Source organism: Streptomyces sp. NPDC001056 (genome assembly GCF_053598955.1).
Genome location: NZ_JBSFLI010000010.1, coordinates 113,138 through 170,507 on the forward strand (window position 1 = coordinate 113,138; position 57,370 = coordinate 170,507).

Consider the following 57,370-nt stretch of genomic DNA (forward strand, 5'->3'; position numbering starts at 1 on the left):
CCGGAGCGGGAGGCGGCTCCGGGCCAGGACCCGGCGGCGGGGGAACCGGGCACGTCCGACGGGGCGGCGGCGGAGGCTGCCGAGGAGGCCGGGCACGAGTCGGCCGGCGGTCCCGCCGAGGAGACGACGCACGAGCAGGCAGGGCCCGGGCCGGAGGAGACGCACGCCCGTCCGAAGGCCCCGGTGGAGACCTTCGCCGAGACCACGATGGAACTGCTGCTCCCGCTCACGGACGAGCCGGTGGGCGCGCCGACGGACGAGTCGGCGGCTTCGGCGTCCGAGGCGTCCGAGGCTTCTGTGACTTCCACGGCCCCCGCGGCTCCGGCGGGACCCGCGGCGCGGCCGAGCGCCGAGCCCGCCGCCACGGAGCCGCCGGCCCCGGCCGCCGCCGAGCACACCGGCCACACGCGGCCGGAAGCCGAGGACGACGACGGCGAGGCCGAGGAGCGGCTCACCAGCAAGGGACTCCCCAAGCGCACGCCCAAGATCACCGCACCCGCCCCCCCGCCCCGCCAGCGCAGCACGAGCGTCGACGCCGAGGCCCTGCGCCGCAGGCTCGGTGGCTTCCGCCGAGGAGCACAGGCCGGCTACCGCGACGTAGAGGCAGAGATCGCAGACCATTCCGAAGAAGCCACGGGGGGCCCTGTCGAGGAGGCAAGCAGTTGACCGCTCCCAGTACCTTCGGGCTGAGCACGGAGGCCCGCAATCTGCACTGGCTGCTGACCAACCTGGTCGAGGAGGTCCCCGGCATCCAGTCCGTCGCCGTGGTCTCCTCGGACGGTCTGCTGCTGCTGTCGTCCGACCCGGGCCACAGCGGGCAGGCCCACCAGGCGCGGCCGGGCAAGGGCCCCCGCGGCTCCGCCGCCGACCTCGCCACCATCGTCTCCGGCATCGGCAGCCTCACCGTCGGCGCCGCCAAGCTGATGACGTACGGCGGGGTCAAGCACACCATGGTCGCCATGGAGGAGGGCAGCCTCTTCGTGATGTCCATCAGCGACGGCTCACTGCTCGGTGTGCACGGCTCCGCCGAGTGCGACATGAGCGTGGTCGCCTACCACATGGCGCTGTTCGTCGGCCGCGCCGGCCACGTCCTCACCCCGGAACTCCGCAGCGAGTTGCGCAAGTCCATGGAGTCGGCGGGGAGCGCGCGATGAGCGGCACGCCGAAGAAGCTCCCCGTGCGCGGGGGCGAGCGCAAACCCTCCCGCGTGCGCCCCTACTCGCTCACCGGCGGCCGTACCCGCTTCGGCCATGTCCTCCTCGTGGAGACGTTCGTGGCCAGCACCGCGGCCATCGAGGCGCCCGAGGAACGCAAAGAGCTGACGAAGGGCTCCCTCGCCGGTGTCATGCCGGAGATGCGGGCCATCGTCGAACTGTGCCGCCGCATGCGCACGGTGGCCGAGATCGCCGCGCTGCTGAAGATGCCGCTCGGCGTGGTCCGGGTGCTCCTCAGCGACCTCGCGGACCAGGGAAAGATCCGTGTGTACGGCACCGGAACCGGTCACGGCACCGGCCGCCCGGACCGCGCTCTGCTGGAAAGGGTGCTGAGTGGACTTCGCCGTCTCTGACGCCACCGCCTCCCATGGAGGTGCCGTCCCCCTCGTCGCCGGGTTCGTCGAGCCCGACGAGGACCTCAAGGCCTGGCAGACGGACCGGACGCGTGCCCCCATCGCGACGAAGATCGTGGTGGCGGGCGGCTTCGGCGTCGGCAAGACCACGCTGGTCACGGCCGTCTCGGAGATCACGCCGTTGCAGACCGAGGCGCTGATGACCCAGGCGAGCGAGGGCACCGACGACCTGTCCGACACCCCGGACAAGGTCACCACCACCGTGGCCATGGACTTCGGCCGCATCACGCTCGACGACGACCTGGTGCTCTATGTGTTCGGCACGCCGGGCCAGCAGCGGTTCTGGTTCATGTGGGACGACCTGGTGCGCGGCGCGATCGGCGCGGTCGTCCTGGCCGACACCCGCCGCCTCAAGGACTGCTTCCCCGCCCTGGACTACTTCGAGAGCTGCGGGCTGCCGTACGTCGTCGCGGTCAACCACTTCGACGGCAGTGAGCGGTTCGACATCGAGGACGTACGGGAGGCATTGACGATACCCGTGCACGTCCCTGTCATGATCATGGATGCGCGCCGCCGGATTTCGGCCATCGAGACCCTCCTGGCCCTGGTCGGCCACGCGCTGGACGAAACCCCCGAGTAGTCCTGTTAGGAGCCCCCACCCGCATGCGCAAGATACTCGTCGTCGGAGCCGGCCAGTCCGGACTCCAGATAGCCCTCGGCCTGCAGTCGCACGGCTACGAGGTCACCTTGATGTCGAACCGGACCGCGGACGAGATCCGCTCCGGCCGCGTCATGTCGACGCAGTGCATGTTCCACACCGCGCTCCAGCACGAGCGCGACCTCCAGCTGAACTTCTGGGAGTCCCAGGCCCCGAAGATCCAGGGACTCGGCGTCTCGGTCGCGGCCCCCGGCTCGCACGACCCGGGTCCCACCCAGCGCGCCATCGACTGGGTCGGCAAGCTGGACGGCTACGCCCAGTCCGTCGACCAGCGCGTGAAGATGGCCGGCTGGATGGAGACCTTCGCCCAGCGCGGCGGCCAACTGGTCATCCACGGCGCGGCGGTGGGCGACCTCGACTACTTCTCGCGCACCTACGACCTCGTGCTGGTCGCCGCCGGCAAGGGCGAGCTGGTGTCCATGTTCGCCCGCGACCCGGAGCGCTCCCCGTACAGCGAGCCGCAGCGCGCGCTCGCGGTGGCGTACGTGCACGGCCTCGGCCCGCGCCCGGAGCACCCGGAGTTCGACGCGGTCCGCTGCAACCTGGTGCCGGGCGTCGGCGAGCTGTTCGTCATGCCGACGTACACCCTCTCCGGGCGCGCCGACATCCTGTTCTGGGAGGGCGTACCGGGCGGCCCGCTCGACGTCTTCAACGGCGTCAAGGACCCGGCCGAGCACCTCTCCCTGACCCTGGAACTCATGGAGAAGTTCACGCCCTGGGAGTACGCGCGGGCGACGAAGGCCGAACTCACGGACGCCGGTGGCACGTTGGCGGGCCGGTACGCGCCGACCGTACGCAACCCCATCGGCCGGCTGCCCTCGGGCGGGCTGGTGCTCGGCGTCGCCGACGTGGTCGTCGCCAACGACCCGATCACCGGGCAGGGCGCGAACTCCGCGTCCAAGTGCGCGGCGTCGTACCTCGCGTCGATCCTGGAGCGCGGCGACCAGCCGTTCGACGAGGCGTGGATGCGGGAGACGTTCGAGCGCTACTGGCAGACCGCGCGGCACGTCACCAAGTGGACGAACGCGATGCTGGCGCCGCCGCCGGAGCACGTCCTGAACCTCATCGGCGCGGCCGGTCAGCTCCAGCCCGTGGCGGATCGATTCGCCAACGGCTTCGACAACCCGGCCGACTTCGAGAACTTCTTCTTCGAGCCGGAGAAGGCGAGCGAGTACCTCGGGTCGGTGGCGGGGGCGTAGGCCCCTGGGGGCGCTATCCCGGGCGTACGGCTCCGAGGACCGGGTTCGACGCCACGGGTGAGATCTTGACCCGTGCGCCCGGCCTCGGGGCCTGCACCACTTTTCCGGCGCCCACGTAGATGGCCACGTGAGTCGCTTCCGGGAAGTAGATGACCAGGTCTCCCGGGCGGAGCCGGCGCAGGGGCACCCTCTTCAGCCGATGCCACTGCTCCTGGCTGGTCCGGGGGATCGGGGTGCCCGCGTGTTGCCACGCCTGGGAGGTCAGGCCGGAGCAGTCGTAGGCCGAGGGGCCCTGGGCGCCCCAGACGTAGGGCTTGCCGAGCTGGTCCAGGGCGAAACGGACGGCGCGTTCGCCCTGGCTGGAGGGCGGGCGGTCGTCGGAGAGGGAACCGGCGAGGGCCTGCTGGGCCGCGGTGACGCCCTGCTGTTCGAGGCGGTCGACGGCGGCCAGTTGGTCGGGGCTGAGGGTGGCCAGAAGGCGTTCCACGTCGGCGAGTCTGGCCTGGACGGCGTCGCGCTGTTTCCGCTGCTGCCCGGCCAGGGCCAGTTGGGTGCCGAGGGCCTTGCGCGCGGTGCGGGCGACGGCGTCCGAGTGCCGCTCGGCGCCGGTCAACCTGGCCACGGTACGCGCGCGTTGGCGGGCCAGTTCGCCGAGGACGTGGCCCTCGTCCAGGGCGCGTTGCGGGTCCGGGGCGAGCAGCAGGCTGACGTAGGGGCCGAGGCCGCCGGAGGCGCTCTGGTACTGCTGGCGCGCCAGCCGGCCGGCGTCGGCGCGGCTGTCCCGGAGGGCGAGCCGGGCGCGGCTCAGCTCCTTGTCGAGGCGGGCCACCTCGGCCTTCTGCCGCTTCAGCCGGTCGGCGGTGGCGTCGTAGGCCTCGGTGGCCTGCTCGGTCTGCCGGTACAGCGTCTGCAGGTCCGTCAGCAGCTGGGCGACGGTCCGCCGCTGCGGCTCGGGTGCGGCGGTGGCGGGCACGGGCGCGAGGACGGCCTGGGCCGCCACCGTGGCCGTACAGGCCAGGCGCACAAGCTTTCCTGACACATCATCACCTCGGGTGCGGAAGGGGTGGGCGCATTGCCGTCCCCTATCGCACCGCGATAATCAGACGTATTTCGGTGGGGCGCGCGCCGCGTGTGCGCGGTTCGGCGCAACCCTGTCACCCGTGCGTGTCCTCCGAGTTGCCGGACGGCCTCGGGTGCGGCTTGCCGTGCGGCGACGTGTGGGGCTTGGACCAGGGCCAGCGCGGGCGGCCGCCGGAGGTGTCCTCGGGGTCGTACGCGTACTTCCACCCCTGGATCAGCCCCAGCCGCTTGCTGTGGCCGCGCGGCACCCGCCGGTAGACGTACACCGTGGGCGGGCCGTCGTCCGGGTCGGGCACGGGGATGCGGTACGTCTTCGGGGGGTGTCCGGTCGGCCCGAGCAGGACGGGCAGCACGCGTCCGTCCATGGGGCCGCCCTCGAACGGGGTGTCCTGGCTCTTCACGGTCTCAGTCTCGGGCATCCCGGCCGAGGGTGGCCATGAGGGCGGCCGTCTGCTGGTCGCGGGCCGCGGTGACCGAGAGGACGGCCACGAACTGGTCCACCAGCCAGTCGCGCAGCTCGTCGGCGGGCGGCTGCTTGTCCTCGTCCAGCCAGATCAGCGAGGCCGCCTCGACGGCCGTGATCCACATGCGGATCGTCATGCGCAGCCGGGGGCCGGGGTCGGTGGCGCCGAGGTGGCTGAGGATGTGCTCGGCGGCGGCCCGGCGCACCCCGTCCACGATGGCCGTGGTGCGCGAGGTCTCCACCACGCTGCCGCCCCGCAGCAGCGCGGCGAAGCCGGTGTCGTGCTCGTTCACGAAGGCCAGATAGCGCTCCAGGGCGCGGGCCAGCCGGGCCAGCGGGGAGCCCGTGCGGGGCTCGTCGAAGCACTGCCGCAGTTCGTCCGCGGCCGACCCCAGCGCGGCCTCGTACAGCTGCTGCTTGCCGCCCGGGAAGTACCGGTACACCAGCGGCCGGGACACCCCGGCCGCCTCCGCCACGTCGTCCAGCGACACGTCCTCGGGCGCCCGGTGCGCGAACAGCGACAGCGCGGCGTCGAGCAGCTGGCGCCGACGCTCCTCGACGCTGAGCCGGCGGTAGGCGGGGGTGGCCGTCTGGGGGGTCATGCCACGCAGCGTAACTTGCGCGCCCGGGAGCGCGCCGCGTACCGGTCGGCCTACCTGCCCGGCGGTCCGCCCCGCTGCGAGCCGCCCCCGCTCCTCCCGGTGGCGTTCGACACCGGGGCGGCTCCCCGGATACACACGGGGGACATCGGATCAGAGGGAGTGCGGATGGCGGTGCGCGTGCTGAGGGCCGACGGACGTCCGGCGGCGCCGTGGAAGAACGGGGGCGGGCTGACCCGCGAGATCGCCGCGGCCCCGAGCGGGGCCGGGACGGCGGACTTCGCGTGGCGCGTCAGCCTCGCGGACGTGGCCCAGGGGGGTCCGTTCTCCCGCTTCGAGGGGGTCGACCGGGTCATCACCCTGGTCGACGGCCCCGGCATGGTGCTGACCGTCGACGGGAGCGCGCACACCGTGGCCGAGCGGTACACCCCCTTCGCCTTCCCCGGGGACGCCGACACCGACTGCCGCCTGCTCGGGGGTCCGCTCGTCGACTTCAACGTGATGACCCGGCGCGGACGGGCCCGCGCGGGGGTGGAGATCGTACGGGGGCGGGCCGCGCTCCCGGCGTCCGCCGGGGCCGCGCTGCTCGTCGTCGTACTGGAGGGCTCCGCCCTCCTCGAAGCGGCGGGCACCACCCTCGGCCGCTTCGACGCGGCCCTGGTCACCGGCGCCCACGGCGAGGCTCTCGACGTCACCGGCGTCGCCGCGCTCGTCACCCTCACCGGCGCGGCCGCGACGGTCCAGGGGGTTCGCGCTGTTACCAAGTGAGGACAGAACCGGGTGAACTGCACTCGCGTGGAGAACATCTGACGGGGCGTAGGGAAGAGCAGACACCCAAGGGGGACCTCGATCATGACCACGCGCAGCGCTCGCCGTACCGTCCGCGCCGCCCGTTCCGCCGGCCTGGTGGCCCTCGCCGCCGCCGCGGCGTTCTCGCTGACCGCCTGCGGCGGGAGCAAGGACGCCGCGGCCGGCCCCAAGGTCACCGTCGCCGCCGCACACGCCACCGGTGGCGTCGGTGTTCCCGGCGGCACCGGGGCCGGCGGGGGCGAGTCCCCGACCGGCACGCGGAACGAGACCCCCGTGTCGTCCCGTACCGGCGCGTCGGCCGGCACGGCCAAGGGGTCGTCCCCGGTGCGCACCCAGACCCTGCCCGACGGCAGCAAGGCGGAGATCTACCGGCTGGGCGCCCAGCACTACCGCGCCAAGATCGTCAACCGGGGTTCGGTCCTGGCCACGCTGGAGGCGAACGGCCGGGACGCCGGGCTCGACGGCAACGACATGTTCATCGTGCTCACGCTGGACGGCCGGGTCCACGCCTGGCTGGGCGGCGGTCACCAGGGGCCCGGCACCTTCAGGCTCGCGGGCGGCTGGACGGCCGAGGTCACGAAGCTCGGTGAACTCCGGTACCGGGCGCGGATCATCGGCCACGACGGCGTGGCCGCCACGATGCAGGCGAACCAGCACGACACCGGGCTCGACGCCAACGGCATCTTCATCGTGCTCAGCGACGGCGGTGTGATCAGCGCCCACGCGTGAGACCGGTGGCGGTGCCGCCGGGTACCCCGAGGCTCCCGCCGGACCGGACGTGTTCCGCCGGCGGGGGCTTGGTGTCCGTGCTACGCCAGCAGCCCCGAGGACCGCCACAGTCGCCGCCCGACGCCCCGCAGCACCCCGATCTCGTCCAGGAAGTCGGTCAGCCGCTTCGCTCCGGTCTGCATGATCTCGCGGCGGTGGGCGCTGGCCCTGACCTGGGCCATGGCCTCGCGCTTGTCGAGGCCGACATGGGTGTAGACCTCGGGGTTGATGAAGGCGACGGAGAAGACGCGCGCGAACTCGCCGGAGGTCACCCGTGTGAACTCCTGGGACCAGCGCGGGGCGGTCACCATCTGGCGGCGCAACTCCTCACGGGCGTAGCGCACATGGCGGGCCTCCTCGACCACGTGGATGCGCGTCACGCCCCGGATCAGCGGCTGCACCCGCTCGTCCGGGAAGGTCAGCCGCTGCATCCAGTCCAGGACCTCCTCGCCCAGCAGGGTCGCCGTGAAGGAACCCGGGGTGGTGGAGATGGTCTTGAAGAGGCGGCCCAGGTTCTGGTGCACCTTGCTGACCGGGTACCAGGGGGTGCCGTTCCGCGCGATCAGGCGCGCGAACATCTTCGAGTGGCGGCACTCGTCCTCGATCTCGGTGAGGGCGTAGCGCACATGCGCGCTCGTGGCGGACTTGTCGTAGATGTGCCGCACCAGCAGCTGCATCAGGATGAGTTCGAACCAGATGCCGAGCGAGGCCAGGGCCGCCGCCTCGTGGCGGGACAGCTCGATGCGCTGCTCCTCGCTCATCCGCTGCCACAGCGGCGTCCCGTACAGCGAGACCAGCTCCGGCGGCCAGAACCACTTGCCCTCCTCGAAGGGCGCGTCCCAGTCCAGCTCCTTGTCGGGGTCGAAGGAGTGCTTGGCGGAGGAGACCAGCAGCCGTTCGGCCACCTGCTCCCGGTCCTTGAGCAGGCCGAGCGCGTCGCGCAGGCCGTCCAGCGCGTCCGCTTCCGTCAGGATCGTCATGGCTCCCTCACCTCGTTACCCGGGGGTATGTCGTTCGACAACTTATGAGACTGCCTGTCAGCAAGACCGTCAATCCCCTGCACACGACTTGTTGACCGCGTGTCTACATGTGAGCCTGCGTGATATGTCCACCCATGAGCTGTACGCCAACGAACCCGGAGAGTCCGCCTGGCAGGTGCCCGCGTCCGGCGCGGCCAGGTTCAGCTGGGAGTACGACGACGGCCGCGAGCGGCTGCTGGCCCTGTACCAGAAGGGCAAGGACAAACAGTGGGACGGGACCAAGCGCATCGACTGGGACCTGGAGGTCGATCCCTACGACGTGCTCGGCACCCCCGACGAGGCCACGGCCCTGTACGGGACGCCGTACTGGGACAGGATGAGCGAGCGCGAGAAGGGCGAGCTGCGCCGGCACTTCGCCTCCTGGCAGTTCAGCCAGTTCCTGCACGGCGAGCAGGGCGCCATGATCTGCGCGGCCCGGATCGTGGAGTCGGTGCCCGACCTGGACGCCAAGTTCTACTCCGCGACCCAGACCATGGACGAGGCCCGGCACGCCGAGATCTACGGCCGGTTCCTGCACGAGAAGGTCGGGCTCGTCTACCCGATCGACGACAACCTCCAGTCGCTCCTCGGCGACACCCTGCGCGACAGCCGCTGGGACATGCCCTACCTCGGCATGCAGGTGCTCATCGAGGGACTGGCGCTGGCCGCCTTCGGCATGATCCGGGACACCACCGACAAGCCGCTGCCCCGGCAGATCCTCACGTACGTCATGCAGGACGAGGCCCGGCACGTGGCCTTCGGCCGGATGGCGCTGCGCGACTACTACAAGCAGCTCACCGACGCCGAACTGCGCGAGCGCGAGGAGTTCGTGATCGAGGGCTGCTATCTGATGCGCGACCGGCTGCGCGGGGTGGAGGTGCTGGAGAACTTCGGCATCGCCCGCACCGAGGGCGAGCGGCTCCTGGAGCGCACCGAGTTCCTCCGGCTCTTCCGCAAGCTGCTGTTCAGCCGCATCGTGCCCTGCGTCAAGGACATCGGCCTGTGGGGCGAACGCCTTCGGCGGGCCTACGTCGACCTGGGCGTGCTGGAACTGGGCGACTCCGATCTGGAGCGGCTGATGGCCGAGGACGAGGAACAGGCCGACCACCTGGACGCGCAGCGCTTCGCGCGGGAGGAGCGGGCGCGGGTGGCGGAGGTGAGGGAGGCGATCGAGTCGGGGGAGCGGGAGCCGGGTCCCGGCGAGGGCTGAGAAGAGCGCCGAGGCGGGCCGTGGTGGCCGCCGGGAGGTGACGGAGCGGGGCGGGCGGGACCGGGCGGACTCGGTGCCCGTCCGTTCACCCATGTGCAGTAGCGTGCTGGCGTGTCCATGCCTCCGTCGCCGCAGCAGCCGCCGTACCCGAACCAGCCCGGTTCCCCGTACGGCCAGCAGCCTCCCTACGGCCAGCAGTCCCCTTATGGCCAGCAGCCCCCCTACGGGCAGCCGCAGCCGCAGACCCCCGGTCCCTACGGCGGCTCGCCGTACCCCCAGCAGCCCCAGCCGGGGGCCGCCGCGCAGCAGCCGCCGTACCAGGGCTGGGGCGGGATGCCGCCGGTCGTGCCGCCGCCCCCGAAGAAGAGCCGGGTCGGCCTGATCCTCGGGATCGTCGGCGGTGCCGTCGTGCTGATCGTGGGCGGCGTGGTCGCCCTCGGCGCGATCGGCTACAAGGCGGCGACCACCTTCCCCGACGCCAAGAACAAGCTCACGCTGCCGCAGACGCTGCTCGACGGGAAGTACGAGCTGGCCAAGGACCTCTCCGACACCGAGGGCAAGAAGATCGGGGACGAGGCGGACGGCGCCTGGGACGCCAAGGACACCCACGGTGTCGTCGGCAGCTACAGCCTGGGCGGCGACGACACCAAGGGCACCCTGGTGGTGTCCGGCATGTACGGCCGGTTCAAGAACACCGACGAGGCCCGCCGCAACATGATGAAGGGCGCCGCCGAGGGCAACGGCGCCAAGGTCGCCGTGCCGGCGAAGGACTTCGACCTCGGCGGCATCACGATCACCTGTGAGGTGCTCACCCAGGACTCGCTCGGCTCGAAGATGACCCTGCCCATGTGCGCCTGGGCCGACGACAACACCGGCGCCACCATCGCCGTCGTCGACACCCCGCACCTGTCCCAGGACCCCTCGCAGGTCGACCTGGCCGGGCTCGCCAAGCAGACCCTGCAGGTCCGTTCCGAGGCGGTCAAGCCGATCGGCTGACCGCCGACTCGTCCCCGGGCGCGAACGGCGTCCGCAGCGTGAAGGCGTACGGCGTCGGGCCGTGCGCCCTCAGGTGCAGCAGCCGGTCCTCCGCCTCGGCGACCGCCGGGCGGTGGCCGGCCGGCACCCACCACAGCGCGGTCACCGCCTCGTCGAGACGTTCGAAGAACTCCCTGCGCCGGGCCAGCAACTCCCGGTGCTGCCCCCGGTACATGAACGCGGTGAGCGCGTCCTGGTCCCGCCACACCGACATGTTGACGATCATCCACGCGTCCCCGAGGACCGGCACGTCGGTCGCGTTGCCGGAGTCGCCCTCAAGCCGCCACACGAAGCCGTCCGAGGCGTCGGCGACCGCGTTCACCGGGGCGAGCCCGTCGACGAAGTCCTTCAATTCCGCCGAATCCAAGGGGTGTTTGAGGCGGGCGATGTTGACCTGGGCCAGTTCGTACGCGGGTGCGGTATCCGTCATGGTCGAACCATAAGGACCCCCCGGCTCCCGAGGGAGCCCCGTCTCACCGGCCGAGCACCGCCCGCATCACGTCCCGGGCGATCGGCGCCGCGTCACCCCCGCCGCTGATCTCGCCCCGGTCCGCCGAGGCGTCCTCCACCACCACCGCGACCGCGACCGCCGGCTCCACCGCGTCCTGGGCCTGCGCCCAGGAGACGAACCAGGCGTACGGCAGGCCGGTGTTGCCCACCCCGTGCTGGGCGGTGCCGGTCTTGCCGCCGACGACGGCGCCGGGGATGGCCGCCCGGGTGCCGGTGCCCTCCCGGACCACCCCGGTCATCAGCTCCTTCAACTGCTCGGCCGTGTAGGGGTGCATCACCTGGCGCACCGGATGCGTTCCGCTCCCGGAGACCGTCTCGCCGCCGTGCCGGGTCGTCCGCTCCACCAGGTACGGCGTGTGCAGCCGCCCGTCGTCGGCGACGGCCGCCGCGACCATCGCCATCTGCAACGGGGTCGCGCGGGTGTTGTACTGGCCGATCGAGGACAGCGCCAACTGGGCCCTGTCCACGTGGGAGTCGAAGGTGCTGGGCGCGACCGGGAACGGGACGCGCACCCCGCTGTCGTTGAACCCGAACGCCTCCGCCGTCGCCTTCATGTTCGACACCCCGACATCCACGCCCAGCTTGGCGAAGACGGTGTTGCAGGACCACTCGAAGGCGTCCCGCAGCGAGGTGTCCGCACAGCCGTCCGTCTCGTTGGTCAGGTGGGTGCGGGTGCCGGGCAGCCGATAGGGGTCGGGGGAGTCGGTGCGCGCGTCCAGGTCGGTGATCACGCCCGCGTCCAGCGCCGCCGCCGCGGTGACCACCTTGAACGTCGATCCCGGCGGATAGGTCTGCCGCACCGCCCGGTTGAGCATCGGCTTGTCCGGGTCGCCGTTGAGCCGGGCCCACGCGGAGGCCGCCGCCGCGCCGTTGCCGGACAGTCGCGCCGGGTCGTACGACGGGCTGGTCACCAGCGCCAGGACGCGCCCGGTCGCCGGTTCGATCGCGGCCACCGCGCCCTTGCGGCCGCCGAGCCCCCGGTACGCCGCCTCCTGGGCCGCCCGGTTCAGGGTCGTCACGACGTCGCCGCCCGGATTCAGGCTCCGGGTCACGTCGTTCCACAGCGGCAGCGGCGCGAGCATCGGGTCGCTGCCGGAGAGCACCCCGTCCTCGGTGTGCTCCAGGAACGTGGTGCCGTACGACTGCGACGCGAAGCCGGTCACCGGGGCGTACAACGGGCCCTCCTTGTAGGCGCGTTCGTAGCGCAGCTGCTCATGGGTGTCCACGGAGCCGGTGACCGGCCTGCCGCCCACCAGGATGTCGCCGCGCGGCTGCTGGTAACGGGCGATGGCCGCGCGGCGGTTGGCGGGGTTGCCGGTGTAGTCGCCGGCCTGGACGAGCTGCACCCGGGCCGCGTTGACCAGCAGGGCCGCCAGCAGCAGGGCGCAGAACGCGCAGGCGTGCCGGATGTACCGGGCCATCGGCCGCCCGCCCTCGCCGCCGCCCATCCCCGCGTACTCGCTCATGGCGCCTCCCTGCCGTCGTACTGGCTGCGTGCCGAGTCGCTCACCCGGATCAGCAGGGCCACGATCGCCCAGTTGGTGACCACCGAGGAGCCGCCCTGGGCCAGGAACGGCATGGCCATGCCGGTCAGCGGGATCAGCCCGGTGACCCCGCCCGCGATCACGAACACCTGGAGCGCCAGGATCGAGGCGAGCCCCACCGCGAGCAGCCGCCCGAACGGCTCGCGCAGCGCGAGGCCCGCCCGGTAGCCGCGCTCCACCAGCAGCGCGTACAGCAGGATGATCGCCGCGAGGCCCGCGAGGCCCAGCTCCTCGCCCGCGGTGGCCAGGATGAAGTCCGACTTGGTGGCGAAGCCGATGAGCACCGAGTGCCCGAGCCCGAGGCCGGTGCCGAGCAGCCCGCCCGCGGCGAAGGCGAACAGCGACTGGGACAGCTGGTTGGGGCCACGGCCGGCCTCGATGGTGGCGAACGGGTGCAGCCAGTCCGCGATCCGCGCGCCCACGTGCGGCTCCACCCGGCCGACGGCCACCGCGCCGAGCACCGCGAGCACCAGCCCCACCGCGATCCAGCCGGTGCGCCCGGTGGCGACGTACAGCAGCATGACGAACAGCCCGAAGAACAGCAGCGAGGTGCCGAGGTCGCGCTCCAGGACCAGCACGCCGACGCTGAGCAGCCAGATCGTCACGAGCGGGCCGAGCACCCGCCCGGTCGGGAACTGCATCCGCCAGATCCGGCGGCCGGTGTACGCGAGCGCGTTGCGGTTGGCGGCGAGGTACGCGGCGAAGAACACCGCCAGCAGCACCTTCGCGAACTCGCCCGGCTGGATGGAGAAACCGGCGACACGGATCCAGATCCGGGCGCCGTTGACCGCCGGGAAGAGGCTCGGCGCCAGCAACAGGGCGAGCGCGGCGACCACGCAGACGTAGGAGTACCGCTGGAGCACCCGGTGGTCGCGCAGCAGCAGGACGACGACGATGAACAGGGCCACCCCGAGCGTGGACCACACCAGTTGCGCGGGGGCCGCGTGGTCGCCCGGCGTCTCCAGGTCCAGCCGGTAGATCAGCACCAGGCCGAGCCCGTTGAGCAGCACCCCGATCGGCAGCGGCAGCGGATCGGCGTACGGCGCCCGCAGCCGTACGGCGAGGTGGGCGACGAGCGCGAGGACCCCGAGCCCGGCCCCGTACGCCAGCGCCCCCGGCGGCACCCGCCCGGCCCGGCCCATGCCCACCGCGCAGTACCCGTACACGGACAGCGTCACGGCCAGCACGATCAGGGCCAGCTCGATGCCACGGCGCCGGGGCAGCCGTGCGTCGGCCACGGCCGTCGGGGCCGCCGCCGCGGCGGTTCCGGCGTTGGTCATGCCCGGAACCTACCCAAAACACACTATTTGTTCTTGCGCTGCGGGCCGTCAGCGCGGCGAAGCCACCGGCAGGACCAACGTCGCCACCGCGCCCCCGTCCACCGCGTTCCGGAACGACAGCCGTGCCCCCAGGACCTCCGCCTGTCCCACCGCGATCGTCAGCCCGAGCCCGTGCCCCTTCGCGCCGCCCTCGGTCCGGAACCTCTGCGGCCCGTGCGCGACCAGGTACTCGGGATACCCGCCCCCGTGGTCCCGCACCGTCACCACGGGCCCGTTCACCGTCAGCAGCACCGGCGACGCCCCGTGCTTGTGCGCGTTGGCCACCAGGTTCCCCAGCACCCGTTCGAGCCGCCGCCGGTCCGTCTCCACGAGCGCGTCCCGTACGACCCGTACCTCGGTGTCCGTCCCCGACGCCCGCACCACCCGCTTCGCGAGCGCCCCCAGCTCCTCGGCGTCGACGTCCAGCCGCTCCCGCCCGGTGTCCAGGCGGGAGATCTCCAGCAGGTCCTCGGTGAGCGTGCGCAGCGCCGCCACCCGGTCCCGCACCAGCTCCGTCGGCCGCCCCGGCGGCAGCAGTTCCGCCGCCGCGTGCAGCCCGGTGAGCGGCGTCCGCAGTTCGTGCGCCACGTCCGCGGTGAACCGCTGCTCGCTGAGCAGCTTGCCCTGGAGCGAGGACGCCATCGAGTCCAGCGCCGCGGCCACCGCGGCCACCTCGTCCGGGGGCCGGGACGGGTCCTTCGTACGGGGGTCCTCCACGCGCGCGTCCAGGTCGCCCGCGCTGATCCGGCGGGCCACCCGCGCCGTGCCGTGCAGCCGCCGCGTCACCCGGGACACGGCGAACACGCCGACCAGCACGGTCGCGCCGATCGCGAGGACGGACGACCACAGGATCGAGGTGTCGAGCCCGGCGATGGTGCGCGACTGCTGCGAGTAGTCGATCTCCACGGCGAGCGCCCGGCGCCCCTGGACCGGGCCCGCCGCCCACATCGTCGGCCGCCCCCGGTGCCTGGACACCATGGTGCCGCGCTGCCCGGAGGCCGCGAGCCGCCGCAGCGAGCCGGGCAGCCCCGCGGGGTCCACCCCGGCGTTCGGCATCAGCGCGTCCCCGGCCTCGTAGGCGCGGGTGGCGTCCGCGAGCCGGGACAGGGCGAGGCCGCGGGCCTGTCCGACGGTCTGGTTGGTCACCGAGACGTGCACGAGCACGCCGAGCAGCGCGGCCAGCGCGCAGCACATCACGGTGATGAACACGGCCGCCTTCACGGCGAGGGGCCCGGCCCAGCGGGCCGGCGGGAGCCTCATGACGCGCTCGGGGAGGCGGACGGCGACGCGGTGGGCTTGCGGGGACCGCGGCCCGCGCCGGTGTGCAGGTACTCGTCCCGGGAGAACACCATCGCGCGCTGGCCGGGGTCCCACTCCCAGGTGGTGCGGTACTCGTAGCCGGAGATGTCGGCCGGGTTGCGCTCGATCAGCGCGCGCCCCGCCAGCTCCACGCCGAGGATCGCGTCGTTGTCGGCCAGCACCTGCACCAGGTGGCTGCCCTCGACGGTGTAGACCCGGACGGCCGTCTGGTTGGTCGGGTACAGCCGGAAGCCGAGCGTCAGATCGGGCCGGCCGTCCCCGGTCAGATCCTGGTAGTAGGGCTTGAGCAGCGGGCACAGCGCCCGGTCGCCGCCCGGACGGCACTCCTTCACCCGGTCCACGGTCGCGTGGTACGCCCCCTTGGACCCGTAGTCGTCCGGGTGCGCCTTCAGCTCCGCCTCGACGACGTCCACCGGATCGACCGCGCGGATGTCGCCGCCGTGGACGGTCAGCCCCTTGACGGTCTCACGGGTCGCCACGTCGTACGGGTAGGCCGGGCTGGACGCCGGGCGCAGGTCGGGCCAGAGCTTGGCGGGGCTGTCCGCGGCCTGGGTCGGCCCGGCGCTCTGGAGCTGGCCGGCGTCCCCACAGGCCGCCGCCGTCGCCGACAGCAGGGCGACGGCGGCCGCGGCAAGGACGGCGCGCACAGGGCGACGGAAGGGCACGGTGCTCCTGGGACGATGGTTTTGCAGGTCAGTAGGCCAGTATGCACATAGATTCCAAGGAGGCCCCTTTTCGTCCGTTCTGCACCTACGGGCTCCGGGCTCCGGGTGCCTGGACAGAGGCTACTCGGCCAGCTCCTCAAGCAGCCGTACAGTATGCAACCCGGCCCGCAGATACGCCACGAACAGCTCGTTGTGCAGCGCCCACGCCGAGCGGCGGGCCCGGATCAGCCGGATGGCCTCGTCCGCCGACCCGCCCTGCTGGACCAGCGCGTGCGCGACCACCAGACCCGAGCGGTTGTACCCGTGGTAGCAGCGCACCAGCACCCGGTGGCCCGCCTCCAGCGCCTCGTTCGCCGCCCGCGCCAGCCGGATCACCCCGGCGAGCTGCGTGCCGTCCAGCGGCCCGTCCGGTATCGGCCACACATGGTGCTCGACGCCCGCGTCCGGGCCGTGCCCCGGCAGTCGCAGCAGCGACTGCACCACGTCGAACTCGTCCCGTACGACGGCGAGCTCCAGTCGCCCCGTACGCCCCCGGTACTCGTGTCCGCCCATCCACAGACCGGGCACGATCTCGCTCCACGGGTTCCGTGGAGCAGGCACGTCGGGCTGCATCCCGCGGGTCCGCAACGGCGCCTCCCCAACTCCCCTGCGCTGGGCCGCTCTCCACGGTAACCGGTCTTGCCCCGGAAGCACCCGGCCTGTTCCCATGGTCGAGGGGTGATGCGCATGAGCGGACTGCGCGTGGTGCCGGCCCACCGGCACGGCCGTGACCGGCTGTACGTCTGCCGCCCGGACGGCGGCAGCATCGCCTGGTACGACCGGGACGCCGGCCGGGTCAACCTGCTCGCCGAGGACGAGCGGGAACGGGTGCTCGAAGCCCTGAAGCCCTTTCTCACCGGCCCGGTGACCGTGGGCCCGCCCCCGGTCCCCACGCCCGCCGAACTCGCCCGGCTGTCCCTGCACCCGGACGACGACCTCGCGCCCAACCGCCCCGGCGAGGCGCTGCTGATCGCCCTCGACCGCGACCCCGGCGCCGGGCACCGGCTGCGCGCCGACCCGCGCCGGCGCGCCCTGCTGGCCGAGCAGACCGTCGGCGACACGCTCGACGGCCTGGAGGGCGCCGGCTGGCACACCCTGCACTCGCTGCCGCTGCCCGGCGGCGACCGCGTCCACCATCTGCTGATCGGCCCCGGCGGGCTGTTCGCCGTCCACGCCCTCTACGCCCGCAAGGCGCGGGTGCGGGTCGCCGACCCGATGGTCACCGTGGGCCGGCGCGCGCCCGAGCCCCTGCTGCGCCTGCTGCGCGCCCGCGCCGACCGGGCCGCCTACGCCCTGACCGCCGAGGTGCGCCCGGTCCTCGCCCTGACCGACCCGGCAGGGGTGACCCTGACCGCCGCGGCGCGGGGCGTACGGATTCTGTCCGCCGCGGAGCTGACGGGTCTGGCCCGGCTGGGCGGGGTGCTGAAACCGGGGGACGTGGAGGCGCTGCACGCGATGGCGCGGGATCGGCGGACGTGGGAGCAGGTCTAGGGGCACGCCCTGCCCCGGGTCCTCAGGGCAGGGGCGCGGCTCGTTCCCCGTCCAGCAGGGGTGCCAGCAGATCGCCGTGCTCCCGCAGCCGTGGCGCGATGTCCTCGGCCTGGAACTCCAGATGCCCAGGTGAGCGGCACCCGGCGACCTCGTCCCAGGTCACGGGCGCGGAGACCAGCGGGGTGCGGCGGGCGCGCAGGGTGTAGGGGGCGGCGGTGGTCTTGCGGGCCGCGTTCTGGCTCCAGTCCACGAACACCTTGCCGGGCCGCAGGCTCTTGGTCATCCGGTGCACCACCAGGCGGGGCAGCGCCCGCTCCGCCTCCACCGCGAGTGTCCTGGCGTACTCGCTGGTCCGCTCCGGCGAGGCGCCGGACACCGCCGCCAGCAGATGCAGCCCCTTGGACCCCGCCGTCTTCGGGTACGCCTCGATCCCGTCCGCCGCGAGCCGCTCGCGCAGCCACAGGGCGACCTCGCAGCACTGCACGATCGTCGCCGGCGCCCCGGGGTCGAGGTCGAACACCAGCCGGTCGGCCTCGTCCGGCGACCGCACCAGCCACTGGTGCGTATGGAACTCGGTGACGAGGTTCGCCGCCCAGACGAGGCTCGGCAGATCCTGTACGACGACCATCCGGGCCGGACTGTCCGCCGACGACCTCGGCACCTCGGCGGTCGTGACCCACTCGGGTGTACCCGGCGGCACGTTCTTGGTGAAGAACAGCTGGCCCCCGGGCCCGTCCGGATAGCGCAGGAAGGACACCGCGCGGTCCCGCAGGTGCGGGAGCAGCGCGTCGGCGGTGGTCGCGTAGTAGTGCACCAGCTCCGCCTTGGTGAAGCCGGTCTCCGGATACAGCACCTTCTCCAGGTTGGTCAGCGGGACCCGCCGCCCCTCCACCTCTGTGATAGGCGTCATAGGATGACAATCCCAGATGAACCGGGGCAAATGGGAAAGGAAGGGTGCGGCACGTGCGATCGATATGGAACGGCGCCATCTCCTTCGGGCTGGTCAGCATCCCGATCAAGCTGGTCAACGCGACCGAGAGCCACACGATCTCCTTCCGCCAGATCCACACCGAGGACAACGGCCGCATCCGCTACCGCAAGGTGTGTGAGGTGGAGGACCGCGAGGTCAGCCAGTCCGAGATCGGCAAGGGGTACGAGGACGCGGACGGCACCATCGTCCCGATCACCGACGAGGACCTGTCCCATCTGCCGATCCCGACGGCCCGCACCATCGAGATCGTGGCCTTCGTGCCGGCCGAGAAGATCGATCCGCTCCAGATGGGCGCGGCGTACTACCTCGCCGCCAGCGGAGCCCCGGCCGCCAAGCCGTACACGCTCCTGCGCGAGGCCCTGAAGCGCAGCAACAAGGTGGCCATCGCCAAGTTCGCGCTGCGCGGGCGGGAGCGCCTCGGGATGCTCCGGGTGGTCGACGACGCGATCGCCATGCACGCGCTGCTGTGGCCGGACGAGGTCCGGGCCCCCGAGGGCGTCGCCCCGGACGTGGCCGTCACCATCCGCGACAAGGAACTCGACCTCGCGGACGCGCTGATGGACACCCTCGGGGAGGTCGAGATGGAGGAACTGCACGACGAGTACCGGGAGGCGCTGGAGGAGGTCATCGCCGCGAAGGCGGCCGGCGAGGCACCCCCGGAGGCTCCCGCGCCGGCGGCCGGCGGCAAGGTCCTCGACCTCATGGCCGCCCTGGAGAGCAGCGTCCGCGCCGCCCGCGAGTCCCGTGAGTCCGAGTCCGCCGGCGAGGCCGAGGTCAGACCCCTGTCGCGCAGCCGCTCCACCCCCAAGGAGACGGGCACCAGGAAGTCCGCCTCCACGGCGAGGAAGACCGCCGCGAAGAAGACCTCGGCGCGGAAGTCGACCTCCAAGTCGGCGGAACCGGCCAAGAAGAGCACGGCGAAGGCGTCCGCGTCCAAGTCGTCCACGGCGAAGAAGACGGCGGCGAAGAAGACGGCCTCACGGAAACGCTCGGCCTGACCGACGCGGGGCGTTGTCGGTGCCACCCCCTACGCTTCCCTGCCAACCGCACCCGGCCGCAAGGGAGAGATACCAGTGGGTGGCAACGCATGGCGGCGGACGGGCCCGTACCAGCCGGATCCGGTGGCCGCGTTCCGCGCGGCCCAGGAGCGTGAACTGGCCCGGGACGACCACGGTTTCGGCGGTCGGACCGTAGCCGAGCTGTGGCGGGACCCGGACTGGCACGAGTACGTCTTCACCGGCGGTACGGCCTCGGTCCTGGACTTCCCCCTCATGATCGACGCCACGGCCCGCGACGACGGCCCCTGCATGCGCCCCCTCACCGACGCCGAGATCCGCCCCTGGTGCCCCGGCGGCCGCCCCACCCCGGCCGAATGGAACACCGCCCTGAACTCCGACCGCCTCCCCTTCCCGGCCCGCGGCCGCGGCAACTGCACGGTCCTCTACACCGACGACCGGCCGACGGAGATCGGCTACTGGGGGGTGACGGCGGACTAGGGTCTGCCCTTCGGACCGGGTCGGCTCCGGTCAACGGCGCCTTGCGCCAGCCCCCGAGACCCGACGAGACCGGGAACTGCCGCTGCCGCTGCCGCTGCCGCTGTCACCTACAACGACCCCTCGGCGTCGACGAGCCGGGGGCTACGCCGTTCATCGGTCGCGCGCCGGCCCGACCGGCACCACGCGCGGCGGGGTGGCACGGAAGATCTCGGCCACCGCCGTGTTGACGACCGTCACCACGGCGACGGCACTCGCCGCGACAGGATGCCCCACGCCGTACAGAGCGGCGGCGCCGCCGCCGAGCACCAGTGCCTTCACCATCAGGACCAGGGGAAGCCGCGGCCGCAGCCGAGCCCGGGGCGCGGCGAACAACGCCCAGACCACGATGGCCGACAGGGGCGTGCCCACGCCGAGCAGGATTCGGAGAGCACCCCGATGCCCCGCACCGAATCCCCACCAGCCCAGGAAGCCCAGCGCCGCGAGCTCAAGCAGGAACGCCAGAACCTCGTTGGCGCCGTACCAGGGCCGCCCACCGAGCCCGGCCACACCGCTGGTGCCCCCCACCATCCGAACCTCCCGCCGCTCCGGCACGCCAGCATGGCACGCCGGCGCTCCCCGGCGAGAACCCACGCCGAGCGGAGCGGCAGGCCGCCCCGTTGAACGGCGTCCACGCCCCACAAACGCGAAGACCCCGGCCTCAGCGTTTTCGCTGGTGACGGGGTCTTTGGGCACCTCATACTGGGTGCCCCCGGCGGGGCGCTCGGAGCATGTGCACAGGGAGGACCGCTGGTCGGCGGCGGGCAGCTGGTGGTCGAGACGGTTGTCCGGTTGGAGCGGCAGATCGGCGGCGATTGACTGCGGGTTTCGGGTCCCGGCAGGAGCCGCAAGCAACGGACGGTCGTTCCGGACCCGCTGTGACCTGCGGGATTCTCTGGTTGGCCCGATGTGGTCCATCCACCCCAGCCCGAAACGGTGCGGCGCGCCCGTCCGTGCTTTCGACGGGTTCACTGACATAGAAAGCGAGCTAACATCTAAGTAAGATTCAATCTACGTCATGTCGAAACTGTGTTTTCGTCGAGAGGGTGCCGCCTGTGGAATTCAAGGGGAGGGCGGCTGACCTGGACCTGCTGGCTCGACAGCTGGGCCTGGTGACCGAGGGCGCGGGTGCTACCCGTGGGCGGGCCGTGATCATGACCGGGCGGCGCCGGGTGGGGAAGTCTCGTCTGGTTCAGGAGTTCTGCGACCGGTCCCGGGTTCCGTACGTGGTCTTCCAGGCGACCCGGGGCCGCAACGCCGCGGCCGAGCGGGCGGACTTCACCGGGACGCTCGCCCAGTCCGCCCTGCCGGGGGCGGAGCTGGTGGCCGGGCTGCAGGCCGCGGACTGGAATCAGGCGCTGCGCTCACTGGCCGTCGCGGTTCCGGACGACGTCCCGAGCATCGCGGTGATCGACGAGGTGCCGTGGCTGGTTGAGCAGGACGCGGAGTTCGAGGGGGCTCTGCAGACCGTCTGGGACCGTCACCTGTCCGCCAAGCCGGTCCTGCTCATCCTGGTCGGCAGCGACATGTCGGTGATGGAGGCGCTGCAGTCGTACGGCCGGCCGTTCTTCGGGCGGGCGGCGAAGATGACCGTCCGGCCGCTGCACCTGGGCGATGTGCAGGCCATGACCGGGCTGGAAGCCGCGGACGCGGTGGACGCGCTGCTGATCACGGGAGGCTTTCCGGAGATCGTCCAGTCGTGGCGGCCCGGGATGGGCCGGGCGGACTTCCTGCGCGAGGCGGTGGCGAATCCGCTGTCTCCGCTCCTGGTGGCGGGCGAGCTGTCACTGCTGGGGGAGTTCCCCGAGGCGTCGCACTCGCGGGCGGTGCTGGAGGCGGTGGGCAGCGGCGAGCGGACCTTCTCCACCATCGCCGCACAGGCCGGGGGAACAGGTGCCCTGCCATCGGGCACGCTGTCCCCGCTGCTGAACACCCTGCAGGCCAAGCGGGTTCTGGCGGCCGACCTGCCGCTGTCCGCGAAGGCCGACACCAAGAACAAGCGGTACCGCATCGCCGATCCGTATCTCCGTTTCTGGCTGGCGTTCCTGCAGCGGGGCATCCCGCTCATCGAGCGCGGCCGGGGCGATCTGGCCCTGGAGCGCATCGAGCGGTCCTGGACCACTTGGCGGGGGCGCGCGGTCGAGCCCCTCATCCGCGAGTCGCTGCTGCGGCTGCTGCCTGACGAGCGGTGGCCGGAGACGGAGGCGGTCGGCGGCTGGTGGAACCGGCAGAACAACCCCGAGATCGACCTGGTCGGCACCGACCGTGAACCCGTAGCGGGCGCCGTGCACTTCGTGGGCTCCATCAAGTGGCTGGAGTCCCAGCCGTTCGGCCGGCGCGAATACGACGCTCTGGCTCGGGACGTACTCGCGGTGCCCGGCGCCGGGCCTGACACCCCGCTGGTCGCGGTGTCCCGCAGCGGTGTCGTCGGCAGTCTGCCGCTTGCGGCCCACTGGGGGCCTGAAGATCTGGTCCGTGCCTGGCAGTAGCGGAGAGACGTGAGGCATGGGGCACATGGCTGGTCGTGCGCACGGCGCTGACCTGCACATGGGGGGCGATCACGGGTGGTGTGGGGCCGCTCGGGAGCTCAGCCGCGCGGTGGTCTCGGGACGGAAGCCTGCAGACAAGGGAATGGCGTTGTTAACCGGAGGCCGTGGTGGCCGAAGCGGTGGATGAGGCCGGGGCGGCGCCAGCCGGTGCCGGTTGATCTGGAGGAACTCTCCGGTCTGCTCGAAGGAGATCCGGCCTGGGGCAGTGGTCGCAGGCCGGGGGCCTGACGGACTTGGTGGGCTGCGAGAGCCAGAGCCTTGGGAGTCATCGTCCTCGGGGTGGCCGCCGAGAACCGTGAACTCCACGAGGACCGGGAGAGGAAGCGTGATCGGCCGACCCCCGGCACCGGGTCGAGTCGGAGGTCAAAGTCGCCGAAGCCGCCGCTCGCACTTCCGGACCCCCCTAGGCTGGCGGAAGCATCAACTGCATCACCACAGCAGGGCGGAAAAGGACCATGCGCGGCCTTACCGAGGCGAACCTCAAGAAGCTGGCCGGTGCCCGTTCCTTCGAACGTGGCCTCGGGTACCTGGACGCGGTGTCCGGGGTCGAGATCGGTGACAGCTGGGTCACCGCGACCGTTCACGGCACGGAACGGTACGAGGTGGGACTGACCTTGGACGGGCCAGGCGGGCTTGCCGGCGAGTGCGACTGCCCGTACGGGTTGGAGGGCAACTTCTGCAAGCACCTGGTCGCCCTCGGCCTGACGGTGCTCGCCCGGCGGGAGCGCCTGCCGCGGCAGCGGAAGGCGGCCCGGGAGCGCGCGCAGGACCTCGACGGATGGCTGTCCGTTCTGTCCAAGGAGGAGTTGCTCGCTCTGCTACGGGAACAGATTGACGGAGACCGGCAGTTGCGGCTCCGCCTGGAGCTGCGGGCCGCGAGCGCCAGCGGGGACCTTGCCGCGGTCCGGTCCCGTATCCGCGGTCTGCTCGACATCGGGCCCTTCACGCAGTATGGGTACGTCGAGTACGCCGATGCCCGCGCCTACGCCGACCAGGCCGGACAGGCGGTGTCCGCGATCGGCGCACTGACCGGCTCGGGCCGGGCCGCCGACGCGATCACCCTGGCGCGCGAGACCATGCGACTGCTGGCCGAGGCAGTCGAGAGCGTCGACGACTCGGACGGCTGGCTCGGGCGGATCGGTGCAGACCTCGCCGATGCCCACCTCGACGCGTGCCGTGCGGCACGCCCCGACCCCGAGGAGCTCGCGCGCTGGCTGGTCGGCCATGTGCTCGGTGACATCGACGACGGTCTGACCGACATCGATCCGCTCGATTACGAGGATGTCCTCGGCGAAGAGGGAATGGCAGTCCTGCGGAAGTCGGCGGTCGAGGCATGGCAGGGCAACCGCCGCGGCTGGGCCGAGAAGTACCTGATGGAGCGTCTGGCCAAGGCGGGAGGCGATGTCGATACGGTGATCGCCGTGCATGCGGCCGACCTCTCACCGAACGGCCACACGCACCTGGTCATCGCCCGCGAGCTGGATACCGCGCGGCGCGCTGACGAGGCCCTGGACTGGGCAGAACGCGGCATCCGGGAAACCCGGGACCTCTCCGACGTCGACACCGCCCTCGTCGACTACCTCTGCGACCGCTACACCCAGGCGGATCGTCCGTCGGATGCCGTTGCCGTGCGCCGCGACCACTTCCGCGCCCGCCGCACTCTGGCCGCCTACCAGCAGTTGCGCGCTGCTGCGCGGACCGGGGACTGCTGGCCGGCCGAGCGAGCAGGAGCCCTTGCCCTGCTGCGTGCTGACGCGGAACGGCGGCAGCAGGGCTGGTACGGCGGCTCTGTCCTGGTCGACGCCCTGCTCGACGACAAGGACGTCGACGCCGCCTGGCAGGCCGCCACGCAGACCGGCGCCCAGGGGCTGCTGGGGCACGGGATGTTCCTCGCTACTTTCAGTTGTTCAGGTAGGACTGTCGTGCCTCGGCAAGCAGTTCTGTCGAGGCGTCGGGGGCCAGGGCCTGCCGGCACAGGTGGGCGAAGCCCTGGGAGTACTCCGCGAGCACCGGCGCCTCTTCGAGGAAGAGGGAGCCCACCGGGTGCTCGAGAAAGACCACGTCGAGAGCGGGGTCCGGGCCTCCGAAGCCGCCGAAGACGATGAAGCTGCTCAGGCCGACGCTGTGGGCGCCGGAGGAGAACGGCAGCACCTGCACCGTCACGTGCGGCTGCTCGGCCCGTTTCAGCAGGTGCTGGAGCTGGGTCGCCATGATGGCCGGACTCCCGACGGGGCGGCGAATCACGGACTCGTCGAGGATGACGTGGTAGCTGGGCGGGGCGGGCCGGTCGAGGATCTGCTGGCGCTGCATGCGCGTCGACAGGTATGTGTCGAGCTCGGCCGGCGGCAGCACAGCCTCGGGCGTGACCTTGATGGCCTGCGCGTAGTCGCGCGTCTGGAGGAGGCCGGGGACCACGCCGATGGTGTGCTGCCTGATGCTGGACGCCTCGTTCTCCAGGGCGAGCAGCATCCGCAGATGACCCGGCAGCTTGCCGGCGAGCGGGAGCCACCAGGCCTCGGTGGCCTTGCTGTTCTTGGCCAGCTCGATGAGTTCCCGGCGCTCTGCGTCGCCGACGCCGTACGCGCGGCAGAGCTGGTCCACCTGGTTCCAGCGGACGTTGCCCTTGGCGCGCTCGTAGCGGCTGACGGTCGCCTTGGACATCCCGGCCCGTTCGCCCGCCTCCTCGGCCGACAGGCCCGCGGCCTCGCGCAACGCCAGGAGGCGGAGGCCGAGTTGGCGACGGCGGGTGGTGGGACCGCCTTCGCAGGAGAGGCTGGCCGTGCTGGTCTCTGCGACCGTCCCGTTCGTCATCTCACCCCTCCCTCGGGCCTGTGCCGCGGTGGTCCGCCGGGATCCGCCCTGGCAGTCAGGAAGTTACAGGGTCGGTCGGCCCACGCGTCTCTCCCGGCATATGCCTGAATCGCCCATGCGGACACTTTCGTCGTGAGCGTTACACGGCGGGAGATCCAGTGGCAATACTCCACGACCACGGAGGCCGGATCGGACGTGTTCCGGTGATGCGCCTTCCTGCTCAGCCCGGACCAAGACCAGAACTGGGGGCTCCCGTGACGATTACTGATCAGCACGCCTACCCGGACCGAAGTGAGCCTCGTCGTCCCGGGGATGGTCCCAGCGGGTTCCTGCACATGGCTCCGGACTCGCCGTTCGGACCGAGTCTCGCACTGCAAGCCCGCGCGCGGGCCGGCTGGGAGAAGTTCCTCCAGGCAACGGTGGACGATGCCCGGACAGAGCCCGGTTCCGCGAGCTCGGTAGCCGTCGAAGGCGCGGAGAGTACGCGGGAGGATCACCCGTTCCTGCACCGGAGGGTCCCGACGTGTCCGTCGCTTCCAGGAGACCCGGTCAGTTCAGCTGTAGAATCCGCCCGACCCGCCGCCCGATGTCACGCGGCCCCTCGCCCCGTGCACGGCACACCGCGATCTCTTCCCGCTCCTCGAGCGTCAACGGTCTCCGCACTGCCACGAGCAACCCCTCCCACCTGCGCTGTTGCTACGAGGCTATGACACCGCCGAGTCCTCTCGAAGCGGCGGCCGGCCGCCCCGTGATCGTGGTTTCGGTGACCGTCCGTGGTGCTGGGACGGAAGGTGAGTCAGAACCCGTTGTGAGACGTTGTCGACAACGGTTCACCCTGCCCGACCGCTCGGCGGCTGCGAGCAACTCGTCAGCGGCGTGCTGTTTCACCTGCAGGTTTTCCGAAACTCCTGTAGCTGCGGGTGTCAGAGGGGTAAAAACTCACACAGTGTGGTCGCCTCACCGGGCGGCTGGACTGGCACCCTGCCGCTGACGCTAGTTCCTTCTGGCGTAGCAGCCTTGCGGAACCTGGGGTGTCCGCGCCGACGGGAGGTATGTGTGAAGCCCACTTTGGGAGCTGCCCTCTTGGGAGGGCGCTATGAACTCGTGCGTCTACTCGACTCGCCATCCGGTGAGGGGCAACTGTGGACGGCCAACGACACGGAAGAGTGGGTGAAGCCGCACCTCCTCAAGACCTGGCGATTCCCCGATGACGGGCCCGACCAAGTGCAGAGGGCGTTGTGGGACGCTGAGTTGCGCTCTCTCTACCAGGTGAGAAGCAGCCCGGGCTCGGAGCGCTCGCTTCTTCAACTTCACAACGTCGGCATCGATCACGAGCACCGCTGCTTCGTGATGGTGTTCGAGACAAATGGGCACCGGACTCTTGCGGCCATGCTGGCTGAACGGCGCGAGTGGCCCTGGCTGTCGGGGCGTCAGTCAGACCGCCAGTCGTTGTGGCGGATGCTCGGCCGTCTGGCCTCGGGCCTTGACCTTCTACATCGACAACAGGTCGTCCATCGCTGTGTATCTGCGGAGACCGTATTCCTGGATCCCGAGACGGGCCCGGAGTCCGCGCAACTAGGTGGGTTCGAGTGGAGCGTTCGGCTTGGCCGCCCTCCTGCGGTTGCGCGGACCCGGCGTGGGTGGGAGACACCGCCCGAGTGGGCTTTCGGGCGGCAGGCGTTCGGCCCCGATGCTGACTGGTTCGCCTTCGGCATGCTGGCAGCCCGCTGCATGCTTGACATCGAGCACCTGGGTGCCCAGGAGGACCCGGCCGAGCGTTACCGTCTCGTCCAGGAACGGCTTGGTAAAGGCCGGGTGGGAGACAGGCGTAGACGAGCCGCGGCCGGCCCGAGTACCCGCCTGACACAACTTGAGCAGGATGCGATCGGCAGGCTGATCGCTGAAGACCCGGCAGACCGGCTGCGACGCGGCGACGAGGTTTTGGCACTGATCAGGGAAGTCGTCGACTCCCTTGAGGAGCCTTCCGGCAGCGGAGACGCCAGCGACCGGTACTTCGTCGTGATCAATACGCGCAACGCAGGGCTGATGGAGGCGATGGAAGCTCAAGGGCTACGTACTGCACTGGGACTCCAGCCCGGTGACGCGTTCAGCTCCCTCAATAACGAGCACGTGACCAAGCTGCTCGGCTTCCTCTACGACGATTTCTCCGAAGGCGGCCTGCTGTCCCCAGGCAAATCTGGCGGAAGGGTTGTGCTGTCTGGTAAGTGCCTACGTCTTGAGCTGGGCAAATACGACAACGGCGACGGGCAGAGCTGGGAAAAGGCCTTCTGTCATGGGGTGAGTGACTTCTTCGAGCCGGATACTCGGCGGAGCTGGGAGATCTCGATCCCTGCCGGTCAGCTTGCCTTCATCACCAGGGCAAAGAATCAGGGCAGTCAGCTGTCGGCCCGAAACTGGGAGCTGGTGATCCCCGCCCAGGATGAGGTGAGTGATCGACAGAAGAAGCAGGAAGATCTTGCGGAATTCATCCGGCTGACCAACCAGATCGATCTCCTGATCAGGGATGCCGAGGTCTTTCGGTGCCAGGTCGCCGATGTCCGTCGGCGGGAGGACGGCAGTATCGAGTGGATTGAGGTTCAGGAGGTGCCGAGACACCGGCTGCCTCTGAAGATGTTCCGGCCTGACGGTGGCATGGCGGCCTTCCTGCTTCGGGATAAGTACAGTGGTAAGCCGGGCAGCAACGAGATCCTGTTGTGCTCTCCGGACTCCGAGGAACTGCACATCCGTGTCCCAGGGATTGGACCCTGGGAGCTGAAAGACAAAGACGCCGACGTCACGGATGAGAAGACGGTACGCTTGCGGCCTATCGGCTCCTTGGCGGGTACAGACGGCCTTGACAGCCGAAAAGGTGGTGAGACCCAGGATATCTGCGAGGGGCAGGAATATCTTCTACGCACCACGGGTCTGGTCCGACAGCTCTTCCTGATCGGCAGGAGGAAGAAGGCCATCGAGAGACTTGCGGATCACACTTACCTGCTGGCCAGCCTGTCGAGCCCCGGCCAGGTGTTCATGGACAGCGGTGCCCGCCCCGACGCACTCGACCGTCGCCATCTCGACGCCAGCAAGCGCGCGCAGATCGGTGCCATCCTCGGCTCGCGCCCGATCTACACGGTACAAGGGCCACCTGGCACCGGTAAGACACACATGGCGGCTTGGTTGCTGCGCGAGATCCTCGCAGAGGATCCGATGGCTCAGATCCTCATCACCGCGCAGGCCCACTCGGCGGTGGATGTACTAAAGACGAAGGTTGAAGGTGAGGCGTTCGCCGACATCCCTGACGAGATCAGACCGCTGTCGATCAGATTGCTCCCAACAAAGGGGCCCCTGCAGACGAGGGACTCCCAGGATGAGCCTTTGTCGGTCCGGTCCGTTGCCCGCAAACTCCTGGACGCCACTGTCGGAAAGCTGGAGGCGCTTCAGGCACAGAAGTCCCTGTCCGAGGTGACCGCTAACTGGCTGGAAGCGTGCCGGACCATGCGCCAGGAGATTGTCACCCAGCAGGCCACCGAGGCCGGCGAGTTTCAGGAACTTGTGCGGCGGAGCGCCAGCATCACCTACAGCAGTGCAAGCGATGGCGGACTCGCAGGACTGGCAGGAGAGGTGAGCTACGACTGGTCGATCGTTGAAGAGGCCGGAAAGGCCCATGGCTTCGAACTCGCCCTGCCCCTCTACCTCGGCCATCGGTGGCTCCTGATTGGGGATCCTCAGCAGTTGCCTCCCTATCGGATGGAGGAGTACAAGGACGCCCTCTCCAACCCGGAGCAGGCTGTGCGCGCCTTGCGCGACCTCGGCGGCGCCGACGGGCTGGTCGACTGGGAGGTGCTCAACCGGTGGCGTGACAAGCCTGACGAAGAGAAGAAGTACTTCACCGCATATTGCAACCGATGGCTCACCTTCTTCGGCCAGCTACACGACCTGTCTGTGGACCACGAAGATGGCGGGGGCATGCTCACCGGGCAGTACCGTATGCATCCAGATATCGGCGCCCTCGTCTCGGAGACGTATTATGAGGGAAGGCTGGAGCATCACACCCGCGGCCGGGATCCGCACGGCTTGATTCTTCCCGCGACGCTGGCAGGTAAGGCGGTCGTATGGCTTGACCTGCCAGCAGCTTCTATCGACCCACTTACGGCGGAGACGGCTCAGCCGAAGTACCGCAACGAGGCAGAAGCGCACGCCCTAGAGCTCTTTTTGCGTTCTCTGCGTGGAAACTCTGAGCGCCCGGCCGAGCTCGCCGTTCTGTCTCCCTATGCTCAGCAGGTGGTTGCGCTGGGCAGACGTCTGCAGAGCGGTGAGACTCGTGCAGAACTGAGGCGTAACGGGATCATTCTCGCTCCCGACCCGCGCGGCATCGGTGGGGAACAGAGGGCTAGGCTCGGTGAGTCGGACCGGGGAGGCGTATTCACCGTCGACTCGTTCCAGGGTAACCAGGCCGAGATTGTCGCAGTCAGCTTGGTGCGTAACAACATCATGCCGCCTGGGCAGGGCCTCGGCTTCCTCAAGGCGTCCTCGCGGATGAATGTCCTTATTTCGCGAGCCGAACGGCTGCTGATCCTTGTCGGTTCCTGGGACTTCTTCCGACATCAAGTGTCAGAGGTGCCACGCGACGACCGGCTGTATCACGAACTGCGTCACGTGGCCGTTCTCGTGGAGCGTCTGGAGAACATGTTTGCTGACGGCCGAGCGATCCGCGTGCCGGCCGACTTGACTGGCCTGGAGAAGCGGATGCGTCGGATTGGTGCGCAGCGCGACGGTCGCAGCATCCGAACGAGTTTGTCAACACAGCTAGAAGGGGAACAGTTGTGACCCACGTTCTGCTGCCCCTGGACGTCTTCCGCGTGTCGTACGAAGTAGCGGTTGGTCGGCCGTATAGCAAGTTGGAGGAGTTGCTGCTTCGGTTGATCGCTGAGGACCAAGGCGAAGAGGGGCGTGTTTTTGAGGACTTGCGCGAAGCCTTTCAGGTCCACGAGCGACTTCTCGTCGAAGGCCTGGTGACACTGCTGCGTGAAGGATGGGTGGCCATGGTCCAGAGCGACCATGGCATCCGCTACGTTGTAACGGATGAGGGACTTGTCACCATTGACAAGGGTCGTCGGCCAGCCAGCCTGCGGGTTCAGAGCAGGCACGCGAAGATCGTGCGAGAAGCGCTCAACAGCCAGGTGGAGCACATCAACAACCTTGAAGTGTTCACCGCCGAAGAGATCCATCGGAAGACCGGTCGAATGGCGATCCGTTTTGCCCTAAGGAGGCGTCAGCATCGCGCGACACTCAACGGTGGCGAGGTCGAGTGGCTGCTGCCGCGGAGTTCGGGCGAGCAGCAGTGGATCCGACGGATCGGTAGTGACGCGAGGGTGCAGCGGGGGAAGTACTTCCTTCCCCTCCGGGTGGATTTGCAGGAGCGAACGGTGCAGGGCCTGCCCAGCAACTGGAGTCAGCTTGTCCCGCTGGTGCTGGAGCAAACGGAGGAGCAGTTCTCGGACCTCGCGGTCGGCGACGAAGCCCAGAGAAGGTTCGGAAGTCTTCTAAAGGAGAGAGGAGGCCACCGCAGCAGGGGGCGATACTTCGCTAGAGGGGATGTGCTGCCGGAGCCGACCACCGTACCCTGCGCCGAAGCGACCCTGCGCTCAATTGAGAGCCGCCGGCTTGCTGAACGCGCCCTGGAACGTGCCAGTGGTCGCGCGCTGATCGTAACCTCGCACCTGGACGACTCCCAGGTTGGGAGGCTGAGTGAGGTGGTCACTGGCCTGTGCCGCCGCGGTGTAAGTGTCGATGTGCTGTGGTCCTGCGCCGACGTGTCGGAAGAGACACGTAGAGGATTGGTCGGGGCGCTGGAGTCAGTGCGCGGGCAATCCGGCCCGGGAAAGGTCTTCTTCAACAGAACACCAGCGGATGCCAAGGCCGAATTCGTTCTGGCCGACACCAATGCCGGGCCTGTCGCCGTGCTGGGTGCCGGGTTGCTGTTGGAGCCGGCGCAGGATGAATCGATCAGCCCTGCGGTGATCGTCGATGACGCGCACGGCGTGAGTACCTTGGCCCTTCTGGCTTCTGGGTGGTGGCAGGACAGCTCCGACAACCACACGGAACTCGCTGCGAGCCGCTGGCGGCGGGTTGCCGAGAACTGGGTCGAGGATGCGGCCCTAAACCTGGCCGGGCCAGCGAGGGAAGAGCCGGAGAGCTACCCAGACGCTGTGCAACCGCTATTCCCCCAACCTCGGGGTAGTGCGGAGGCAAGCGAGGTATCGCTGCTCATTGGTGCCCAGGGTGCCGTAACTCGCGACAGGCTTGTGGACGACTGCGGCTCTAAAGGAAACCGTCTGCCAGATATCAGGGGTCCGGTGGAGGTGACTGCCTCAGCCCGTGAATGGGTCGTGGGCGTGCGCGGTGCAGGGCAGTCGACGGTCTCCTTCCAACTCCGTGGCCCCCGTGCAGCTGAACTGTGGCAGCGAGCTGGAGTGGGATGCGAACAAGCAGAAGCAGCCGACCGACATCCAGGCTGATGAGTATGGGTGGACGAGCAAAGGCCCCGGGGAGAATCCCGTTCGCCCGTTTGATCATGTAGTGGGCACGGAATGCAGTGCGGGCACGGGCCTTGCGGATCATGGAGTCTCGATGCTCCCAGATCTGCAAGATCACCGTGCCCGCTGTTCCGTCTTCCCTCACCGCTCCGACGCCAGCTGCGGCACCCTCTTATTCCGGTCCGACGGATGTCGTGCCGCCCGGACTCCTGGACGTCCTGGCCCAGGTGCCCTCGTGACCGACGCGGACGACGCTTGGAACTGGCCACGCTGCCGGCCGTCAGTGTCTGGGCGATGACCTGCACGGGACACAACTCCCTTGTCTCGCCGGCCGAATGGGTGAGGCGGTGCGAGTAGGAGGTCCTGGCCCGGCTCGGCTGCCCCTACGACCCGTTCACCGGCTGCTACCGCCCTCCGGGGGAACCGCACCCTGCGCGACGCCTACGCCCGCGTCGATCCCGCGGCCCTGACAGCAGCAGCTCCGGCCATTGTTGCGGCCGCGTGTCTCCAACGTTCTGGCCGCCCACGGCGCGCGAGTCCATCCTGAGCAACCGCCGGCTCGAGGAACGCGCCGACTTCTGGATCGCATGAAGCCGGACAGGACGGACGAGCGCCAGCGGCGTGCGGCATCCGATCGCGCGTCTACCGCCCTCGTAACCGCGCTTGGCGGGGATCGGCTTCGAGCACCACTTGCCGCGCGACTCGTCCCAGCAGGTCAGCGCCATGATCCGCGAAAATGTGACGTGAGACATGCCGGGCTCGCTTCGGCGGCGCCGGGTGTCGCGCATCGGGCATCATTGATGCAGGTCACAGCGGCAGAAAAATGTTAAGGGTTCCGCTGGAACTCAAGCCCGCAGGGCATAGAAACCTCCGGGCTCGGCTTACCCATAATTCACCTCCCGTTCCGCTGGAGTTCAGGCCCGCAGGGCATAGAAACTGGGGTTAAATTCCCCGAAGGATGTTTAGTACCTCTTCGTTCCGCTGGAACTCAGTCCCGCAGGGGTCTGCCTCCTTATTTTTGCGAACGCACACGTGGATGCCGGCGTTCCGAAGGGGATGGAGACCGAGAGGGCGCTGATTGCCATCCGGCTCCGGATTCGCGGTGCTGTTGCCGAGTTGGGCATGCAAGGCGAGGCGGGACCGTGCGCAGAGGCGTGGCGAACACTCGTCGGGGGTTCCGGCCGAAATCGAGCCGGATGTCACTTCCGTGCCGCAGCGTCTCTATGGCAGGTCGTGGAAAGAGACGTTAACCAGTTCGAGAGTGATCGATCCTCTCGGCGCCTGTCAACTCGCAAAGACCCGATTTCACAGAGACCGGTCACCGATTCGGCTGACATTTCAGACGCTGGACTTGATGCGGATATCGAGATGGAGCGTCCATGGTCGTTGGCCGCGTGCATCGATCAGGGGCTGCCTTGCCCAGCCGACGGATTGCGGGCGGTCGTGGAGTACCTCGTCATGGATGGTGAGGACGCTCATGCGCTGGCCCAGCGTCAGGGGGCCGTGATCCGCGAGGTGCTGGGGTGGCTGCGTGACCATCAGAAGGACTTCCGGGAGGCGGCCCAGTGTGAGTGACTCGCCCGAGCTTTCTGGAGGGTCAGTCATGTCCAGTTCCCCGCCCGACGCTCAGGCGTGGGGCCGACCGGCCCTCGCGCGGCCATGGTCGCCTGACCGGCTTCCGGAAGCGGCTGGCCTGCCGGTGACGGTTCCAGTGGCGTGGCTCGGCAGGACGTCCACGGAGGACGCCCAGGACCCGACGCTGTCCCTGCCGCGGCAGCTGCGGAATGCCAGGGCCGCCCTGCCGCCGGGCTGGGTGATTGTCGCCCACTTCTACGACGTGGAGTCGGGGCGGAAGGACCTCGCGCAGCGCGGCATGTCCCTGGCGCACCAGCAGTTCGACATCCCGATTCCGCGGGACGGGAGCGTCGCCGACCTCCTGGCGGAGGCGCAGCGGCCGGACCGTCGGTTCGCGGCCGTGATCTGTGAGTCGATCGAGCGGGTGGCTCGGCGTACGTACTTCGGGACGAAGATCGAGTACGAGTTGGAGCAGGCCGGCGTCGCTCTCTGTGCGGCGGACGAGCCGATTGTCACGGGGCCCAGGGCGAAGCGGGCCACGCCTACGCTCACCCGGCGGGTGAAGCAGGCGGTCTCCGAGTGGTACGTGCTGCAGATGCTGGAGTTGTCCTGGGACGGCTTCGTCGAGCACGTCTCGCAGGGATGGAACGTGGGGAAGCCGCCGTACGGCTACCTGGCTGAGCGGGTCCCCCACCCGGTTCCTGCGCGCCGGGCGGAGGGCCGGACCAAGCACCGGCTGATCCCGGACCTGGTTCGCGCTCCAGCGGTCACGGTGATCTTTCAGCTTCGCGGCCTGGAGAAGATGGGGTACGACGGCATTGCCGACCGCCTGAACCTCGACCTTGTCGCCTACCCGCCTCCCGAGCCCACTCGGCCGGAGATGGCGCTCGGCCGGTGGAGCGGGTCCGCCGTGCGGGAGATTCTGCGGAACCCGAAGTACACCGGTTATCAGGTCTGGAACCGTCGGCAGACGAAGAAGGGGGGCCGGAACAACGACCCCAAGGAGTGGGTGTGGTCCTCGATGCCGACCCACGAGCCGTTGGTCACCAAGGAGCTCTTCGACACCGTGGCCATGATGGGCGGCCGCGGTCGAGGGTCGAGGAGCTCGGACGGGCCCAGCCGGCATCCGGCGACCCGACGGTCCTACGTGCTGCGGTCGTTCGCCCGCTGTGACGTCTGTGACCGGCGGATGTTCGGGAAGACGCGGCACGGCATCCCCTACTACGCGTGCCAGCTGGATCCGAACGAGCACCAGGAGCGCTCCTGGTTCTCGGAGCATCCGAAGAGCTTGTGGGTGAGGGAAGAGGTCCTCCTCGGGGTGATCTCGAAGTTCTTCGCCACGCGGGTCTTCGGCCCCGACCGTCGCCAGCACCTTGGGGCACTCCTGAAGGCCGACGAGCCCGCTACGGATGAGGCCGGCACCCGCCGGACAGGGGAGCGCGAGGCGCTGGAGCAAGCGATCCGTGCGATCGACACGCGACAGACCCGGTTGATCCGGGCGCTGGCCGAAGGCGTAGGCGGCGACGGGGAGGATCCGGTGGGCGGTGACCCTGAGCATGAGCGGGTGTTCCGTGACGCGATCCGGAAGGAGCACGGGACGCTGAGCGCGCGGCGGAAGGCGCTTGCCGATCAGTTGGCCCGGCTGACCGAACCCAGCCCGGCGTCGGTGGCCGTCGCCGACAACGCGGCTCTGCTGGACGCCCTGCCGCTGCTGGACGTGGACCTGTCCCGTCTGCCGGAAGAACTGCAGCGACGGCTCTACAGGGTGTTCGGGCTGGAAGTCCGCTACAGCCGACCGCGGGAAGAAGTGACGCTACGGGTGACGATCCCGGGGCACATGGTTGACGCACTGGTGGCAATCACCCGCGAGGTGGACCGGTGGAACAAAAAATCGGACACCAGCACCGAAGTGCTGATGCCCGACTGTGGCACTCGCGGAGAACGAACCGGTAAAAACCGGCAGAACCGTTCCCATCTTTTGAGTGCCCCCGGCAGGATTCGAACCTGCGCACACGGCTCCGGAGGCCGTTGCTCTATCCCCTGAGCTACGGGGGCGTGTCGGTTGGAGCGTTGTGCTCGCGGCGACGGGTAGAACACTAGCAGGTCCCGTGGGGTGATCAGGAACCCGTTTCCGGGGAGGTGTGCCCTGTAGGGGGTGGAAGTGGGGAAAACCCGGACGCGGTGGCCCGGGCGGACCTACTCTCAAGTTGTGTCGGGCGCGTCGGGTCGGGTGCTTGTTGTCGACGACAACAAGGTCATCCGGCAGCTGATCAGGGTCAATCTTGAGCTGGAAGGGCTTGAGGTCGTGACCGCGGCCGATGGTGCCGAGTGTCTGGACGTGGTGCACCAAGTGCGGCCCGATCTCGTGACGCTCGACGTCGTCATGCCGCGGCTGGACGGGCTGCGCACCGCCGCCCGGCTCCGTGCCGATCCCCGTACGAACCATCTGCCCCTCGCCATCATCAGCGCCTGCACCCAGTACGAGGTCGAGACCGGCCTCGACGTCGGCGTCGACGCCTTCCTCTCCAAGCCCTTCGAACCCGCCGAACTCGTACGCCTCGTCAAGCAGTTGATCCAGGGCCGAGCCGGGCGTGGGGGAGAGGGCGGAGCAGGAGGAGGAGAAGGGGGAGGAGAAGGGGGAGAAGGAGAAGGAGGGGGGCGGGGGGGTGGGGACGGGGACGATGACGACGGGCTCGCGGACGGGGTCACCGGTGGGGTCTCCATCGGCTGAGCGGTCTCGCTGCTTCGCGCCGCGCCCCGGCCGGCAGGGCTCCGAGGACCACGGGTTTCCGTCGGGTGAGCGGTCTGCGCGCTCCGCGGCCCGTGCCCGTGGGTAGGGCTCCGAGAGGCGTGTTCGCGTCGGGTGGGCAAGCCCACATGCTCCGTGGCCCGCGCCTGCCGTCAGGGCTTCGGGCAGGGGCGGGAGGCGGCACGTAGCGTCCGCCCGCCACACGCAGCCGTCTCACCAGGGAAACCTGCTCGCCTCCCCACCCCCCTCCTCCCCTACCCTTGTCCCGTGACCCCCGTCGAGCTGTCCCGCACCGTCCTGCAGGCGGTGCGTCGTGCTGTGGACGAGGGGGAACTGAGCGTGGTGGTTCCTCAGCGGGTCGTCGTCACGGAGCCCGGGGCTGGAGGGTGCGGGGAGTACGCCACCAACGTCGCGCTCCAGCTCGCCCGCGCGGCCGGGAAGCCGCCGCTTGAGGTCGCCGGGATTCTGCGGCCCCGGCTCGTCGCGGCGGACGGTGTCGAGGACGTCGTCGTCACCGGGCCCGGGTTCCTCAACTTCCTGCTCGATCGGCGGGTCGATCCGCTCCAGGCGCTCGTCCGGGAGATCCGGGAGCGTGGTGAGCGGTACGGGCACGGGGATGCCCTCGCCGGACAGGTCGTCGCGTTGCGGGTGCCGTACGAGGTGCGGGCCGAGGTCGTCGCCGACGCCCTCGTGCGGATCGTCGCCACTCAGGGTGGGCGGGCCACCGTAGAGCATGGTGAACCGGCCGGTCTGCGGCCCGTGCCCGCTCCAGAGGACCCCGCGCCGCTCGGGCCCGACGCCGCCCGGTGGGCCCTGCTCCACCCGGCCCCGCACGACCGGCCCCGCATCACCGCCGACCATCTCCTCCAGCGGGAGAGCAATCCGCTGTTCCGGGTGCGGTACGCCCACGCGCGCGTCCGGTCCCTCAGCCGCAACGCCGCCCGCCTGGGCTTCACCGCCGAGCCGGGCCCCCTCGGCGACGACACCGGCCCCCTCGCGCCGGCCGGTGCCGATACCCGCCTCCTCCCGTCGGCCGGTGCCGATATCGGCCCCCTCGCGCCGGCCCCCGCCCACGCCGGCCCCCCGGCACCAGCCCCCGCCGACACCCCCCTCGCGCCCACCCGCGCCCGCACCGCCACCGCCGTACCCCTCCCCGGCGACTCCCCTCGACGCCCCCCGGCCCCCCACATCCCCCAAGCCCACCCCCACCCCCTCCAAACCCCCCTGGCCGACTACCCCCGCATCCTCACCGTGGCCGCCACCCATCGCGCCCCGGACCGGCTTGCCCGGCATCTCGTCACCGTCGCGGATGCCGTGCTGCCCTTTCTGACCTGTGTGCTTCCGATCGGCGAGGAGAAACCCTCGGCCGCCCACCGAGCCCGGCTCGCGCTTGCCGAAGCGGCCGGGACGGTGCTGGCCGGCGGCCTGTCCCTGCTCGGCATCGACGCACCCGAACATCTCTGAGGGACCCGAGAGCAGATGTCCCCCGGAGAGAGACAGAGAGTCTGAGAGCCACCGTCATGAGCCGTTCCGCCCATCCCGCCGGGCCCCGTCACGCCGACGTCCTGCCCGAGGGGCACTACTCCGCGCCGCCCACCGACCTCAACGTGCTCGACCACAAGGTCTGGGCGCAGACCGTCGGCCGCGGTGAGGACGGGGTCGTCACCGTCGGCGGGGTCCCCGTGACCCGGCTCGCCGAGGAGTTCGGCACACCCGCGTACATCATGGACGAGGCCGACTTCCGGGCGCGGGCACGCGCCTGGCGCACCGCCTTCGGTTCGAACGCCGATGTGTTCTACGCCGGGAAGGCCTTCCTCTCGCGTGCCGTCGTGCGGTGGCTGGAGGATGAGGGGCTGAATCTCGACGTCTGCTCCGGCGGCGAGCTGGCCACCGCGCTTTCCGCCGGGATGGACCCCGCGCGCATCGCCTTCCACGGGAACAACAAGTCCGTCGCGGAGATCACCCGCGCCGTGGAGGCCGGCGTCGGGCGGATCGTGCTCGACTCCTTCCAGGAGATCGTGCGGGTCGCCCACATCGCGCAGTCCCTGGGCAAGCGGCAGAAGGCGCAGATCCGGATCACCGTGGGGGTCGAGGCTCACACGCACGAGTTCATCGCCACCGCCCACGAGGACCAGAAGTTCGGCATCCCGCTCGCCGGCGGGCAGGCCGCCGAGGCCGTGCGGCGTGCGCTCCAGCTGGACGGGCTCGAACTGATCGGGATCCACTCCCACATCGGGTCGCAGATCTTCGACATGTCCGGCTTCGAGGTCGCCGCCCACCGCGTCGTCGGGCTGCTCAGGGACGTCAGGGACGAGCACGGCGTCGAACTGCCCGAGATCGACCTCGGCGGCGGCCTCGGCATCGCGTACACCAGCGACGACGACCCGCGCGAGCCGCACGAGATCGCCAAGGCGCTGACCGAGATCGTCACCCGGGAGTGCGAGGCCGCCCGGCTGCGCACGCCCCGCATCTCGGTCGAGCCGGGCCGCGCGATCGTGGGCCCGACCGCCTTCACGCTCTACGAGGTCGGCACCGTCAAGCCGCTGGAGGCGCTGCGCACGTACGTGTCCGTCGACGGCGGCATGTCCGACAACATCCGGACCGCGCTCTACGACGCCGAGTACAGCGTCGCCCTCGTCTCGCGGGCCAGCGACGCCGAGCCGATGCTCGTCCGGGTCGTCGGCAAGCACTGCGAGAGCGGGGACATCGTGGTCAAGGACGCGTTCCTGCCCGCCGATCTCGCGCCGGGCGACCTGATCGCCGTACCGGCCACCGGGGCGTACTGCCGGTCGATGGCCAGCAACTACAACCATGTGCTCCGGCCGCCCGTCGTCGCGGTGAGGGACGGCGAGGCCCGGGTGATCGTCCGGCGCGAGACGGAGGAGGATCTCCTGCGTCTCGACGTCGGATGAGGTGAACGACCCGCGGGGCGGAAGATCTGCGGTCTTCTGCCCCGACGAAAATGAAATAAACGTCTCAGGATCCGGACGAAGGGTAGAAACTCCCGTCCGGTGAGTGAGACTGGTCCAACCGTAGACGGTAAGAGGAAACGAGGTCGGATGATGCGTACGCGTCCGCTGAAGGTGGCGCTGCTGGGCTGTGGGGTTGTTGGCTCAGAGGTGGCGCGCATCATGACGACGCACGCCGACGACCTCGCCGCCAGGATCGGAGCGCCCGTCGAACTCGCGGGCGTCGCCGTCCGGCGGCCCGCCAAGGTGCGCGAGGGCATCGACCCGGCCCTCGTCACCACCGACGCCACCGCACTCGTCAAACGCGGCGACATCGACGTCGTCGTCGAGGTGATCGGCGGGATCGAGCCCGCCCGCTCGCTCATCACCACCGCGTTCGAGCACGGCGCCTCCGTCGTCTCCGCGAACAAGGCCCTGCTCGCCCAGGACGGGGCCGCCCTGCACGCCGCCGCCGAGGAGCACGGCCGGGACCTCTACTACGAGGCCGCCGTCGCCGGTGCCATCCCGCTGATCCGCCCGCTGCGCGAGTCCCTGGCCGGCGACAAGGTCAACCGGGTGCTCGGTATCGTCAACGGCACCACCAACTTCATCCTCGACAAGATGGACTCCACGGGTGCCGGCTACCAGGAGGCCCTGGACGAGGCCACCGCGCTCGGGTACGCCGAGGCCGACCCGACCGCCGACGTCGAGGGCTTCGACGCCGCCGCCAAGGCCGCCATCCTCGCCGGGATCGCCTTCCACACGCGGGTGCGCCTGGACGACGTCCACCGCGAGGGCATGAGCGAGGTCACCGCCGCCGACTTCCGCTCGGCCAAGGAGATGGGCTGCACCATCAAGCTGCTCGCCATCTGCGAGCGGGCGCAGGACGGGGCGTCCGTCACCGCGCGTGTGCACCCCGCCATGATTCCGCTGAGCCACCCCCTCGCCTCCGTGCGCGGTGCGTACAACGCCGTCTTCGTGGAGAGCGACGCCGCCGGGCAGCTGATGTTCTACGGCCCCGGCGCGGGCGGTTCCCCGACCGCCTCCGCCGTTCTCGGCGACCTCGTCGCCGTCTGCCGCAACAAGCTCAACGGCACCACCGGGCCCGGCGAGTCGGCGTACGCCGCGCTGCCCGTCTCCCCGATGGGCGACGTCGTCACGCGGTACCACATCAGCCTGGACGTGGCCGACAAACCGGGTGTCCTCGCCCAGGTCGCCACCGTCTTCGCCGAGCACGGGGTGTCCATCGACACCGTTCGGCAGCAGGGCAAGGACGGCGAGGCATCACTCGTCGTCGTCACCCATCGGGCCCTCGACGCCGCCCTTTCCGGCACCGTCGAGGCGCTGCGCAAGCTCGACACCGTGCGGGGTGTCGCCAGCATCATGCGGGTTGAAGGAGAGTAACCAGCAATGACCCACCAGTGGCGCGGAATCATCGAGGAGTACCGGGACCGGCTGCCGGTTTCCGACACCACGCCGGTCGTGACGCTCCGCGAGGGCGGTACGCCCCTCGTGCCCGCGCAGGTGCTCTCCGAGCGCACCGGCTGCGAGGTCCACCTCAAGGTGGAGGGCGCGAACCCGACCGGGTCCTTCAAGGACCGTGGCATGACGATGGCCATCTCCAGGGCGAAGGAGGAGGGGGCCAAGGCCGTCATCTGCGCGTCCACCGGCAACACCTCCGCCTCCGCCGCGGCGTACGCCGTACGGGCCGGCATGGTCTCGGCCGTGCTGGTGCCGCAGGGCAAGATCGCGCTCGGCAAGATGGGCCAGGCCCTGGTGCACGGCGCGAAGATCCTCCAGGTCGACGGCAACTTCGACGACTGCCTCACCCTCGCTCGCGCGCTGAGCGACAACTACCCGGTGGCGCTGGTCAATTCGGTCAACCCGGTGCGCATCGAGGGCCAGAAGACGGCCGCCTTCGAGATCGTGGACATGCTCGGCGACGCGCCGGACATCCATGTCCTGCCGGTCGGCAACGCGGGCAACATCACCGCGTACTGGAAGGGCTACAAGGAGTACGCCGCGGACAAGATCGCCGTCCGGACGCCCCGGATGTGGGGGTTCCAGGCCGCCGGCAGTGCCCCGATCGTGCGCGGCGAGGTCGTGAAGGACCCGTCGACCATCGCCACCGCCATCCGGATCGGCAACCCGGCCTCCTGGCAGTACGCGCTCGCGGCCCGGGACGAGTCCGGCGGCGCCATCGACGAGGTGACGGACCGTGAAATCCTGCGCGCCTACCGGCTGTTGGCCGCACAGGAGGGCGTCTTCGTGGAGCCCGCCTCCGCCGCCTCCGTCGCCGGTCTGCTCAAGGCCGCCGAGCAGGGCAAGGTCGACCCGGGCCAGCGCATCGTGTGCACCGTCACCGGCAACGGTCTGAAGGACCCCGACTGGGCCGTCGCCGGCGCCCCCCAGCCGGTCACCATCCCGGTCGACCCGGCCACCGCGGCCGAGCGCCTCGGCCTCGCCTGAGGTACCCGGCGCACCGGGGTTCTCCCCGGCGACACCGGGTTTTCCCTGACAGGATGCACAGGAGGCTTACGACACGCATCGTGCGCCTCCTGTGCGCCCTATGTCGCTACTGAACCTTCCTTCGATACGCTGTACCGAACCCGCCTGTTGCATATGCACTGCGCATAGGGGCAACGCCGCGCCGTCTGCGCGGCCGAGGGTCTCCACGTACGTATCGGATGTCTTTGACAGTCACGCAGCTCAAGGAGAGTCTTCGAGCGATGGCCGGTCCAGCCTTCCGTGCCGCCGCCGTCCGGGTGCGCACCCCCGCCACCAGCGCCAATCTCGGTCCGGGCTTCGACGCCCTGGGCCTCGCGCTGGGGCTCTACGACGACGTCGTCGTCCGGGTGGCCGACTCCGGGCTGCACATCGACATCGCGGGTGAGGGTAGTGAGACCCTGCCGCGTGACGAGCGTCACCTCCTCGTCCGTTCCCTGCGCACCGCCTTCGATCTGCTGGGCGGCCAGCCCCGCGGCCTGGAGATCGTCTGCGCCAACCGCATCCCGCACGGCCGGGGCCTCGGCTCCTCCTCCGCCGCCATCTGCGCCGGCATCGTGGCCGCCCGCGCCGTGACCATAGGCGGCGAGGCCCGGCTGGACGACGCGGCCCTGCTGGCGCTGGCCACCGAGATCGAGGGCCACCCCGACAATGTGGCCGCCTGTCTGCTCGGCGGATTCACCCTTTCCTGGATGGAATCCGGCGCGGCCCGCGCGATCAGAATGGACCCCGACGATTCCATCGTTCCGGTGGTTTTCGTGCCCGGAAAGCCGGTACTGACGGAAACCGCCCGCGGACTGCTGCCGCGCACCGTGCCGCACGTCGACGCCGCCGCCAACGCGGGCCGTGCCGCGCTGCTCGTCGAGGCCCTCACCCGGCGTCCCGAACTGCTGTTGCCCGCCACCGAGGACCGTCTGCACCAGGAGTACCGCGCCCCGGCCATGCCGGAGAGCGCCGCGCTGGTGGAGCGGCTGCGGGCGGACGGGATCCCGGCCGTCATCTCCGGCGCCGGACCCACCGTCATGGCCCTGACCGACGCCGGCACCGCCGACAAGGTCTCCCACCTCGCGGGTGAGGGATGGGCCGCCAACCGGCTGGACCTGGATATGCAGGGAGCGAGCGTGCTTCCGCTTGCGCCCTGACACACGGTTGCCGGATTTGGAGAGGGGGAATGTTTGTTGGATCCGGTAGTGTTAATCTCAAGTCTGCACCCGACCCCACCATGGCGAGGTGCCACGTGTCCCCGTCCGGGACAGACATTCTTCCGGGAGCCCCCCACGCCACTCCGTGTTCCTCACGTCGTACCTGGGCAGTACGTCGTATGCGAGCACTGAGCCGGCCGCAGGGCATGCTCCGGAACAGGTGCTACCACGCCACGTGACACCGGGTGCCACGGCTCGCGGAAGCGCCATCACCGCACATCTCTCTTCCGCCGCGTTGGCGGACCACCGCCCCGGCACGGTTCACCGAAGACAGAACCGTAGCCGGACAGCACAACCGGTCGCCGAGCCAGACAGGCCGACGTCCGCTCCAGGGAAGGACCCTTCGTGAGCGACACCACCGATCTGATGGGCGCACGTGTCGAGGAGACCGCTGCCGCGCCCGCCACGGACGCCTCCGCGCCTGCCACCGGTGCCGGCTCCCGGCGGCGCCGGGGTACCGGCCTTGAGGGCATGGTGCTGGCCGAGCTGCAACAGGTCGCCTCGGGCCTCGGCATCAGGGGCACCGCGCGGATGCGCAAGAGCCAGCTGATCGAGGTCATCAAGGAGGCGCAGGCCCAGGGCGGCGCCCCCAAGGCCGAGGCCGCAACCGAGACCAAGCCGAAGCGCCGGGCCACCTCCAAGGCCCGCACCGGCGAGAGCGCGGACGGCGAGCAGAAGGCGGCCAAGGCCGAGGCGTCGGCCGAGAAGGCCCAGCAGCAGATCGAGATCCCGGGGCAGCCGGCCGGGGGCACCCGCGCGGGCGAGGCCGAGCGCGGGGGAGACGAGGCGCCGACCGAGCGCCGTCGTCGTCGTGCCACCGCGGAGGCCGGCAGCCCGGCCGTGAACGGTGCCGAGCAGGCCGCCGCCGAGGCGAGGACCGAGGCCCGCGGCGACGCGAAGGGCGAGGCCAAGGCCGACGCCCAGCAGCCGCAGCAGCAGGGCGAGTCCGCGAAGAGCGACGCCGGTGACGGCGAGGGTCGCGGCCGCCGCGACCGCCGTGAGCGCGGCCGTGACCGTGACCGCGGTGACCGTGACCGCAGTGACCGCGGTGACCGTGGTGACCGCCGCGGCAAGGGCGACGACCAGCAGGGCGGCCAGCAGCGTCAGCAGCAGGGCCAGCAGGGCGGCCGCCAGGACCGGCAGCAGGACGACGACGACTTCGAGGGCGGCCGCCGTGGCCGTCGCGGCCGCTACCGCGACCGCCGTGGCCGCCGTGGCCGCGACGAGATCGCCGAGCCGCAGGTCGCCGAGGACGACGTCCTGATCCCCGTCGCGGGCATCCTGGACATCCTCGACAACTACGCCTTCATCCGGACCTCCGGCTACCTGCCGGGCCCGAACGACGTGTACGTCTCCCTCGCCCAGGTCCGCAAGAACGGTCTGCGCAAGGGCGACCACCTCACCGGCGCGGTCCGCCAGCCGAAGGAGGGCGAGCGCCGCGAGAAGTTCAACGCGCTGGTCCGCCTCGACTCCGTCAACGGCATGGCGCCCGAACACGGCCGTGGCCGCCCGGAGTTCAACAAGCTGACGCCGCTCTACCCGCAGGACCGCCTCCGTCTGGAGACGGACCCGGGCGTGCTGACGACCCGCATCATCGACCTCGTCTCGCCCATCGGCAAGGGCCAGCGCGGTCTGATCGTGGCCCCGCCGAAGACCGGCAAGACCATGATCATGCAGGCCATCGCCAACGCGATCACGCACAACAACCCCGAGTGCCACCTGATGGTCGTCCTCGTCGACGAGCGTCCGGAAGAGGTCACCGACATGCAGCGGTCGGTCAAGGGCGAGGTCATCTCCTCGACCTTCGACCGCCCGGCCGAGGACCACACCACGGTCGCCGAGCTGGCCATCGAGCGCGCCAAGCGCCTCGTGGAGCTGGGCCACGACGTGGTCGTGCTGCTGGACTCCATCACGCGTCTGGGCCGCGCCTACAACCTCGCGGCGCCGGCCTCCGGCCGCATCCTGTCCGGCGGTGTCGACTCGACCGCGCTGTACCCGCCGAAGCGCTTCTTCGGTGCCGCGCGCAACATCGAGGACGGCGGCTCGCTGACCATCCTCGCGACGGCGCTCGTGGACACCGGGTCCCGCATGGACGAGGTGATCTTCGAGGAGTTCAAGGGCACCGGCAACATGGAGCTCAAGCTCGACCGGAAGCTCGCCGACAAGCGCATCTTCCCGGCGGTGGACGTGGACGCGTCCGGCACCCGCAAGGAGGAGATCCTGCTGGGCGCCGAGGAGCTGGGCATCGTCTGGAAGCTGCGCCGGGTGCTGCACGCCCTGGACCAGCAGCAGGCGATCGAGCTGCTGCTGGACAAGATGAAGCAGACCAAGTCGAACGTCGAGTTCCTGATGCAGATCCAGAAGACGACGCCGACCCCCGGCAACGGCGACTGACCTCCGGGTAATCGCTGACAGAGGCCGTCCCCTCGGGGGCGGCCTCTTCCGCGTGTGAAGCGAGACCTTTGCCACAGGGACTACGCACCGTGCCGGTTCGGAGACATACGACAACCGGGCGCGAAACCCCAGGTGAGCGCCGTGCCCCGGACGCGGTCGACTACCCACGGTGCCCATCGCCGCACGCGGTGGGCACTCTGCGTCGTGCAACGCTGTCCCGAGTTTCTCCGTCCTACCGCACGGAGGGACGATGGAGCGGTGACGACCGCGCCCGACCCTGACCGCAGGGGGTAACCGATCGACGAGACCTAGGAGTGCCGTGTCCGCCGAGAGCATGCCGGAACCCGCGATACCCCAGCCCGGTGCCCAGGAGCCCGGCCGAGAGGGCCGTGGACGGCGCCGCAGGCCCCGTGGCGCCGGCCGCAAGGCCCTGCTGGCGACGGCCTGGACGGCCGCCGGTGTGCTGGTGCTGGGCGGCGCGGGAGCGGGCTACCTGTACCTCAAGCTCAACGGCAACCTGCACAGCGTCGACATCAACCAGGTCCTCGGCAAGGACCGCCCCGGGAAGACCGACAACGGCTCCGAGAACATCCTGGTCCTCGGCTCCGACACGCGCGCCGGCTCCAACAAGAGGCTCGGTGGCGGCACGGACGACGGCAGCGCCCGCTCCGACACCGCGATGATCGTGCACGTCTACCAGGGCCACAAGAAGGCCGCCGTGGTCTCCATACCCCGCGACACGCTCGTGGACCGGCCCACGTGCACCGACACCAAGGGCACCACGCACCCGGCCGCGACCGGCGTGATGTTCAACGAGGCGTACTCCACCGGCGGCGCGGCCTGCGCGGTGAAGTCCGTCGAGTCCCTCACCGGCATCCGCATGGACCACTACCTGGAGGTCGACTTCGCTGGCTTCCAGCGGCTCGTCGACGACCTCGGCGGCGTCCCGGTGACCACGACCAGGGCCATCGACGACCCGCAGTCCCACCTGAGGCTCCAGGCCGGCACGCACACCCTCGACGGGCAGCAGGCCCTCGGCCTCGTCCGCACCCGGCACGGCGTCGGCGACGGCTCCGACCTGGGCCGCATCCAGCTCCAGCAGGCCTTCGTCAAGGCGCTGCTCGGGCAGGTCGAGAGCGTCGGCGTCTTCAGCGACCCCAAGAAGCTGTACGACCTCGCCGACACCGCCACCAAGGCCGTCACCACCGACTCCGACCTCGGCTCGGTCAACTCCCTCATGGACTTCGCCGACGGCCTCAAGGGCATCAGCACCCGGCACATGACGATGGTCACCATGCCCGTCCGGTACGACCCGGCGAACCCCAACCGGGTCCTGCTGGAGAAGCCGAAGGCCCAGCTGGTGTGGGACGCGCTGAAGCACGACCGCCCGATCCCGGGGTCGGCCACGAAGGGGACGGCCACGGGCGAGGCCGACGGCGTGGTGAGCGGCTGAGGGGCGGCCGGGAGGCCACCTCGCGCCCGGGGGCGCCCGGGGAATAGAACAACCGCACCCCCGGTTTTGGGGGATGGCCCCAGTCCTGGCAGACTGGTACGTCGGCCCCGGTTCACGCTCCCGCATCCCGCGGCGGCGACCCGGCGCCCTCCCGAACACTAGGAGAAACCTTGAAGCGCGACATCCACCCCGAGTACGTCGAGACGCAGGTCAGCTGCACCTGTGGCGCGTCGTTCACCACGCGGAGCACCATCGAGTCCGGCACCATCCGGGCCGAGGTCTGCTCCGAGTGCCACCCGTTCTACACGGGCAAGCAGAAGATCCTCGACACCGGTGGCCGTGTGGCCCGCTTCGAGGCCCGCTTCGGCAAGGCTGCCGCCGGCTCCAAGAAGTAGCGAGCCCCCATTCGCCGGTCCACGGCCGTACGTCCGCGAGGGCGTGCGTCCGGGACCGGCGTTTTTGGTCGCCCGCCCCTTCCCTTCACCGCAGTACAGGAGCCGAAAGATGTTCGAGGCAGTCGAGGAACTCGTCACCGAGCACGCCGACCTCGAGAAGAAGCTCGCCGACCCGTCGGTCCACGCCGACCAGGCGAACGCGCGCAAGCTGAACAAGCGCTATGCCGAGCTGACCCCGATCGTCGGCACGTTCCGCTCCTGGAAGCAGGCAGGCGACGACATCGAGACCGCGCGCGAACTCGCCGCCGACGACCCCGACTTCGCCGCCGAGGTCAAGGAGCTGGAGCAGCAGCGCGAGGAGCTGACCGAGAAGCTGCGCCTCCTGCTGGTCCCGCGTGACCCGAGTGACGACAAGGACGTCATTCTGGAGATCAAGGCGGGCGCGGGCGGCGACGAGTCGGCGCTGTTCGCCGGCGACCTGCTGCGCATGTACCTGCGCTACGCGGAGCGCGTCGGCTGGAAGACCGAGATCATCGACGCCACCGAGTCCGAGCTGGGCGGCTACAAGGACGTCCAGGTCGCGGTGAAGACCCGCGGTCAGACCGAGCCCGGCCAGGGCGTGTGGGCGCGCCTGAAGTACGAGGGCGGCGTGCACCGCGTGCAGCGCGTGCCGGCCACCGAGTCCCAGGGCCGTATCCACACCTCCGCCGCCGGTGTCCTCGTCACCCCCGAGGCCGAGGAGGTGGACGTGGAGATCAACCCGAACGACCTCCGCATCGACGTCTACCGGTCCTCCGGCCCCGGCGGCCAGTCCGTCAACACCACGGACTCCGCGGTGCGCATCACCCACCTGCCCACCGGCGTCGTCGCCTCCTGCCAGAACGAGAAGAGCCAGCTCCAGAACAAGGAGCAGGCCCTGCGTATCCTGCGCTCCAGGCTGCTCGCCGCGGCCCAGGAGGAGGCGGAGCGGGAGGCCGCGGACGCCCGCCGCAGCCAGGTGCGCACCGTCGACCGCTCCGAGAAGATCCGTACGTACAACTTCCCGGAGAACCGCATCTCCGACCACCGTGTCGGCTTCAAGGCGTACAACCTGGACCAGGTCCTGGACGGCGACCTCGACGCGGTCATCCAGGCATGCGTCGACGCGGACTCCGCGGCGAAGCTCGCGGCGGCGTAAGGCGACGCCGCCTCACAGCACATACGAGTGTTTGCAGACTTCCGGAGGACTTGCGTGAACCTGCTGCTCGCGGAGGTGGCCCAGGCCACCCAGCGGCTGGCCGACGCCGGCGTGCCCTCGCCGCGCACCGACGCGGAGGAACTCGCCGCGTTCGTGCACGGCGTCAAGCGCGGCGAACTGCACTCCGTGAAGGACGCGGACTTCGACGCCCGGTACTGGGAGGTCATCGCCCGGCGTGAGCAGCGCGAGCCGCTCCAGCACATCACCGGGCGGGCCTACTTCCGCTACCTGGAGCTCCAGGTCGGGCCCGGAGTCTTCGTGCCCCGGCCGGAGACCGAGTCGGTGGTCGGCTGGGCCATAGACGCGGTGCGCGCCATGGACGTGGTCGAGCCGTGCATCGTCGACCTGTGCACCGGCTCCGGGGCCATCGCGCTCGCCCTCGCCCAGGAGGTGCCGCGCTCCCGGGTGCACGCCGTGGAGCTGTCGGAGGACGCGCTGCGCTGGACCCGCAAGAACGTGGAGGGGTCCAGGGTCGACCTGCGCCAGGGCGATGCCCTGACCGCGTTCCCCGACCTGGACGGCCAGGTCGACCTGGTCATCTCCAACCCGCCGTACATCCCGCTCACCGAATGGGAGTACGTGGCACCCGAGGCCCGCGACTACGACCCGGAACTCGCGTTGTTCTCGGGGGAGGACGGCCTCGACCTGATCCGCGGCATCGAGCGCACCGCGCACCGGCTGCTGCGGCCCGGCGGGGTCGTCGTCATCGAACACGCCGACACCCAGGGCGGACAGGTGCCGTGGATCTTCACCGAGGAGCGGGGCTGGGCCGACGCGGCCGATCACCCCGACCTCAACAACCGGCCGCGGTTCGCCACCGCGCGCAAGGCGCTGCCGTGAGCAGCGCCGAGACTTCAACCCCGCAGTTTGTGTACGAGGAGGCCCGTTAAATGGCACGGCGATACGACACCAACGACGCGACCGACCGCGCGACGGGTCTGCGTGAAGCCGCGTCCGCCGTCCGCCGGGGCGAACTGGTGGTGCTGCCGACCGACACGGTCTACGGCATCGGCGCCGACGCGTTCTCCTCCGAGGCCGTCGCCGATCTGCTCGCCGCCAAGGGCCGGGGCCGCAACATGCCCACCCCTGTGCTCATCGGCTCCCCGAACACCCTGCACGGCCTGGTCACGAACTTCTCCGAGCTGGCCTGGGAACTGGTCGACGCGTTCTGGCCGGGTGCCCTGACGCTGGTCGCCAAGCACCAGCCGTCCCTCCAGTGGGACCTGGGCGACACCCGCGGCACGGTCGCCGTGCGCATGCCCCTGCACCCGGTCGCCATCGAGCTGCTCACCGAGGTCGGTCCGATGGCGGTCTCCTCCGCCAACCTCACCGGGCACCCGGCGCCGGAGAACTGCGACGCCGCGCAGGACATGCTCGGCGACTCCGTCTCGGTCTACCTCGACGGCGGCCCGACCCCGGGCAACGTGCCCTCGTCCATCGTGGACGTCTCCCGCGACGTGCCGGTACTGCTGCGCGCGGGCGCGATCTCCGCGGACGAGCTGCGCAAGGTCGTACCCGACCTTGAGGTGGCGAATTGACGGCCCCTGAAGCGGGGCGTGGCATAGGCATCGGGGAGCGCCTCGCGGAGGAGACGACGACCTTCGGGTTTCCGCGCGACACCTTCCGCATCCTCCACGTCAGTACCGGCAACGTGTGCCGCTCGCCCATCACCGAGCGGCTGACCCGCCATTTCGTCGCCGAGCGGCTCGGTGTGCTCGGTGGCGGGCTGATCGTGGAGAGCGCGGGCACCTGGGGTCACGAGGGCGCGCCGATGGAGGCCAACGCGGAGACCGTGCTGGCCGAGTTCGGCGCGGACGCCTCCGGCTTCATGGGCCGGGAGCTGCTGGACGAGCACGTCATCCGGGCCGACCTGGTCCTGACCGCGACCCGCGACCACCGCGCCCAGGTCATCTCCATGGGCCATTCGGCGGGACTGCGCACGTTCACCCTCAAGGAGTTCACGCGCCTGGTCCGGGCGATCGACCCCGCGACGCTGCCGCCGCTGGAGGACGGCCTCGTCATGCGCGCCCGCGCCCTGGTCCGGGCGGCCGCCGCCCTGCGGGGCTGGCTGCTGGCCCCCACGGCGGAGGCGGACGAGGTCTACGACCCCTACGGCGCGCCCCTGACCTTCTTCCGCTCCATCGGCGACGAGATAAGGGACGCGCTGGACCCGGTGGTGACGGCGCTGACGGGTGTGCCCGCACGCATGTAGCGGCGGTGGCGGGGCCTCGCGATGCCGCGCCGCCCGGCCGTGCCGGGCCTACATTGGGGATACGTCACCGTCGACCGCCCGGAGTCCGTCATGTCGGTCATCACCCCCTACGAGGCCGATGTTCTGCGGGAGCAGGACCCTGAGCTGGACGAGATCCTGTGGGGAGAGCTGCGCCGGCAGTCGACGTCGCTGCAACTGATCGCGGCGGAGAACTTCACCTCCCGCGCCGTCCTCGCCGCCCTCGGCTCATCGCTGGCGAACAAGTACGCCGAGGGCTATCCCGGCGCCCGCCACCACGGCGGCTGCGAGATGGTGGACATGGCCGAGCGGCTGGCCGTGGAGCGCGCGAGCACGCTGTTCGGGGCCCAGCACGCGAACGTACAGGCGCATTCGGGCTCCTCCGCCGTCCTCGCGGCGTACGCGGCGCTGCTGCGCCCCGGAGACACCGTCCTCGCCCTCGGCCTGCCCTACGGCGGCCATCTCACCCATGGCTCCCCGGCCAACTTCTCCGGCCGCTGGTTCGACTTCGTCGGCTACGGCGTCGACGCGGAGACCGGGCTGATCGACCACGACCAGGTGCGCCACCTGGCACGGAACCACCGCCCGAAGGCGATCGTCTGCGGGTCGATCGCCTATCCCCGGCACATCGACTACGCCTTCTTCCGCGAGGTCGCCGACGAGGTCGGCGCCTACCTGATCGCGGACGCCGCCCACCCCATCGGCCTCGTCGCCGGCGGCGCCGCCCCGAACCCGGTGCCGTACGCCGACATCGTGTGCGCGACCACGCACAAGGTGCTGCGCGGCCCCCGCGGCGGCATGCTCCTGTGCGGGAGCGAGCTGGCCGAACGCGTGGACCGGGCCGTGTTCCCGTTCACCCAGGGCGGCGCGCAGATGCACACCATCGCCGCCAAGGCCGTCGCGTTCGGCGAGGCCGCCACCCCGGCGTTCGCGGACTACGCCCACCAGGTGGTCGCCAACGCCCGCGCCCTGGCCGGCCACCTCGCCGAACAGGGGCTCGCCGTCACCACCGGCGGCACGGACACCCACCTGATCACCGCCGATGTGGCGCCGCTCGGCGTGGACGGCCGTACCGCCCGCGGCCGGCTCGCCGCCGCCGGGATCGTCCTGGACTGCTGCGCGCTGCCGCACGGCGACGGCCGGGGACTGCGCCTGGGAACCGCCGCGGTGACCACCCAGGGCATGGGCGAACAGGAGATGGCGCGGATCGCGAAGCTGCTCGCCGCGGTGGCCCGCGGGCAGACGGAACCGGCCGGGGCGCGGGCGGAGGTACGGGAGCTGACCGCAGCGTTCCCGCCGTACCCGCAGTGACCGGAGCGGGGTGCGTGGCGCCCCTCACAGCATGGTGTGCAACCATCCTGGCTACCCGTAAGTCCCCATCCATATACGCCCGCCGCTAGGCTGTGAGGCTGTGATGGCCAGCGAGACCTGTGGGGAAGCCCGTGCGTGAATACCTGCTGACGCTCTGCATCACGGCCGCGGTGACGTACCTGCTGACAGGGCCGGTGCGGAAGTTCGCGATCGTGGCGGGGGCGATGCCGGAGATCCGGGCCCGGGACGTGCACCGGGAACCCACTCCGCGCCTCGGCGGGATCGCGATGTTCTTCGGACTGTGCGCGGGCCTGCTGGTCGCCGACCACCTGACCAGCCTCAACTGGGTCTTCGAGAAGTCCAACGAGCCACGGGCCCTGCTCTCCGGCGCCGCCCTGATCTGGCTGATCGGCGTCCTGGACGACAAGTTCGAGATCGACGCGCTGATCAAGCTCGGCGGCCAGATGATCGCCGCCGGCGTCATGGTCATGCAGGGTCTGACGATCCTGTGGCTGCCCATCCCCGGCGTCGGCAACGTCGCGCTGACCCAGTGGCAGGGCACGCTGCTGACCGTGGCGCTCGTCGTCATCACGATCAACGCGGTGAACTTCGTGGACGGCCTGGACGGCCTCGCGGCCGGCATGGTCTGCATCGCCACGGTCGCGTTCTTCCTGTACGCCTACCGCGTCTGGGTCTCCTACGGCATCGAGGCCGCCGCCCCCGCCACGCTGTTCGCGTCGATCCTGATGGGCATGTGCCTCGGCTTCCTGCCGCACAACATGCACCCGGCGCGCATCTTCATGGGCGACTCCGGCTCCATGCTGATCGGCCTGGTGCTGGCCGCGGGCGCCATCTCGATCACGGGTCAGGTCGACCCGGACGTGATGAACCTGTTCTCCGGGTCCGAGCGCGCCACCGTCCACCAGATGGTGCCGGTCTACATCCCGCTGCTGATGCCGCTGACGATCATCGCCATTCCCGCCGCCGACCTGGTGCTGGCGATCGTGCGCCGCACCTGGCGGGGCCAGTCGCCGTTCGCCGCGGACCGCGGGCACCTGCACCACCGGCTGCTGGAGATCGGCCACTCGCACAGCCGCGCGGTGCTGATCATGTACTTCTGGTCGGCGCTGATCGCCTTCGGCGCGCTGGCCTACTCGGTCAACTCGGCGTCCATGTGGATCGTGCTCGGCGTCGTCTTCCTCAGCGCCGTGGGCCTCGTCCTGCTGCTGCTCCCGCGCTTCACGCCGCGGGTGCCCGTGTGGGCCCAGCGCTTCGTGCCGCCGCGGTACCGGCGCCGGCGTGCGGCGGCGGAAGCGGAAGCCGGCCTGGCGGCCGTGGAGGCCGCGGAGGCCGCGGAGGCCGCCGGAGAAGGCGGCTGTGACGAGCCCGGCACCGATGAGCGCGCCCCCGTCCCGGCCGGTGTGTCCGGCGTCAACGGGGCGACCGCAATCGGCACTCGTGGGCGTTTTCTCGATCGTTCCTGAGACGGTCAAGGTAAGAATCTGACTAGAGCATTGCCAACTCGTGGGGGAGTAAAGTTCCCCAATACCAGACAAAGCGGCTCGGTTTTTGATCAGACGTGCAGGGCCACTCTCATGTGTGACAGCAAGCACACCTACCAGGTAAAGACCTCATCAAATAGTTTGTGATACGGTTCACGAGAACCCCGGATAGAACCGAAGGACCGTAGTGCGACGGTCCATTGGTGTGAGGTTTCGATCACTCAGCCCGGGACTACGCTCGTCCATGACGACACCTGCCCCCCTGTGAAAGCGGAGTTGCCGCCATGCCGTCTTCTGACGCCCGGATCCTGGCCCAGGCCGCCGTACCCACGGCTGTCGTCGGCGCGCTTGCCGCCGTCGTCAGCGGTGTGGTCGCGGGCGGCAAGGGAGCGATCGGGGCTGTCGTCGCGACGGTGGTCGTGGTTCTGTTCATGGGGCTCGGTTTCTACGTGCTCCAGCGCACCGCCAAGTCATTTCCGCAGCTGTTCCAGATGATGGGCCTGATGCTCTACGCGGCTCAGCTGCTGCTGATGGTCATCTTCGTCGCGTTGTTCAAGAACACCACGCTCTTCAACCCGCGTGCCTTCGCCATCACGCTTGTGGTCGCCACCCTGGTGTGGATCGGCGCACAGACGCGGTCGCACATGAAGGCCAAGACCCTCTACGTCGATCCGGACGCCTCGTCCTCGGGCGACAAGCCCGAAAAGACAGGGCGTTCGTCGTGAGAGGTAGGGCCGGGATAAAGGCGCAGAACGCTTGCTGCTATCGTCCGGTGCCAACTGCGGCATCGCGGGCGCGGGCATCCGAGCTGACGCCTGATCGATCGCGAGGCGAGATGCCCCCCAGCCGCCCCCACATCCGTAACACCAGTCCCGTGCCGACCCGCGGCCGCACGCCGCGCCGACACAACGAGGTTGCCGTACCTATGCGCCACGATGAAGGAGCCCGCGGTGAGTGCTGATCCGACGCAGACGCTCGCTTTCGACACGAGCTGCCACCTGTTCAGCGGGTGCGGCTTCGACACCGTCGCTCCCGGCCTGCACTCGTTCCTCTTCGAGCCGATCTGGGGGAACACGAACGGCCTCTACTTCAACAAGCCGATGCTGCTGGCCCTGCTCGGCTCCATCATCGTCGTTGGCTTCTTCTGGGCCGCGTTCGGCAAGCCCAAGGTCGTCCCGGGCAAGCTCCAGATGGTCGCCGAGGCCGGCTACGACTTCGTGCGCCGCGGTGTCGTCTACGAGACCATCGGCAAGAAGGAAGGCGAGAAGTACGTCCCCCTGGTCGTCTCGCTCTTCTTCTTCGTCTGGATGATGAACCTCTGGTCGGTCATCCCGGTCGCCCAGTTCCCGGTCACGTCGATCATCGCCTACCCGCTGGTCCTGGCCCTGATCGTGTACATCCTCTGGGTCTCCCTCACCTTCAAGCGGCACGGTTTCGTCGGCGCCTTCAAGAACTTCACGGGCTACGACAAGTCGCTCGGCCCGGTGCTGCCGCTGGCCATGACCATCGAGTTCTTCTCGAACCTGCTGGTTCGCCCCTTCACGCACGCCGTACGACTGTTCGCGAACATGTTCGCCGGTCACACGCTGCTCGTGCTCTTCACGGTCGCCAGCTGGTACATGCTGAACGGCATCGGTATCGCCTACTCCGGTGTGTCGTTCCTGATGACGATCGTCATGACCGCCTTCGAGCTCTTCATCCAGGCCGTCCAGGCGTACGTCTTCGTCCTGCTGACCTGCTCCTACATTCAGGGCGCGCTCGCCGAGCACCACTGAGCCACTCAGCCCCGAACCCCCTGGTCGTCCGGTGGCCAACCCCCACCGGTCCGTAAAGAAAAGGAAGAACTGGCATGTCCCAGACCCTTGCCGCTGTCACTGGTTCGCTCAGCTCCGTCGGTTACGGCCTTGCGGCCATCGGCCCCGGCGTCGGCGTCGGCATCATCTTCGGTAACGGCACGCAGGCCCTCGCGCGTCAGCCCGAGGCTGCGGGCCTGATCCGCGCCAACCAGATCCTCGGCTTCGCGTTCTGTGAGGCGCTGGCCCTCATCGGCCTCGTCATGCCGTTCGTCTACTAAGACGAGCGACAGCGACAGCCCATTCGACGAAAGGCACTGAGATGACCCACTCATGGGTTCAGTTTGCGGCGGAGAAGGAGAACCCTCTCATCCCGCCGTGGCCGGAGCTCGTCATCGGCCTGATCGCCTTCGTCATCGTCTTCGGCTTCCTCGCCAAGAAGCTCCTCCCGAACATCAACAAGGTTCTGGAAGAGCGTCGCGAGGCCATCGAGGGCGGTATCGAAAAGGCCGAGGCCGCGCAGACCGAGGCCCAGAGCGTCCTTGAGCAGTACAAGGCCCAGCTCGCCGAGGCACGGCACGAGGCCGCGCGACTGCGCCAGGAGGCGCAGGAGCAGGGTGCCGCCCTCATCGCCGAGATGCGGGCCGAGGGCCAGCGGCAGCGCGAGGAGATCGTCGCCGCCGGTCACGCGCAGATCGAGGCCGACCGCAAGGCCGCCGCGTCCGCGCTGCGTCAGGACGTCGGCAAGCTCGCCACCGACCTGGCCGGCAAGCTCGTCGGCGAGTCCCTTGAGGACCACGCCCGGCAGAGCCGTGTGATCGACCGCTTCCTCGACGAGCTTGAGGAGAAGGCCGAGGCCGCGCGATGAACGGAGCGAGCCGCGAGGCCCTGGCGGCCGCACGGGAGCGTCTCGACGCGCTGACGGACTCCACGTCCGTGGACGCGGCCACGCTCGCCGACGAGCTGGCGGCCGTCACCGCGCTGCTCGACCGCGAGGCCGGCCTGCGCCGGGTTCTCACCGACCCGGCGCAGTCCGGAGAGGCCAAGGCGGAGCTGGTCCAGCGCCTGCTCGGCGCCCAGGTCAGCGGCGCGGCCGCCGACCTGGTGGCCGGCATGGCCCGCGCCCGCTGGTCGCAGCCCCGCGACCTGGTGGACGCGCTGGAGGAGCTGGCGGACGTCGCCGACCTCACCGCCGCGGAGAAGCGTGGCAACCTCGACGAGGTCGAGGACGAGCTGTTCCGGTTCGGCCGGATCGTCTCTTCCAGCACCGAGCTGCGCGCCGCCCTGACCGACCGCGCCGCGGACGCCGGGGCCAAGACCGAGCTGCTGCACCGGCTGCTCGGCGGACGGGCCAGGCCCGCCACCGAGCGTCTGGTCGCGCGCCTCGTGACCGCGCCGCGTGGTCGTAGCCTGGAAGCGGGACTGGAGTCCCTGTCCAAGCTGGCCGCGGAGCGCCGGGACCGTCTGGTCGCCGTCGTCACCTCGGCGGTGCCGCTGAGCGACGCCCAGAAGCAGCGCCTCGGCGCCGCCCTCGGCAAGCTCTACGGCCGCCGGATGCACCTCAACCTGGACGTGGACCCCGACGTCGTCGGTGGCATGCGCGTGCAGGTCGGTGACGAGGTCATCAACGGTTCGCTCGCGGACCGTCTGGACGAGGCCGCCCGCCGCCTGGCGAGCTAGCCGCGACGCGAAAGCGCCGCAGCACCTCGACGTAACGAGAAATAGCAGTACGTACTTACGGCCCTGGTTGGGCCGTGCAGAGGATTCACCTCCTGTTGGGGGGAGTCCCCATCCCCCCAAAGTGAAACTTCGGGCCCAACAAGGAGAGCAGGGAACCCAGATGGCGGAGCTCACGATCCGGCCGGAGGAGATCCGGGACGCGCTGGAGAACTTCGTCCAGTCGTACAAGCCGGACGCGGCCTCGCGCGAGGAGGTCGGTACGGTCACCGTCGCCGGCGACGGCATCGCGAAGATCGAGGGTCTTCCCTCGGCCATGGCCAACGAACTGCTGAAGTTCGAGGACGGCACCCTCGGCCTCGCCCTCAACCTTGAGGAGCGCGAGATCGGTGCCGTCGTCCTCGGCGAGTTCAGCGGTGTCGAGGAGGGCCAGCCGGTCACGCGTACCGGCGAGGTGCTCTCCGTCGCGGTCGGCGAGGGCTACCTCGGCCGTGTCGTCGACCCGCTCGGCAACCCGATCGACGGCCTCGGCGAGATCGAGACGTCCGGCCGCCGCGCCCTCGAACTGCAGGCCCCCACGGTCATGCAGCGCAAGTCGGTGCACGAGCCGATGGAGACCGGCTA

The 57,370-nt window shown here is 70.2% G+C and carries 51 protein-coding genes, 1 tRNA gene and 2 pseudogenes (2 of these 54 cut by a window edge); 39 read left to right on the forward strand and 15 right to left on the reverse strand.

Annotation, left to right across the window (positions count from 1 at the left end; translation table 11 throughout):
- The 5 genes in view from ACWDD7_RS14785 to ACWDD7_RS14805 are tightly spaced (at most 23 nt apart) and all read left to right on the forward strand, a layout consistent with a single transcriptional unit that may run on beyond the window.
- Window positions 1-666 carry the end of a sensor histidine kinase gene (locus ACWDD7_RS14785; RefSeq protein ID WP_450457602.1) on the forward strand. Its footprint begins 2,256 nt before the window's first position, so only the last 666 of its 2,922 coding nucleotides appear in the window; the start codon falls outside the window, past its left edge; it ends in the stop codon at window positions 664-666.
- Window positions 663-1,154 carry a roadblock/LC7 domain-containing protein gene (locus ACWDD7_RS14790; protein WP_351872886.1) on the forward strand — a complete coding sequence of 164 codons (492 nt, stop codon included), beginning with the start codon at window positions 663-665 and terminating at the stop codon, window positions 1,152-1,154. The genes ACWDD7_RS14785 and ACWDD7_RS14790 overlap by 4 nt, the downstream gene beginning before the upstream one ends.
- Window positions 1,151-1,567 (forward strand): DUF742 domain-containing protein, encoded by a 417-nt coding sequence (locus ACWDD7_RS14795; protein ID WP_450457603.1) that lies wholly within the window; start codon window positions 1,151-1,153, stop codon window positions 1,565-1,567. The genes ACWDD7_RS14790 and ACWDD7_RS14795 overlap by 4 nt, the downstream gene beginning before the upstream one ends.
- On the forward strand, window positions 1,548-2,207 hold the full coding sequence (locus ACWDD7_RS14800; RefSeq protein ID WP_450457604.1) for a GTP-binding protein: 660 nt from the start codon (window positions 1,548-1,550) through the stop codon (window positions 2,205-2,207). The genes ACWDD7_RS14795 and ACWDD7_RS14800 overlap by 20 nt, the downstream gene beginning before the upstream one ends.
- A 23-nt stretch (window positions 2,208-2,230) precedes the next feature.
- A complete protein-coding gene (locus tag ACWDD7_RS14805) occupies window positions 2,231-3,484 on the forward strand; it encodes a styrene monooxygenase/indole monooxygenase family protein (protein WP_351872893.1) in 1,254 nt (417 codons plus the stop codon).
- Window positions 3,485-3,497: 13 nt separating this feature from the next.
- Here the strand turns inward: ACWDD7_RS14805 and ACWDD7_RS14810 are convergent, their stop codons facing one another.
- The 3 genes from ACWDD7_RS14810 to ACWDD7_RS14820 all read right to left on the reverse strand — a co-directional run bounded on the left by ACWDD7_RS14810 (window position 3,498) and on the right by ACWDD7_RS14820 (window position 5,629).
- Window positions 3,498-4,523, reverse strand: coding sequence for a C40 family peptidase (locus tag ACWDD7_RS14810; RefSeq protein WP_351872896.1), 1,026 nt, complete (start codon window positions 4,521-4,523; stop codon window positions 3,498-3,500).
- A 115-nt stretch (window positions 4,524-4,638) separates the two neighbouring features.
- Entirely contained in the window at window positions 4,639-4,965 is a 327-nt protein-coding gene (locus ACWDD7_RS14815; protein ID WP_450457664.1) for a hypothetical protein, read from the reverse strand.
- A 4-nt stretch (window positions 4,966-4,969) separates the two neighbouring features.
- Window positions 4,970-5,629 carry a TetR/AcrR family transcriptional regulator gene (locus ACWDD7_RS14820; protein ID WP_450457605.1) on the reverse strand — a complete coding sequence of 220 codons (660 nt, stop codon included), beginning with the start codon at window positions 5,627-5,629 and terminating at the stop codon, window positions 4,970-4,972.
- Window positions 5,630-5,794: 165 nt separating this feature from the next.
- Between ACWDD7_RS14820 and ACWDD7_RS14825 the strand changes: the two genes are divergently transcribed.
- Entirely contained in the window at window positions 5,795-6,394 is a 600-nt protein-coding gene (locus ACWDD7_RS14825; protein ID WP_450457606.1) for a HutD/Ves family protein, read from the forward strand.
- A gap of 84 nt (window positions 6,395-6,478) precedes the next feature.
- The gene (locus ACWDD7_RS14830) at window positions 6,479-7,165 is read left to right on the forward strand and encodes a hypothetical protein (RefSeq protein ID WP_450457607.1); all 687 of its coding nucleotides are present in this window, start codon (window positions 6,479-6,481) and stop codon (window positions 7,163-7,165) included.
- A gap of 80 nt (window positions 7,166-7,245) precedes the next feature.
- Here the strand turns inward: ACWDD7_RS14830 and ACWDD7_RS14835 are convergent, their stop codons facing one another.
- On the reverse strand, window positions 7,246-8,184 hold the full coding sequence (locus ACWDD7_RS14835; RefSeq protein ID WP_450457608.1) for an AurF N-oxygenase family protein: 939 nt from the start codon (window positions 8,182-8,184) through the stop codon (window positions 7,246-7,248).
- 124 nt (window positions 8,185-8,308) lie between these two features.
- Here ACWDD7_RS14835 and ACWDD7_RS14840 point away from each other — a divergent pair, with 124 nt between their 5' ends.
- Window positions 8,309-9,433 (forward strand): ferritin-like domain-containing protein, encoded by a 1,125-nt coding sequence (locus ACWDD7_RS14840; protein ID WP_450457609.1) that lies wholly within the window; start codon window positions 8,309-8,311, stop codon window positions 9,431-9,433.
- A gap of 117 nt (window positions 9,434-9,550) precedes the next feature.
- Window positions 9,551-10,429: a hypothetical protein gene (locus tag ACWDD7_RS14845; protein WP_450457665.1), complete on the forward strand. Its 879-nt coding sequence runs from the start codon at window positions 9,551-9,553 to the stop codon at window positions 10,427-10,429.
- On the opposite strand, the gene ACWDD7_RS14850 is transcribed toward ACWDD7_RS14845, so the two are convergent.
- From ACWDD7_RS14850 to ACWDD7_RS14875, 6 genes are all read right to left on the reverse strand, one after another.
- Window positions 10,413-10,898, reverse strand: coding sequence for a DUF3291 domain-containing protein (locus ACWDD7_RS14850; protein ID WP_351872911.1), 486 nt, complete (start codon window positions 10,896-10,898; stop codon window positions 10,413-10,415). The two genes, ACWDD7_RS14845 and ACWDD7_RS14850, sit on opposite strands and share 17 nt — an antisense overlap.
- 43 nt (window positions 10,899-10,941) lie before the next feature.
- Window positions 10,942-12,399 carry a penicillin-binding transpeptidase domain-containing protein gene (locus tag ACWDD7_RS14855; RefSeq protein WP_450457666.1) on the reverse strand — a complete coding sequence of 486 codons (1,458 nt, stop codon included), beginning with the start codon at window positions 12,397-12,399 and terminating at the stop codon, window positions 10,942-10,944.
- Between the two features lie 41 nt (window positions 12,400-12,440).
- On the reverse strand, window positions 12,441-13,802 hold the full coding sequence (locus tag ACWDD7_RS14860; RefSeq protein WP_351872914.1) for an FtsW/RodA/SpoVE family cell cycle protein: 1,362 nt from the start codon (window positions 13,800-13,802) through the stop codon (window positions 12,441-12,443).
- 48 nt (window positions 13,803-13,850) lie between these two features.
- Window positions 13,851-15,101, reverse strand: a complete 1,251-nt coding sequence (locus ACWDD7_RS14865) for a HAMP domain-containing sensor histidine kinase (protein ID WP_351872916.1) — start codon at window positions 15,099-15,101, stop codon at window positions 13,851-13,853.
- Complete coding sequence (locus tag ACWDD7_RS14870; protein WP_450457610.1) at window positions 15,098-15,808, reverse strand: hypothetical protein; 711 nt, start codon at window positions 15,806-15,808, stop codon at window positions 15,098-15,100. The genes ACWDD7_RS14865 and ACWDD7_RS14870 overlap by 4 nt, the downstream gene beginning before the upstream one ends.
- A 138-nt stretch (window positions 15,809-15,946) precedes the next feature.
- Window positions 15,947-16,453, reverse strand: a complete 507-nt coding sequence (locus ACWDD7_RS14875) for a protein-tyrosine phosphatase family protein (RefSeq protein WP_392218078.1) — start codon at window positions 16,451-16,453, stop codon at window positions 15,947-15,949.
- 99 nt (window positions 16,454-16,552) lie between these two features.
- Between ACWDD7_RS14875 and ACWDD7_RS14880 the strand changes: the two genes are divergently transcribed.
- A complete protein-coding gene (locus ACWDD7_RS14880) occupies window positions 16,553-17,356 on the forward strand; it encodes a nuclease-related domain-containing protein (RefSeq protein WP_450457611.1) in 804 nt (267 codons plus the stop codon).
- 22 nt (window positions 17,357-17,378) lie between these two features.
- Here ACWDD7_RS14880 and ligD read toward each other — a convergent pair whose 3' ends face one another.
- Window positions 17,379-18,266: a non-homologous end-joining DNA ligase gene (gene ligD, locus ACWDD7_RS14885; RefSeq protein WP_450457613.1), complete on the reverse strand. Its 888-nt coding sequence runs from the start codon at window positions 18,264-18,266 to the stop codon at window positions 17,379-17,381.
- A 53-nt stretch (window positions 18,267-18,319) separates the two neighbouring features.
- Between ligD and ku the strand changes: the two genes are divergently transcribed.
- Both ku and ACWDD7_RS14895 read left to right on the forward strand, forming a co-directional pair.
- Complete coding sequence (gene ku / locus ACWDD7_RS14890) at window positions 18,320-19,345, forward strand: non-homologous end joining protein Ku (protein WP_351872929.1); 1,026 nt, start codon at window positions 18,320-18,322, stop codon at window positions 19,343-19,345.
- A gap of 75 nt (window positions 19,346-19,420) precedes the next feature.
- Window positions 19,421-19,843, forward strand: coding sequence for a hypothetical protein (locus tag ACWDD7_RS14895; protein WP_392218072.1), 423 nt, complete (start codon window positions 19,421-19,423; stop codon window positions 19,841-19,843).
- A 150-nt stretch (window positions 19,844-19,993) separates the two neighbouring features.
- Here ACWDD7_RS14895 and ACWDD7_RS14900 read toward each other — a convergent pair whose 3' ends face one another.
- A complete protein-coding gene (locus ACWDD7_RS14900; protein ID WP_450457614.1) occupies window positions 19,994-20,410 on the reverse strand; it encodes a YrdB family protein in 417 nt (138 codons plus the stop codon).
- A 524-nt stretch (window positions 20,411-20,934) separates the two neighbouring features.
- On the opposite strand from ACWDD7_RS14900, the gene ACWDD7_RS14905 reads away from it, so the two are divergent.
- Window positions 20,935-22,368, forward strand: coding sequence for an ATP-binding protein (locus ACWDD7_RS14905; RefSeq protein WP_450457615.1), 1,434 nt, complete (start codon window positions 20,935-20,937; stop codon window positions 22,366-22,368).
- Between the two features lie 515 nt (window positions 22,369-22,883).
- The gene (locus ACWDD7_RS14910) at window positions 22,884-24,533 is read left to right on the forward strand and encodes an SWIM zinc finger family protein (protein ID WP_450457616.1); all 1,650 of its coding nucleotides are present in this window, start codon (window positions 22,884-22,886) and stop codon (window positions 24,531-24,533) included.
- On the opposite strand, the pseudogene ACWDD7_RS14915 reads toward ACWDD7_RS14910, so the two are convergent.
- Both ACWDD7_RS14915 and ACWDD7_RS14920 read right to left on the reverse strand, forming a co-directional pair.
- A pseudogene (locus tag ACWDD7_RS14915) lies at window positions 24,415-25,239 on the reverse strand (helix-turn-helix domain-containing protein); the annotation flags it as partial. The gene ACWDD7_RS14910 and the pseudogene ACWDD7_RS14915 sit on opposite strands and share 119 nt — an antisense overlap.
- 549 nt (window positions 25,240-25,788) lie before the next feature.
- Window positions 25,789-25,908, reverse strand: a complete 120-nt coding sequence (locus ACWDD7_RS14920) for a helix-turn-helix domain-containing protein (RefSeq protein WP_450457667.1) — start codon at window positions 25,906-25,908, stop codon at window positions 25,789-25,791.
- Window positions 25,909-26,295: 387 nt separating this feature from the next.
- Between ACWDD7_RS14920 and ACWDD7_RS14925 the strand changes: the two genes are divergently transcribed.
- The 4 genes and pseudogenes from ACWDD7_RS14925 to ACWDD7_RS14940 form a co-directional block, all read left to right on the forward strand.
- Window positions 26,296-30,066 carry an AAA domain-containing protein gene (locus tag ACWDD7_RS14925; protein ID WP_450457617.1) on the forward strand — a complete coding sequence of 1,257 codons (3,771 nt, stop codon included), beginning with the start codon at window positions 26,296-26,298 and terminating at the stop codon, window positions 30,064-30,066.
- The gene (locus tag ACWDD7_RS14930) at window positions 30,063-31,757 is read left to right on the forward strand and encodes a hypothetical protein (protein WP_450457618.1); all 1,695 of its coding nucleotides are present in this window, start codon (window positions 30,063-30,065) and stop codon (window positions 31,755-31,757) included. Before ACWDD7_RS14925 ends, ACWDD7_RS14930 begins: the two co-directional genes overlap by 4 nt.
- Window positions 31,758-33,218: 1,461 nt before the next feature.
- Window positions 33,219-33,350: a hypothetical protein gene (locus ACWDD7_RS14935; protein WP_450457620.1), complete on the forward strand. Its 132-nt coding sequence runs from the start codon at window positions 33,219-33,221 to the stop codon at window positions 33,348-33,350.
- Between the two features lie 802 nt (window positions 33,351-34,152).
- Window positions 34,153-34,359: pseudogene (locus ACWDD7_RS14940) on the forward strand (recombinase family protein); the annotation flags it as partial.
- Between the two features lie 974 nt (window positions 34,360-35,333).
- Here ACWDD7_RS14940 and ACWDD7_RS14945 read toward each other — a convergent pair.
- Window positions 35,334-35,405, reverse strand: a tRNA-Arg gene (locus tag ACWDD7_RS14945).
- 100 nt (window positions 35,406-35,505) lie between these two features.
- Between ACWDD7_RS14945 and ACWDD7_RS14950 the strand changes: the two genes are divergently transcribed.
- From ACWDD7_RS14950 to atpA, 21 genes are all read left to right on the forward strand, one after another.
- Window positions 35,506-36,081 carry a response regulator gene (locus ACWDD7_RS14950; protein WP_450457621.1) on the forward strand — a complete coding sequence of 192 codons (576 nt, stop codon included), beginning with the start codon at window positions 35,506-35,508 and terminating at the stop codon, window positions 36,079-36,081.
- 285 nt (window positions 36,082-36,366) lie between these two features.
- Window positions 36,367-37,563, forward strand: coding sequence for an ArgS-related anticodon-binding protein NrtL (nrtL, locus tag ACWDD7_RS14955; RefSeq protein WP_450457622.1), 1,197 nt, complete (start codon window positions 36,367-36,369; stop codon window positions 37,561-37,563).
- Between the two features lie 56 nt (window positions 37,564-37,619).
- On the forward strand, window positions 37,620-39,011 hold the full coding sequence (gene lysA, locus ACWDD7_RS14960) for a diaminopimelate decarboxylase (RefSeq protein ID WP_450457623.1): 1,392 nt from the start codon (window positions 37,620-37,622) through the stop codon (window positions 39,009-39,011).
- A 150-nt stretch (window positions 39,012-39,161) separates the two neighbouring features.
- Window positions 39,162-40,451, forward strand: coding sequence for a homoserine dehydrogenase (locus ACWDD7_RS14965; protein ID WP_285563390.1), 1,290 nt, complete (start codon window positions 39,162-39,164; stop codon window positions 40,449-40,451).
- A gap of 6 nt (window positions 40,452-40,457) precedes the next feature.
- Window positions 40,458-41,516 (forward strand): threonine synthase, encoded by a 1,059-nt coding sequence (gene thrC, locus ACWDD7_RS14970; RefSeq protein ID WP_450457625.1) that lies wholly within the window; start codon window positions 40,458-40,460, stop codon window positions 41,514-41,516.
- 260 nt (window positions 41,517-41,776) lie between these two features.
- Window positions 41,777-42,694 carry a homoserine kinase gene (thrB, locus tag ACWDD7_RS14975; RefSeq protein ID WP_351877085.1) on the forward strand — a complete coding sequence of 306 codons (918 nt, stop codon included), beginning with the start codon at window positions 41,777-41,779 and terminating at the stop codon, window positions 42,692-42,694.
- 405 nt (window positions 42,695-43,099) lie between these two features.
- Entirely contained in the window at window positions 43,100-45,148 is a 2,049-nt protein-coding gene (gene rho / locus ACWDD7_RS14980) for a transcription termination factor Rho (protein WP_450457626.1), read from the forward strand.
- A gap of 319 nt (window positions 45,149-45,467) precedes the next feature.
- Window positions 45,468-46,601: an LCP family protein gene (locus ACWDD7_RS14985; protein ID WP_450457627.1), complete on the forward strand. Its 1,134-nt coding sequence runs from the start codon at window positions 45,468-45,470 to the stop codon at window positions 46,599-46,601.
- A gap of 170 nt (window positions 46,602-46,771) precedes the next feature.
- Entirely contained in the window at window positions 46,772-46,996 is a 225-nt protein-coding gene (gene rpmE / locus ACWDD7_RS14990) for a 50S ribosomal protein L31 (protein WP_019326867.1), read from the forward strand.
- Between the two features lie 109 nt (window positions 46,997-47,105).
- Entirely contained in the window at window positions 47,106-48,173 is a 1,068-nt protein-coding gene (gene prfA, locus ACWDD7_RS14995; protein WP_351877082.1) for a peptide chain release factor 1, read from the forward strand.
- Between the two features lie 54 nt (window positions 48,174-48,227).
- The gene (gene prmC / locus ACWDD7_RS15000; protein WP_182776718.1) at window positions 48,228-49,073 is read left to right on the forward strand and encodes a peptide chain release factor N(5)-glutamine methyltransferase; all 846 of its coding nucleotides are present in this window, start codon (window positions 48,228-48,230) and stop codon (window positions 49,071-49,073) included.
- A 50-nt stretch (window positions 49,074-49,123) separates the two neighbouring features.
- Window positions 49,124-49,771, forward strand: coding sequence for an L-threonylcarbamoyladenylate synthase (locus tag ACWDD7_RS15005; protein ID WP_285563321.1), 648 nt, complete (start codon window positions 49,124-49,126; stop codon window positions 49,769-49,771).
- Window positions 49,768-50,445: an arsenate reductase/protein-tyrosine-phosphatase family protein gene (locus ACWDD7_RS15010; protein ID WP_351877081.1), complete on the forward strand. Its 678-nt coding sequence runs from the start codon at window positions 49,768-49,770 to the stop codon at window positions 50,443-50,445. The genes ACWDD7_RS15005 and ACWDD7_RS15010 overlap by 4 nt, the downstream gene beginning before the upstream one ends.
- 90 nt (window positions 50,446-50,535) lie before the next feature.
- The gene (locus ACWDD7_RS15015; RefSeq protein WP_351877080.1) at window positions 50,536-51,774 is read left to right on the forward strand and encodes a serine hydroxymethyltransferase; all 1,239 of its coding nucleotides are present in this window, start codon (window positions 50,536-50,538) and stop codon (window positions 51,772-51,774) included.
- A 131-nt stretch (window positions 51,775-51,905) separates the two neighbouring features.
- On the forward strand, window positions 51,906-53,258 hold the full coding sequence (locus tag ACWDD7_RS15020; RefSeq protein WP_450457628.1) for an MraY family glycosyltransferase: 1,353 nt from the start codon (window positions 51,906-51,908) through the stop codon (window positions 53,256-53,258).
- Between the two features lie 302 nt (window positions 53,259-53,560).
- Window positions 53,561-54,001, forward strand: coding sequence for a hypothetical protein (locus ACWDD7_RS15025; RefSeq protein ID WP_351877078.1), 441 nt, complete (start codon window positions 53,561-53,563; stop codon window positions 53,999-54,001).
- A gap of 210 nt (window positions 54,002-54,211) precedes the next feature.
- The gene (gene atpB, locus ACWDD7_RS15030; protein ID WP_450457629.1) at window positions 54,212-55,051 is read left to right on the forward strand and encodes a F0F1 ATP synthase subunit A; all 840 of its coding nucleotides are present in this window, start codon (window positions 54,212-54,214) and stop codon (window positions 55,049-55,051) included.
- A 74-nt stretch (window positions 55,052-55,125) separates the two neighbouring features.
- Complete coding sequence (gene atpE / locus ACWDD7_RS15035) at window positions 55,126-55,350, forward strand: ATP synthase F0 subunit C (RefSeq protein ID WP_228623583.1); 225 nt, start codon at window positions 55,126-55,128, stop codon at window positions 55,348-55,350.
- Window positions 55,351-55,391: 41 nt separating this feature from the next.
- Window positions 55,392-55,937, forward strand: coding sequence for a F0F1 ATP synthase subunit B (locus tag ACWDD7_RS15040; RefSeq protein WP_392217902.1), 546 nt, complete (start codon window positions 55,392-55,394; stop codon window positions 55,935-55,937).
- Window positions 55,934-56,749 (forward strand): F0F1 ATP synthase subunit delta, encoded by an 816-nt coding sequence (locus ACWDD7_RS15045; protein ID WP_450457630.1) that lies wholly within the window; start codon window positions 55,934-55,936, stop codon window positions 56,747-56,749. The genes ACWDD7_RS15040 and ACWDD7_RS15045 overlap by 4 nt, the downstream gene beginning before the upstream one ends.
- A 160-nt stretch (window positions 56,750-56,909) precedes the next feature.
- Window positions 56,910-57,370, forward strand: partial view of a F0F1 ATP synthase subunit alpha gene (gene atpA, locus ACWDD7_RS15050; RefSeq protein ID WP_351877964.1) — the 5' end (the start) only. Its footprint extends 1,132 nt past the window's final position; only the first 461 of its 1,593 coding nucleotides appear in the window; its start codon is at window positions 56,910-56,912; the stop codon falls past the right edge of the window.

Excerpts from the sequence above, each read along its gene's own strand:
- ACWDD7_RS15045 (WP_450457630.1), top strand. The coding sequence starts at position 55,934 with ATGAACGGAGCGAGCCGCGAGGCCCTGGCGGCCGCACGGGAGCGTCTC.
- lysA (WP_450457623.1), top strand. The coding sequence starts at position 37,620 with ATGAGCCGTTCCGCCCATCCCGCCGGGCCCCGTCACGCCGACGTCCTG.
- ACWDD7_RS14900 (WP_450457614.1), bottom strand. The coding sequence starts at position 20,410 with ATGGTGGGGGGCACCAGCGGTGTGGCCGGGCTCGGTGGGCGGCCCTGG.
- prfA (WP_351877082.1), top strand. The coding sequence starts at position 47,106 with ATGTTCGAGGCAGTCGAGGAACTCGTCACCGAGCACGCCGACCTCGAG.
- ACWDD7_RS15040 (WP_392217902.1), top strand. The coding sequence starts at position 55,392 with ATGACCCACTCATGGGTTCAGTTTGCGGCGGAGAAGGAGAACCCTCTC.
- thrB (WP_351877085.1), top strand. The coding sequence starts at position 41,777 with ATGGCCGGTCCAGCCTTCCGTGCCGCCGCCGTCCGGGTGCGCACCCCC.
- ACWDD7_RS14835 (WP_450457608.1), bottom strand. The coding sequence starts at position 8,184 with ATGACGATCCTGACGGAAGCGGACGCGCTGGACGGCCTGCGCGACGCG.
- ACWDD7_RS14820 (WP_450457605.1), bottom strand. The coding sequence starts at position 5,629 with ATGACCCCCCAGACGGCCACCCCCGCCTACCGCCGGCTCAGCGTCGAG.
- ACWDD7_RS14845 (WP_450457665.1), top strand. The coding sequence starts at position 9,551 with ATGCCTCCGTCGCCGCAGCAGCCGCCGTACCCGAACCAGCCCGGTTCC.
- ACWDD7_RS14840 (WP_450457609.1), top strand. The coding sequence starts at position 8,309 with ATGTCCACCCATGAGCTGTACGCCAACGAACCCGGAGAGTCCGCCTGG.
- ACWDD7_RS14850 (WP_351872911.1), bottom strand. The coding sequence starts at position 10,898 with ATGACGGATACCGCACCCGCGTACGAACTGGCCCAGGTCAACATCGCC.
- ACWDD7_RS15025 (WP_351877078.1), top strand. The coding sequence starts at position 53,561 with ATGCCGTCTTCTGACGCCCGGATCCTGGCCCAGGCCGCCGTACCCACG.
- ACWDD7_RS14860 (WP_351872914.1), bottom strand. The coding sequence starts at position 13,802 with ATGACCAACGCCGGAACCGCCGCGGCGGCGGCCCCGACGGCCGTGGCC.
- atpB (WP_450457629.1), top strand. The coding sequence starts at position 54,212 with ATGAAGGAGCCCGCGGTGAGTGCTGATCCGACGCAGACGCTCGCTTTC.
- ACWDD7_RS14795 (WP_450457603.1), top strand. The coding sequence starts at position 1,151 with ATGAGCGGCACGCCGAAGAAGCTCCCCGTGCGCGGGGGCGAGCGCAAA.
- thrC (WP_450457625.1), top strand. The coding sequence starts at position 40,458 with ATGACCCACCAGTGGCGCGGAATCATCGAGGAGTACCGGGACCGGCTG.
- ACWDD7_RS14910 (WP_450457616.1), top strand. The coding sequence starts at position 22,884 with ATGCGCGGCCTTACCGAGGCGAACCTCAAGAAGCTGGCCGGTGCCCGT.
- ligD (WP_450457613.1), bottom strand. The coding sequence starts at position 18,266 with ATGACGCCTATCACAGAGGTGGAGGGGCGGCGGGTCCCGCTGACCAAC.
- ACWDD7_RS15005 (WP_285563321.1), top strand. The coding sequence starts at position 49,124 with ATGGCACGGCGATACGACACCAACGACGCGACCGACCGCGCGACGGGT.
- ACWDD7_RS14855 (WP_450457666.1), bottom strand. The coding sequence starts at position 12,399 with ATGGCCCGGTACATCCGGCACGCCTGCGCGTTCTGCGCCCTGCTGCTG.
- ACWDD7_RS14825 (WP_450457606.1), top strand. The coding sequence starts at position 5,795 with ATGGCGGTGCGCGTGCTGAGGGCCGACGGACGTCCGGCGGCGCCGTGG.
- ACWDD7_RS14805 (WP_351872893.1), top strand. The coding sequence starts at position 2,231 with ATGCGCAAGATACTCGTCGTCGGAGCCGGCCAGTCCGGACTCCAGATA.
- atpE (WP_228623583.1), top strand. The coding sequence starts at position 55,126 with ATGTCCCAGACCCTTGCCGCTGTCACTGGTTCGCTCAGCTCCGTCGGT.
- ACWDD7_RS15015 (WP_351877080.1), top strand. The coding sequence starts at position 50,536 with ATGTCGGTCATCACCCCCTACGAGGCCGATGTTCTGCGGGAGCAGGAC.
- ACWDD7_RS14880 (WP_450457611.1), top strand. The coding sequence starts at position 16,553 with ATGAGCGGACTGCGCGTGGTGCCGGCCCACCGGCACGGCCGTGACCGG.
- ACWDD7_RS14865 (WP_351872916.1), bottom strand. The coding sequence starts at position 15,101 with ATGAGGCTCCCGCCGGCCCGCTGGGCCGGGCCCCTCGCCGTGAAGGCG.
- ACWDD7_RS14965 (WP_285563390.1), top strand. The coding sequence starts at position 39,162 with ATGCGTACGCGTCCGCTGAAGGTGGCGCTGCTGGGCTGTGGGGTTGTT.
- ACWDD7_RS14830 (WP_450457607.1), top strand. The coding sequence starts at position 6,479 with ATGACCACGCGCAGCGCTCGCCGTACCGTCCGCGCCGCCCGTTCCGCC.